Origin of the sequence: Acinetobacter lwoffii, from assembly GCF_019343495.1 — a bacterium.
Classification (GTDB): domain Bacteria; phylum Pseudomonadota; class Gammaproteobacteria; order Pseudomonadales; family Moraxellaceae; genus Acinetobacter; species Acinetobacter lwoffii_P.
Genome location: NZ_CP072549.1, coordinates 980414 through 1038084, shown reverse-complemented (window position 1 = coordinate 1038084; position 57671 = coordinate 980414). Strand labels below are relative to the sequence as shown.

50 protein-coding genes, 1 tRNA gene and 3 pseudogenes (2 of these 54 running past the window's edge) are annotated in these 57671 nt (G+C 43.3%); 35 read left to right on the top strand and 19 right to left on the bottom strand.

Annotation, left to right across the window (positions count from 1 at the left end):
• On the bottom strand, positions 1–1122 hold the 5' portion of the coding sequence (locus tag J7649_RS04870; RefSeq protein ID WP_219309627.1) for a CYTH and CHAD domain-containing protein. Its footprint begins 333 nt before the window's first position; only the first 1122 of its 1455 coding nucleotides appear in the window; it begins with the start codon at positions 1120–1122; its stop codon lies beyond the left edge, outside the window.
• A 154-nt stretch (positions 1123–1276) separates the two neighbouring features.
• Positions 1277–2734 (bottom strand): CYTH domain-containing protein, encoded by a 1458-nt coding sequence (locus J7649_RS04865; protein WP_219309624.1) that lies wholly within the window; start codon positions 2732–2734, stop codon positions 1277–1279.
• A gap of 328 nt (positions 2735–3062) precedes the next feature.
• On the opposite strand from J7649_RS04865, the gene J7649_RS04860 reads away from it, so the two are divergent.
• From J7649_RS04860 to J7649_RS04815, 10 genes are all read left to right on the top strand, one after another.
• Complete coding sequence (locus J7649_RS04860; RefSeq protein ID WP_114542139.1) at positions 3063–3446, top strand: Mpo1-like protein; 384 nt, start codon at positions 3063–3065, stop codon at positions 3444–3446.
• A gap of 780 nt (positions 3447–4226) precedes the next feature.
• The gene (gene thiE / locus J7649_RS04855) at positions 4227–4847 is read left to right on the top strand and encodes a thiamine phosphate synthase (RefSeq protein ID WP_005107266.1); all 621 of its coding nucleotides are present in this window, start codon (positions 4227–4229) and stop codon (positions 4845–4847) included.
• A gap of 38 nt (positions 4848–4885) precedes the next feature.
• Positions 4886–6187 carry a glutamate-1-semialdehyde 2,1-aminomutase gene (gene hemL, locus J7649_RS04850; protein WP_219309622.1) on the top strand — a complete coding sequence of 434 codons (1302 nt, stop codon included), beginning with the start codon at positions 4886–4888 and terminating at the stop codon, positions 6185–6187.
• Positions 6188–6314: 127 nt separating this feature from the next.
• Positions 6315–6731 carry a GlcG/HbpS family heme-binding protein gene (locus J7649_RS04845; protein WP_195724864.1) on the top strand — a complete coding sequence of 139 codons (417 nt, stop codon included), beginning with the start codon at positions 6315–6317 and terminating at the stop codon, positions 6729–6731.
• A gap of 456 nt (positions 6732–7187) precedes the next feature.
• Positions 7188–7715, top strand: a complete 528-nt coding sequence (locus J7649_RS04840) for a hypothetical protein (RefSeq protein ID WP_219309620.1) — start codon at positions 7188–7190, stop codon at positions 7713–7715.
• Between the two features lie 394 nt (positions 7716–8109).
• Complete coding sequence (locus J7649_RS04835) at positions 8110–8817, top strand: phosphopantetheine-binding protein (protein ID WP_219309617.1); 708 nt, start codon at positions 8110–8112, stop codon at positions 8815–8817.
• Between the two features lie 133 nt (positions 8818–8950).
• Positions 8951–9595: an RluA family pseudouridine synthase gene (locus tag J7649_RS04830; RefSeq protein ID WP_005171496.1), complete on the top strand. Its 645-nt coding sequence runs from the start codon at positions 8951–8953 to the stop codon at positions 9593–9595.
• A 143-nt stretch (positions 9596–9738) separates the two neighbouring features.
• Positions 9739–12576 (top strand): RNA polymerase-associated protein RapA, encoded by a 2838-nt coding sequence (gene rapA / locus J7649_RS04825; RefSeq protein ID WP_100328729.1) that lies wholly within the window; start codon positions 9739–9741, stop codon positions 12574–12576.
• A gap of 146 nt (positions 12577–12722) precedes the next feature.
• Entirely contained in the window at positions 12723–12989 is a 267-nt protein-coding gene (locus J7649_RS04820) for a PAAR domain-containing protein (RefSeq protein WP_219309615.1), read from the top strand.
• Positions 12990–13128: 139 nt separating this feature from the next.
• Positions 13129–13929, top strand: a complete 801-nt coding sequence (locus J7649_RS04815; RefSeq protein ID WP_219309613.1) for an alpha/beta fold hydrolase — start codon at positions 13129–13131, stop codon at positions 13927–13929.
• A gap of 62 nt (positions 13930–13991) precedes the next feature.
• Here the strand turns inward: J7649_RS04815 and fabR are convergent, their stop codons facing one another.
• Positions 13992–14672, bottom strand: a complete 681-nt coding sequence (gene fabR, locus J7649_RS04810) for an HTH-type transcriptional repressor FabR (protein WP_005096625.1) — start codon at positions 14670–14672, stop codon at positions 13992–13994.
• A 153-nt stretch (positions 14673–14825) separates the two neighbouring features.
• Here fabR and J7649_RS04805 point away from each other — a divergent pair, with 153 nt between their 5' ends.
• Positions 14826–15890, top strand: coding sequence for a flavin reductase family protein (locus J7649_RS04805; protein WP_034608544.1), 1065 nt, complete (start codon positions 14826–14828; stop codon positions 15888–15890).
• A gap of 14 nt (positions 15891–15904) precedes the next feature.
• Positions 15905–16999 carry a fatty acid desaturase family protein gene (locus J7649_RS04800; protein ID WP_219309611.1) on the top strand — a complete coding sequence of 365 codons (1095 nt, stop codon included), beginning with the start codon at positions 15905–15907 and terminating at the stop codon, positions 16997–16999.
• A 192-nt stretch (positions 17000–17191) separates the two neighbouring features.
• On the opposite strand, the gene J7649_RS04795 is transcribed toward J7649_RS04800, so the two are convergent.
• Both J7649_RS04795 and J7649_RS04790 read right to left on the bottom strand, forming a co-directional pair.
• Positions 17192–17845: an HAD family hydrolase gene (locus tag J7649_RS04795; protein WP_219309609.1), complete on the bottom strand. Its 654-nt coding sequence runs from the start codon at positions 17843–17845 to the stop codon at positions 17192–17194.
• Positions 17812–19020, bottom strand: coding sequence for a DUF1615 family protein (locus J7649_RS04790; RefSeq protein ID WP_004646653.1), 1209 nt, complete (start codon positions 19018–19020; stop codon positions 17812–17814). Before J7649_RS04790 ends, J7649_RS04795 begins: the two co-directional genes overlap by 34 nt.
• An 80-nt stretch (positions 19021–19100) precedes the next feature.
• On the opposite strand from J7649_RS04790, the gene dusB reads away from it, so the two are divergent.
• On the top strand, positions 19101–20126 hold the full coding sequence (dusB, locus tag J7649_RS04785) for a tRNA dihydrouridine synthase DusB (protein WP_219309607.1): 1026 nt from the start codon (positions 19101–19103) through the stop codon (positions 20124–20126).
• A gap of 249 nt (positions 20127–20375) precedes the next feature.
• Positions 20376–21053, top strand: a complete 678-nt coding sequence (locus J7649_RS04780) for a hypothetical protein (RefSeq protein WP_004729893.1) — start codon at positions 20376–20378, stop codon at positions 21051–21053.
• 55 nt (positions 21054–21108) lie between these two features.
• Here J7649_RS04780 and J7649_RS04775 read toward each other — a convergent pair whose 3' ends face one another.
• Positions 21109–22152: an NAD(P)H-dependent flavin oxidoreductase gene (locus J7649_RS04775; protein WP_004729892.1), complete on the bottom strand. Its 1044-nt coding sequence runs from the start codon at positions 22150–22152 to the stop codon at positions 21109–21111.
• 207 nt (positions 22153–22359) lie between these two features.
• On the opposite strand from J7649_RS04775, the gene J7649_RS04770 reads away from it, so the two are divergent.
• The 3 genes from J7649_RS04770 (at position 22360) to J7649_RS04760 (ending at position 24971) form a co-directional block, all read left to right on the top strand.
• On the top strand, positions 22360–23619 hold the full coding sequence (locus J7649_RS04770; RefSeq protein WP_219309605.1) for a putative DNA modification/repair radical SAM protein: 1260 nt from the start codon (positions 22360–22362) through the stop codon (positions 23617–23619).
• Positions 23619–24398, top strand: a complete 780-nt coding sequence (locus tag J7649_RS04765; RefSeq protein WP_195724851.1) for a TIGR03915 family putative DNA repair protein — start codon at positions 23619–23621, stop codon at positions 24396–24398. The genes J7649_RS04770 and J7649_RS04765 overlap by 1 nt, the downstream gene beginning before the upstream one ends.
• A gap of 63 nt (positions 24399–24461) precedes the next feature.
• A complete protein-coding gene (locus J7649_RS04760; RefSeq protein WP_219309603.1) occupies positions 24462–24971 on the top strand; it encodes a hypothetical protein in 510 nt (169 codons plus the stop codon).
• Positions 24972–25024: 53 nt separating this feature from the next.
• Here the strand turns inward: J7649_RS04760 and J7649_RS04755 are convergent, their stop codons facing one another.
• The 3 genes from J7649_RS04755 to metK form a co-directional block, all read right to left on the bottom strand.
• Positions 25025–26236, bottom strand: coding sequence for a YeeE/YedE family protein (locus J7649_RS04755; protein ID WP_219309601.1), 1212 nt, complete (start codon positions 26234–26236; stop codon positions 25025–25027).
• Between the two features lie 266 nt (positions 26237–26502).
• On the bottom strand, positions 26503–26847 hold the full coding sequence (locus J7649_RS04750; RefSeq protein WP_005104359.1) for a hypothetical protein: 345 nt from the start codon (positions 26845–26847) through the stop codon (positions 26503–26505).
• A 330-nt stretch (positions 26848–27177) separates the two neighbouring features.
• Complete coding sequence (gene metK, locus J7649_RS04745; protein WP_219309599.1) at positions 27178–28344, bottom strand: methionine adenosyltransferase; 1167 nt, start codon at positions 28342–28344, stop codon at positions 27178–27180.
• A gap of 473 nt (positions 28345–28817) precedes the next feature.
• Between metK and J7649_RS04740 the strand changes: the two genes are divergently transcribed.
• From J7649_RS04740 to J7649_RS04720, 5 genes are all read left to right on the top strand, one after another.
• Positions 28818–29201, top strand: coding sequence for a prepilin-type N-terminal cleavage/methylation domain-containing protein (locus J7649_RS04740; protein ID WP_219309597.1), 384 nt, complete (start codon positions 28818–28820; stop codon positions 29199–29201).
• Between the two features lie 445 nt (positions 29202–29646).
• On the top strand, positions 29647–31635 hold the full coding sequence (gene tkt / locus J7649_RS04735) for a transketolase (protein ID WP_219309595.1): 1989 nt from the start codon (positions 29647–29649) through the stop codon (positions 31633–31635).
• Positions 31636–31768: 133 nt separating this feature from the next.
• Complete coding sequence (locus tag J7649_RS04730) at positions 31769–31984, top strand: hypothetical protein (RefSeq protein ID WP_004729883.1); 216 nt, start codon at positions 31769–31771, stop codon at positions 31982–31984.
• 175 nt (positions 31985–32159) lie between these two features.
• A complete protein-coding gene (locus J7649_RS04725; RefSeq protein WP_004729882.1) occupies positions 32160–32615 on the top strand; it encodes a GNAT family N-acetyltransferase in 456 nt (151 codons plus the stop codon).
• A 129-nt stretch (positions 32616–32744) separates the two neighbouring features.
• Positions 32745–33332: a YceI family protein gene (locus J7649_RS04720; RefSeq protein WP_219309593.1), complete on the top strand. Its 588-nt coding sequence runs from the start codon at positions 32745–32747 to the stop codon at positions 33330–33332.
• Between the two features lie 47 nt (positions 33333–33379).
• Here the strand turns inward: J7649_RS04720 and J7649_RS04715 are convergent, their stop codons facing one another.
• Positions 33380–34096 carry a glutamine amidotransferase gene (locus J7649_RS04715; RefSeq protein ID WP_219309591.1) on the bottom strand — a complete coding sequence of 239 codons (717 nt, stop codon included), beginning with the start codon at positions 34094–34096 and terminating at the stop codon, positions 33380–33382.
• Between the two features lie 240 nt (positions 34097–34336).
• On the opposite strand from J7649_RS04715, the gene yfcF reads away from it, so the two are divergent.
• The gene (yfcF, locus tag J7649_RS04710; RefSeq protein WP_219309589.1) at positions 34337–34978 is read left to right on the top strand and encodes a glutathione transferase; all 642 of its coding nucleotides are present in this window, start codon (positions 34337–34339) and stop codon (positions 34976–34978) included.
• 130 nt (positions 34979–35108) lie between these two features.
• Positions 35109–36056 carry a cation diffusion facilitator family transporter gene (locus tag J7649_RS04705; protein WP_219309587.1) on the top strand — a complete coding sequence of 316 codons (948 nt, stop codon included), beginning with the start codon at positions 35109–35111 and terminating at the stop codon, positions 36054–36056.
• 25 nt (positions 36057–36081) lie between these two features.
• Here the strand turns inward: J7649_RS04705 and J7649_RS04700 are convergent, their stop codons facing one another.
• From J7649_RS04700 to cysS, 4 genes are all read right to left on the bottom strand, one after another.
• Positions 36082–37059 (bottom strand): fatty acid desaturase family protein, encoded by a 978-nt coding sequence (locus J7649_RS04700; protein ID WP_219309585.1) that lies wholly within the window; start codon positions 37057–37059, stop codon positions 36082–36084.
• A gap of 93 nt (positions 37060–37152) precedes the next feature.
• Entirely contained in the window at positions 37153–37941 is a 789-nt protein-coding gene (locus J7649_RS04695; RefSeq protein ID WP_219309583.1) for a PaaX family transcriptional regulator C-terminal domain-containing protein, read from the bottom strand.
• A gap of 191 nt (positions 37942–38132) precedes the next feature.
• Positions 38133–38208 (bottom strand) — tRNA-Gly (locus J7649_RS04690).
• A 62-nt stretch (positions 38209–38270) separates the two neighbouring features.
• Positions 38271–39692 carry a cysteine--tRNA ligase gene (gene cysS, locus J7649_RS04685; protein ID WP_219309581.1) on the bottom strand — a complete coding sequence of 474 codons (1422 nt, stop codon included), beginning with the start codon at positions 39690–39692 and terminating at the stop codon, positions 38271–38273.
• 433 nt (positions 39693–40125) lie between these two features.
• On the opposite strand from cysS, the gene J7649_RS04680 reads away from it, so the two are divergent.
• The 11 genes and pseudogenes from J7649_RS04680 to J7649_RS04630 all read left to right on the top strand — a co-directional run bounded on the left by J7649_RS04680 (position 40126) and on the right by J7649_RS04630 (position 50956).
• Positions 40126–41169 (top strand): KpsF/GutQ family sugar-phosphate isomerase, encoded by a 1044-nt coding sequence (locus tag J7649_RS04680; RefSeq protein ID WP_228738664.1) that lies wholly within the window; start codon positions 40126–40128, stop codon positions 41167–41169.
• Positions 41170–41172: 3 nt separating this feature from the next.
• Positions 41173–41712, top strand: coding sequence for a KdsC family phosphatase (locus J7649_RS04675; protein WP_114540782.1), 540 nt, complete (start codon positions 41173–41175; stop codon positions 41710–41712).
• Positions 41713–41745: 33 nt separating this feature from the next.
• Positions 41746–42294, top strand: a complete 549-nt coding sequence (gene lptC, locus J7649_RS04670; RefSeq protein WP_004646678.1) for an LPS export ABC transporter periplasmic protein LptC — start codon at positions 41746–41748, stop codon at positions 42292–42294.
• Positions 42278–42844, top strand: a complete 567-nt coding sequence (gene lptA / locus J7649_RS04665; RefSeq protein WP_004646679.1) for a lipopolysaccharide transport periplasmic protein LptA — start codon at positions 42278–42280, stop codon at positions 42842–42844. The genes lptC and lptA overlap by 17 nt, the downstream gene beginning before the upstream one ends.
• Positions 42844–43587, top strand: a complete 744-nt coding sequence (gene lptB / locus J7649_RS04660; protein ID WP_005107230.1) for an LPS export ABC transporter ATP-binding protein — start codon at positions 42844–42846, stop codon at positions 43585–43587. The genes lptA and lptB overlap by 1 nt, the downstream gene beginning before the upstream one ends.
• Before the next feature lie 217 nt (positions 43588–43804).
• Positions 43805–45271: pseudogene (locus J7649_RS04655) on the top strand (TolC family outer membrane protein).
• Positions 45268–47406, top strand: a pseudogene (locus J7649_RS04650) (type I secretion system permease/ATPase). The pseudogenes J7649_RS04655 and J7649_RS04650 overlap by 4 nt, the downstream one beginning before the upstream one ends.
• Positions 47403–48591 (top strand): annotated as a pseudogene (locus J7649_RS04645) (beta-barrel domain-containing protein). The pseudogenes J7649_RS04650 and J7649_RS04645 overlap by 4 nt, the downstream one beginning before the upstream one ends.
• Before the next feature lie 119 nt (positions 48592–48710).
• Positions 48711–49310 (top strand): IMPACT family protein, encoded by a 600-nt coding sequence (locus tag J7649_RS04640; RefSeq protein ID WP_219309578.1) that lies wholly within the window; start codon positions 48711–48713, stop codon positions 49308–49310.
• Positions 49303–49920, top strand: a complete 618-nt coding sequence (locus tag J7649_RS04635; RefSeq protein ID WP_219309576.1) for a DapH/DapD/GlmU-related protein — start codon at positions 49303–49305, stop codon at positions 49918–49920. The genes J7649_RS04640 and J7649_RS04635 overlap by 8 nt, the downstream gene beginning before the upstream one ends.
• Positions 49921–50113: 193 nt before the next feature.
• Positions 50114–50956: a universal stress protein gene (locus tag J7649_RS04630; protein ID WP_004279943.1), complete on the top strand. Its 843-nt coding sequence runs from the start codon at positions 50114–50116 to the stop codon at positions 50954–50956.
• 168 nt (positions 50957–51124) lie between these two features.
• Here J7649_RS04630 and J7649_RS04625 read toward each other — a convergent pair whose 3' ends face one another.
• The 5 genes from J7649_RS04625 to J7649_RS04605 form a co-directional block, all read right to left on the bottom strand.
• Entirely contained in the window at positions 51125–51790 is a 666-nt protein-coding gene (locus J7649_RS04625; protein WP_004646686.1) for an O-methyltransferase, read from the bottom strand.
• Positions 51791–51922: 132 nt separating this feature from the next.
• A complete protein-coding gene (locus J7649_RS04620; RefSeq protein ID WP_004279938.1) occupies positions 51923–52642 on the bottom strand; it encodes a D-Ala-D-Ala carboxypeptidase family metallohydrolase in 720 nt (239 codons plus the stop codon).
• Between the two features lie 137 nt (positions 52643–52779).
• Positions 52780–53103 (bottom strand): ferredoxin FdxA, encoded by a 324-nt coding sequence (gene fdxA / locus J7649_RS04615; protein WP_004279936.1) that lies wholly within the window; start codon positions 53101–53103, stop codon positions 52780–52782.
• 204 nt (positions 53104–53307) lie between these two features.
• Positions 53308–55941 carry a DNA mismatch repair protein MutS gene (mutS, locus tag J7649_RS04610; protein ID WP_219309574.1) on the bottom strand — a complete coding sequence of 878 codons (2634 nt, stop codon included), beginning with the start codon at positions 55939–55941 and terminating at the stop codon, positions 53308–53310.
• 335 nt (positions 55942–56276) lie between these two features.
• Positions 56277–57671, bottom strand: partial view of an esterase/lipase family protein gene (locus J7649_RS04605; protein ID WP_219309572.1) — the 3' portion only. 612 nt of this gene lie beyond the right edge of the window; the window shows 1395 of its 2007 coding nt (coding positions 613–2007); the start codon falls outside the window, past its right edge; its stop codon occupies positions 56277–56279.

The window sequence follows — 57671 nt, the reverse complement described above, 5'->3', positions numbered from 1 at the left end:
ACAGATTTGCTGGTGCAGTTTGCTTAAGCCTTTACACAAAATTTTATGCGAAGACTTGGCTTTATTATCCGTTTTTTCTTGGCTAAAGCTGAATAGTTGCAGCATTAGTTCTACGGTAGCAGGACTTCTGAACAGCGCACTGATATCTGGTTGTTTTTGTCGGTGTGGTGGTAATTTCAGTAAGGGTGAACCTGCTTTTTCCAGTTGTGGAATCAGGCTTTCTGCCAGGGCATCGCGATCTCGGGTGGAACCCAGTTGCTGAAAAATATCCCGCAGCTGTTCCGGCCATTCTGGCTGTACATGTTCAGTCACGGACTGGAAAATTTTAAAAGCACTGCGCAAACGTCGAATCGCAACACGTGCCTGATGCACATGATCACTATTATAATTCTCGGCAGCAATCGCCGTCGCATTTGGGAAAAGATGAGCCAGACAGTTGGCGACAATTTTTTGTAAAATCGTACTGATCTGATCTTTCTGTTCAAGCACTAAGGGAAGCTGATGCTGAACTGGCAGACTCTCTTCATCATGTAATAAGGCATAACCGCGTTCCGATTTGCTCCGTGTATCCAGCCACAAAGCATAACGCTGAACCCAGGGCTGAATGAAATCAATCAATTCACTCAGCTGGCCGGATTTAAGCTCAAATTCGACTTCATAAATATCGATGGCTTGATCATTGTGTCGAATTTCTCCGACATCAAAGGCAATTTCAATCTTACTGTCCAGATGACTTTCTGTGAGTACATACCGTACGACATCTGTTTCAAATTGCAGAATAAGCGGTGTCTCCAGATCACCGAGCGCCTGTTTCAGGATTTTTTTGGCAGGTTTATGTTTGCGATATAACTGAAAATCACAATGTTCCGGAGGACTTTTTAATTCATGCTCAAGTTCAAAACGTTCAAATTGTTGTTCAGTCGCTGCTTTCAGGGTTTGAATCCATTGCTGGTCTTCCAGACGTTGCCGCAGGGCAATCTGATGTTGTTGTAATTGTTGCGCTTCAGTATCAAAGTAGCGTGCACACAGACGATGCCGAGTCGGCTGAAGTTTCTGAATGTCCTGTTCAAATTGCACACGAGACTGTGGCGGAATCTGGAATTTGAGTTCTATTTCTGCCATCGGGTCATTCCTCCGCGATGTTGGTTTTATAGATTAATATAGCCCAAAGATCGGCAGGGGTGTGATGTGCTTCTGCAACAAAAAAGCACGCCAGAGAAGGCGTGCTTTGAGTTTTTCTTGTGATATTTATTTCAATATTTTTATTTCAATATTTTTATTTCAGGAATTTACGACTGACCAAGAACTGTTCGGTCGCTTCAAGCAGTTTCTGCGCATAGACTTCCTGCTTGGCAGTCAGCCAGCCCAGCACAAACCAGTCACTTGCTTCCAGCTCGGTCTGCTGAATATAAACTGCAGAAGAGGCCAAAGTTTGATATTCACTGGCTGCCAGTTGAGCATCGTTCAGCGCTTTGCTGTATTTCTGCAAATTTTTGACATCATAGATCGTGGTTAAAATCGGAAAGCTGAATTTGAGCTCCTGAATCCGGCCCGACAATTGATCCAGACTTTCAAAATCAGTGATATCGGTCTGGTTCATTTGTTCCTGCAAAGCTTTATATTGCTGTTGCAAGGTAGTTTGAGCAGCAGTTTTCAAGTCCAGCGAGGCATGCTCATTTTCATTTAAACTGAACATCAGTAATTCCAGATAATGATGCACATTCTGGGTAGATTTGACCAGATTACCGAGTTTCTCCTGCGCATACAGAATATCTTTGCTCAGGTTTTCTGCCGTGGTGGGATTTTGCAGGAAGCCGGCCAAGCTGTTTTGCATATGCTGTAAATGTTGCAAATGTTCAAATTGCTGCTTAAAGGCCGCCAGTTGATGTGCCCATTTGTCCGAAAGCTGTGGATGCCAGTCTTTGAAGAGCAGCAAGGTCAGATATAAGTGATCCAGTGCCAGTCGTGCCTGATCAATATGTTCCTGCTCTGCAACCTGAGCTGCAATCGCCGCGATATTCGGCAATAAATGCTGCATCTGCTGTGCAATCAGACTGTACATGGTTTTACTGGCGCTGTCTTTTTTGCTGATCTGAAATTCTTTGCTAAGGGTCGCAGGACTGACGCGCTGTGAAGTGGCCAATAGATTGCCTATTTCAGCCTTGCTACGTACATCGAGCCAGAGCTGGTATTTCTTGACCCATTCAAAACTAAACGCCAGCAGATGTTGAATTGAACCATTTTTTAGTTCGAACTCGACTTCATGTACTTCTTGCTCGGCATCCTGTGTGCGGATCTGTCCAATATCCAGGCTGACTTCGATCTGGGTGTCTTCATAGTCAATTACCCTTAACGTGCGGGAAATGTCGGTTTCAAACTGGAGTTGTAGCTGGTTGAACTGATTGCTGAGCGCATTGCTGAGAATTGCCCCGGCTTCTGGAAATTTTTTATAAATATCTAAATCCAGTTCAGGAGATGCGGTTAATTCCCCTAGATCATGATTATGTTCAAAGCGTTCGATATGGCTTTTTCCGGCCGCTTTTAGCGTTTGCACCCAACGTGTACCTTCCAGACGCTGACGCAGTGCCACCCCATGCCGGGCCAGTTGGCGGTCGGCAGTATCATAATATTTGGCTTGAAGCTGGATCTGTTGAGACTTTTTCGGATCAAGTGCCTTGAGCAGTGCAGTGCGTCGTGCCGCAGGAATCTGGAACTTGAGTTCAACTTCAACCATGATGATCATCCTATCTGTTCAGTGCAATTAAGCGCTGAATCTTCACTTGAATAAGGTTATGAAATAAGGCGGACAGCAGCCGCAATTATATTTTTAGATTTGTGCGCAGCAGATTGTAACCAAAATCAAAATGCATGTAAGACTTGACGGAACATAAAAAGCTTAAACAGAAGTTTGAAACTTAGATTTCATCGGTTCATTTTAGGCTAAAACAATCGGATTCAGGCCTTCACGAGGATGTGCAAGATGCATTGAAGTGCGCATCAAAAGGCTGTTATTTGGCTAAAATATACGCTAATGTAAAACAAAAACGTCAGGATGATGACAGATGAATGTACAAGTACAACCAGAAAGTAAGAATGAGGTGATGGTTCAGCCCCAGATGCCGATTAAGAGTTATCATGAATTTTATCGCTTCTATTTGACTGAGCATCGGCATATTATCAGCCGCCGCCTGCACGTGGCCGGCAGTAGCATCGGTTTATACTGTTTTGCCAAAGCCATTCGTCAAGGCAAGCCGCGATATTTTGCCTATGGTTTGCTATCTGGTTATGCCTGTGCCTGGGTCGGTCATTTTATCTTTGAGCGCAATAAACCGGCCAGCTTCAAACAGCCTGTATATAGCTTTATCTCGGACTGGCGCATGTTTGCCGATGTCCTGCGCGGTAATATCAGTCTGATCGACCGTAAATACGATAAAATTTCCAGTTGAGCCAGAATGACTTTTATCGGAATGTGCCCACTTAAAGCATGAAATTTCGATAAAAGCCTTGCAAGTCTAGAATTATTATTCTAATAATTATGTTATTGCAGATTAGGTTTTTTGATCAACCATTCTATTTTAATCAATACAACAGTTTTCCAAGCCTGGAGCGACCTTCTCCGGGCTTTTTTTATGCCTGTTTGCTATCAATAAATGTCTAAAATTTTGCTGATGCTATTGTGTAAATATTCATGGAAGAATTCATGTGGATTTGTGCTGAAAGTAAAAGATCCTTTCTGGCTTTGAAACGTCTCCCCACAAAAGAATGACTCAAAACCAGAAAGGATCGGGTATTACCGACACAGGTATTTATTTTTCTGTTTATTTTCTGTGTCTAAGGCTATTTAAGACGCTTCGTGCCGATTGGGCTATCCCTGAAAATGGGTATTTTTAATATTAATTAATTTGAGTACGCTTGAGCCAGGCGAAAAAAAGACAAAAAAATCGCTCTTAGAATTTTGCAACTTCTCCACCAAGTTATCTGCAAAATCCTAAAAGCGTTTGTCGGAGGGCGTAAGCATTAACACTTTATAATTATTGTTATAAGGCAATTAAAACGCAGATTTGAAAGACCGTATATCCCTGAAAATGGGGATATTTAAGATTTAATTGATAAATCGCGCTAAAAAACTGCAAATCTGTTGCTACCTGGTCTCAGAAACAGCAAGATGGCGGCAATTAAACCGAGTTATGCCTATAATAGAGCCATCCTAGCAAGTGGCGAGCAAGATGCGCGGTTTATATTTAATTACCAATGATGATCCATTAGAGCTTTTATTGGCGAAGTTGGAAGGTGCAATGGCCAATGGTGGTGTTGCGGTCTTGCAATATCGCCGTAAAAAAGTGGCGAAAGAAGATCAAATTTACGAAATCGAGTACATGAAAGCCATGTGTGCTGAATATGGCGTACCTTTCGTGATTAACGATGATCTGGAAATGGCGGTTAAATACGGCGTGGGTGTGCATTTAGGCCAGGATGATGGTTCGATTGTCGACGCTGTTGCGCGTTTGCCTAAAGGCGTGTTGATTGGCCGTAGCTGTAATAACTCACTTGAGCTGGCTAAACAGGCCATTGCCGATGGTGCGAATTATGTGGCATTTGGAGCAATTTATGCGACTGATAGTAAACCTGAAGCGGGTAATATTGGTCTTGAAACCTTAAAACTGGCCAAAGAAAAATTGAACGTGCCTCTCTGTGCCATTGGTGGTTTAACGGTTGAAAATTCAAAGGATGTCATTGAGTCAGGTGCGGATTATTGCGCGGTGATTAGTGATATATTGGGACTTCCTATGAATGCCATTCCTGAACGTTTAGATGAATGGTCTGCGCTTTTTCAAGCTACAGCATAAAATTTTTTGATTGATTTAATTTTGAGTCGAGTGCCTTCATGAGCTTATCTCCAAAGCAAGAACAATTGTTCAAACAAGCCAATAAACATATCCCGGGTGGCGTCAATTCACCTGTACGCGCATTTAATAGTGTCGGTGGGACGCCGGTCTTTATCGAAAAAGCCCAAGGTGCGTATCTGTATGATGTCGATGGCAAACGTTATGTGGACTATGTAGGTTCATGGGGGCCGATGATTTTGGGTCATGCGCATCCAGCGATTATTAAAGCGGTTCAGGATGCCGCAGTAGACGGTTTGAGCTTTGGTGCGCCCACAGTTCATGAAACCACACTGGCAGACATTATCTGCGAGATCATGCCATCGATTGAGCTGGTTCGTATGACCAACTCAGGTACAGAAGCGACCATGACCGCGATTCGTTTAGCGCGTGGTTATACTGGCCGTGACAAGATTGTAAAATTTGAAGGCTGTTATCACGGTCATTCGGATTCATTATTGGTAAAAGCCGGTTCAGGTTTATTGACCAGTGGTGAAGGGGAAGCGACGTCGGCAGGCGTGCCAGCGGATTTTGCAAAACATACGCTGACACTTCCATATAACGACATCGCGACTTTAAAAGAATGCTTTGCCAAATTTGGTTCGGAAATTGCCGGCGTGATTGTTGAGCCAGTCGCAGGCAACATGAACCTTGTGAAACCGATTGATGGTTTCCTGCAAGCGATTCGTGATGTCTGTGATGAGCATGGTTCAGTGTTTATCATTGATGAAGTGATGACTGGTTTCCGTGTCGGTCTTGGCGGTGCGCAAGCACATTATGGCGTTACTCCGGATTTAACCACTTTAGGTAAAATCATCGGTGCAGGCTTACCAGTGGGTGCTTTCGGTGGTAAACGTGAAGTGATGGAATGCATCGCGCCATTGGGTAAAGTGTATCAAGCAGGTACGCTATCAGGTAACCCATTGGCAATGCGTGCCGGTATCGAGATGTTCAAACATCTCCGTGCTGAAGGTTTCTATGAGAAATTGTCTGCGCAACTTGAGAAACTGCTGGTTGGCTTGCGAGCTGCTGCGGATGAAGCAGGCATTCCATTCAAGACACAACAGGTTGGTGGGATGTTTGGTCTGTACTTTACCGATCAGGAAGACATCACCAGCTTCGATTCAATGTTGAAATGTGATGTCGATGCTTTCCGTAAATTCTTCCATGGAATGCTCGATCGTGGCGTGAACCTTGCGCCTTCAGCATTTGAAGCAGGATTTATTTCTGCTGCGCATAGTGATGAAGATATTGCTTACACGATTCAAGCAGCAAAAGAAACTTTTGCTGAGATGAAAGGATAATTCGACCTCTCCCTGACCCTCTCCTAAAAGGAGAGGGAATATAAGCCCGAGTGATCGGGCTTATTTCATTCTTTGGATTAGACATCATAAGATTTGAAATTGATAAATTAAAGGATTAGATAGATCAATGAAAACCAAACATTATTTGACTTTAAGTGATGCGGAATTTTTATTAAATGAAGCTCATCAATATGCGATTCAGAACAGTTTTAATGTCAGTATTGCTGTAGTGGATGAAACCGGAAATTTACTGGCGATGAAGCGTATGGATGGCGCAGCACCAATGACTGCAAATCTGGCTATTGAAAAAGCCAAATGTTCCGCTATGAGTCGCCGTCCATCGAAGTTATTTGAAGATATTATCAAAGGCGGACAGATGGGTTTTTTGACCATGGAAAGTTTCTCAGGAATGCTGGAAGGTGGTGAACCGATTATGTATCAAGGGCAGTTGGTAGGTGCAATGGGCGTGTCAGGTGTAAAGTCGTTTGAAGATGCGGAGATTGCACAGGTAGCGATTGAGAAGTTTTTGGCGCAGCAAAGCTAATCTAAAATAGAAATTGATCAGCTCAATTTAATAAAATCATCCAAAGATGTTCCAAAATGAAGCGTGGAATGTGAAATGTCAGCTAAAAAGCCCAATCGCTAATGATTGGGCTTTTTACACCAATATAAGAGTTTGTTTTAAAATGAAATTTACAGAGGATTTCATATAACATGTATTATATTAATTTTAGGAAAACTTAATTTTCAAATGCGACAGAAGCAGTCATCGCTCGTAGACACTCGCTCAATTCTTATCTATAACTATAAAAAAATGATTTTGAAGGAATTTTTATGAACGTAGCTTTAGTAAATTTACAAATGGTATGTGTTCATGTTGTGAACAGCTACTCTAAATCTGAGACAGGTTTCGGCTCTTACAAAATTCCAGATATTAGGTGCTCAAAACCCTTAATTTATAATGTTAAAAAAAAACGATCAATTGGTTTTTTTACAGAGAATGTTAGATTTAAAAATTGATAATAAAGAGATCAATTTATCGCTTCCTAATGAGATCGGACTATCATTGAATATATTTACTAAAGCTAGAGATGAAGCTGAAAATCTACTAGAAAAACTTAAAAAAGATATGGAAAAGAATAAAGATTTTTATAGTGAAAATGTCTCGTTATTTTATGACTATATTGAACAAATACAAATAATTGAACAAATACAAATAGCATCTGTTTTTTCTTATAAAGCAGTTGAAGCATTTTGCAACGCCACAATCCCTAATGACTTCGTTTATAAAAAAACAAACTCAAAAGGTATTCAAGAGGTCTATGAAATTTCTCAAATTGAAAAATGGATACCAACTTCAGAAAAACTCACTGAAATTATTCCAAATATTTTGAACTGTGAATCACCTAAGCAAATCAAGTATTGGTCAATGTTTAAAGAATTAGAAACCCTTAGAAATGAAATTATTCATTCAAAAAAGAAAAATAGCATTGAAAATACAAAAAAATGTTATCAAATAACGTATTAGATATTCTTAATTCAAGCATTTATATTCTTAACCACTTTATTCAAAACGATATATCGAATGAGGTTTTTCCATTAGGTTTTTTAGATAAGAAGTGGCGAATTTATGAAATTGATGACCCGAAGAAAATTTTTGAGTGGACTCATTGGGCAGAGTGATTTTTAGTGCCTCAGATACTCCTCTTTTGCTTATGTTAGTTTTAGCATTTAGTCCTTATTTGGCTAAATCACCCTATTTTTAGGATAGTCGCGTTAATCAACTCTAGGCATATTTAATATAATGGCGATTATACGAAATTAGAACAATAATCATCTGTGAAATCAAAGTGTTTTTTCAAATAATGCTAAACTAAAATAGCATGAATCATCATGCTATTTTGTATTTATAAGAGCCTCCCATGCTGTACTCTATGCCCAAAAAAATCCAACTTGCTCCATCCCAAGCTAAATGGCAGCTGTCCTCAACACAATCTGTTTTGGTTTTAGTTGGATTGCAAAACTTGCGTATGCAACAGGGCATACAAGAGAGTGGACTCATGGGGAATTTGATTCAACTAACCAATAAAGCCAAAGCGCTGGATATTCCGATTGTTGATTTGTACGGTGATGATTTGATGCAAGGCATGCAGCAATTGGGAGAATATGCCTCAACGCATCCGCAGCTAATTTTTGCCGGGCAGGTCACACCAATGCTGAAACAGATTTTACCGCATCTGCAAAGTGTCACCGAGCAAATCTGTGTAGTTGATGATGCAATTTTATTATCAAATCAAGATCAGCATATTCAGTGGATTGAAAATATTTCGGCACAGGGGATACATCACTTAAATACCTATAGCCTGACTCGCTTATGGGATTTAAGCGCATCTTCCGAATATGTATTGTCGACCAAAGGCATTATGTTGGCCGTCGCAGAACAGCTGGATATGGATGCTTTGGAAATTGATCCCTATGTCGACTTAAAAAATTATGGTCTGGATTCGGTAGCGATGGTGAGTCTGATCGGTATATGGCGTGCACATGGTGCGAATATCCGTTATGAAGATGTGCTAAAGCATTCGTCTTTGCATGAATTGGCAGGCTTCATTTTAAAATCCTCAGGTTGATGTGCTGCGATTGAGCATTTTTATGAACTAAATCGGAAATTTCATCGCCATTTACATAAATGCGCATTGTAATTATGAGCTAAGCTTTCTATCATTGCCGCCTTGTTTTTCGCGATCAGCCTGGGATTGAACTTTGAGTAATTTTCTAACCGAACATCTGATACATCGTGATGACGATTTCATGGTCATCCACAAACCTGCAGGTTTACTCACAGTTCCCGGTAAAACAGAAGATTTACAAGATTGCCTGATTAACCGATTATTAAAAATAGAACCAAAAACCTTACTGATTCATCGACTGGATCGCGATACTTCCGGCATTCTCGTGTTTGGTCTCACAAAATGGGGACAAAAAACCATTTCCCGCCAGTTTCAGGAACGCCAGACCGACAAAACCTATCAGGCCGTGGTTGCCGGTACACTCGAAGGTGAAGGTAGCATTGAGGTGCCCGTGGTATATGACCCAAGCCGTCCGCCCTTACATATCGCAGATCCGGCACATAACAAGCCGGCCATCACACATTGGCAGGCGATCGAACACTTTAATATTCAGGGACAAGCCGTGACTCGGGTGAAACTTACGCCAATTACCGGCCGTTCGCATCAGTTGCGTGTGCATATGCAATATCTGGGACATCCGATTATCGGCGATACCTTATATGCGACACCTGAACAGCAACAGCTCAGCTCGCGTCTACATTTACATGCTGAACGTTTGAGTTTTTATCATCCTCAAACAGATCAGCTGGTCGAATTTTATTGTCCGGCGCCGTTCTAGGAAATACTTCTTGAATCGGCGTGAATTATGCTCACTTTTTAGTGGGCTTTATGTCAAAATACATTGCTTGAAGGTGTGAAATTTTGCTCCAATGACGTTTCGTGATTGAGCCTAATATTCATAATCTTGTACTTAAGATAAAGGTGGAAAAATTGCAGCAATTTGCTATTGGTCAACGTTGGTTATCAGATACTGAAACAGAACTCGGTTTAGGCGTTCTTATTGATGTTGATGAGCGGTCGGTTAGCATTTTATTCCCGAAAAGCGATGAAACTCGCGTCTATGCACGTAGCAATGCACCCTTATCTCGTATCGTATTTAATGTGAAAGATGAATTACAGGATCAGGAAGGAACCAAATGGATTGTAGAATCCGTGGAAGACCGCAATGGCGTGGTGCGTTATCACGTCATTCGTACCCTGGAAGATGGGACTGAAGAACGTAAATCGCTGAATGAAACCCGCATTGGTGCCACCATCCAGTTGTCCAAGCCTCTAGACCGTTTATTGGCCAGTCAGGTCGATTATAAAGAATGGTATGACTTGCGCATTGAAGCGCTGCTGATGCAGGCCAATATGCAAAGCAGTCCACTGCGCGGTTTGGTCGGTTCACGTGTCGGCCTGATTCCGCACCAGTTGTATATTGCGCATGAAGTCGGTCAGCGTTTTGCTCCGCGTGTATTACTGGCCGATGAAGTCGGTCTGGGTAAAACCATCGAAGCGGGTTTGATTATCCATCAACAGCTGAAAACTGGCCGTTCTGAACGCATCCTGATTTTAGTACCAGATTCGCTGCAATATCAGTGGATGATTGAGATGCGCCGTCGTTTCAATCTTGAGTTCTCGTTATTTGATTTGACCCGTACTGCATCAATCAAAGAGCATGATCCTGAACAAAACCCATTCCTGACCGAACAAAAAATTATTGCCTCTGTCGATTTGATGGTCGACCATGAAGATCTGCGTGAACAGGCGCTCGAAGCCGGTTTCGACTTGCTGGTGGTCGATGAAGCACATCATTTGATGTGGAGCGAAGAAGATGGCGGTAATGACCGTTATGATCTGGTCGAAGAACTGGCTGAACATACGCCGGGCGTATTGTTATTGACGGCAACACCGGAACAGCTCGGGGTAGAAAGTCACTTTGCACGCCTGCGTTTACTCGATCCGCAGCGCTTTAACTCGCTGGATCGTTTCCTGGATGAAGAAGCGCAATATCAGCACACCGCTAAAATTGCAGAAGTGTTGATGTCAAATCTGCCACTTGAAGCAGAACATTTGACTGCGATTGAGGCCTTGTTGGGTCATTCAATTGAAGATCATCCTGAGCAGCGTTTCCGTGCCATTCACGAACTTTTAGACCGTCATGGTACCGGTCGTATCCTGTTTCGTAATACGCGTGAAGCCATTCAGGGCTTCCCGGGTCGTGACTGTCAGCCGGCACCATTACCAGCACCGGAACACTGGTCGAAAGATGGTAAGTTGCGTGAGCAAATGTGGCCTGAAGAAGCCCAGCTCGATGGTGCATGGATGGAAGCCGATCCACGCGTGATGTGGCTGATGGAGCGTTTACGTACCGATCTTAAACACAAGAAAGTCTTACTGATTGCGCGTAGCGGGCCAGTGGTTGAAGCGCTGGAAAATGTACTTCGCTTACATGCCGGTATTCGTACCGCGATGTTCCATGAAGGCATGAGCTTGTTAGAGCGTGATCAGGCTGCCGCTTATTTTGCTGAAGATTCGTATGGCGCGCAGATTTTACTTTGTTCGGAAATTGGTTCAGAAGGGCGTAACTTCCAGTTTGCATCTGATTTAATTCTGTTCGATCTTCCTGCCAACCCGGACGTTTTAGAGCAGCGTATTGGCCGTTTAGATCGTATCGGTCAGGAAAACCGGATTCAGATTCATGTGCCTTATCTGGTGGGAACTGCGCAAGAACGTATGTTCCGCTGGTATAACGAAGCCTTGAATATTTTCGGCAATATTTCCCCAACTGCACAAACCTTGCAAGAAAACTTTATTGTTCGCTTGAAAGACTGTCTATTGGCAGACAAAGGTCAAGCGTTTGAAGACCTGCTGGAAGAAGTCAGCGTGCAACGTGAAGCGCTGGAAGCTGAATTGCAGGAAGGCCGTGACCGTTTGCTAGAGTACAACTCTTGCCGTCCGGTGGTAGCACAGGAAATTGTCAACGCACTTGAAGACTATGATGACAATACTACTTTGCCGATCTTCATGAAACGCTTTATGGCGTCCACGAATATTGACTTTGACGAGCAAAGTAACGGTACCGTGATCATCAAGCCAACAGATCAAATGCAGGTTCAAGGTTTGACGCTGGATGAAGAAGGCATCACTGCCACTTTCTATCGTGATCAGGCACAAATCCGCGAAGATGCGCAATACCTGACCCTGGAACATCCATTCACTGAAAGTGTGATGGAAATGATCAATACTCAAGGCTTTGGTAGCACCAACGTTGCGGTATTGAAATCTGCGGCACTGCCACAAGGTTCGGTATTGCTGGAAGTCTGGTTCAAGGTCGATGTGGTTGCACCGAAAGCATTGAACTTGCCATCAAGCCTGCCGCAACAATTGGTTCGTGTGTTATTAAGCGAGAAAGGTCAGGATCTTTCACAAAAAATTGCGCCAGAAATCCTGAAGCCGTATCTACACCATTTAGATGGCAACAGCTGCCGCCAGGTAGTGAAAGCACGTCGTGATGTGATTGAGGCACGTTATCAGCAAGCACTTGAACTGGCACGTAGTGCATTGCCAAACTTCAAGCAGCAAGCCAAAGAAGTGTATGGCAATAAATGGCAATATGAAATTGACCGTCTGACCTATCTGAAACAGTTTAATCCAAGTATCCGTGAAGATGAAATTTCACGTTTACAGAAGTTGCAGAAAGAAGGTCTCAGCCTACTGGATGGTTTATCTGTGACCCCGGAAGCAATCCAGGTGATGGTAGTCGTCAAGCCTTAAGTTTTAAGCAATTAAAAAATGCAGCTTTCGGGCTGCTTTTTTTTATGGCCGAAATTCGGCTTTTATATTGTTTTGGTCGGGGAATACTGGCCTGTCATTTTTCTTGTGTTTAAAATCAGCCTACTGAATAACAAGAACTAAAAAGTATGTCCAAAGCCTTTATTGGTCTCGGTGCCAAAACCACTCACGGTGGTATTGTGGTGGGAAGTGAGCCGTCTTTGATTATGAATGGCATCGCCGTACATTTAAATGGCATGAAGCATTATTGTCCCAAATGCCAGACCATGGTCACCGCAATCTCCAGCGATTTATCTGTTACTGTCAAAGGACGGGCAATCGTCATCGCGGGGGATAAGACCAGTTGCGGGGCAACTTTTCTAGCCATGCAGCATTTGACGGTATCGCAGAAATAAATCTTAAATTCGTTTAATAAAATAAGAAGAGATGACTTTAAGGTCATACTTTGAGCATTTTGGCACTGCCACATGACTTTTCAGATCAGTAAGCTCATCCGATGATTTCAGGATGAATACGCGCTGCGTTTGGAAAATAATGAAACAAGCCCTACATTTTACCCATGCCAATGGCATCCCTGCGGCAACCTATCAGAAATTTCTGGACTGTTTCCAGCCAGAATATGAGGTCAAAGCGATTCCCCTGATTGGCATGAAGTCGCAATATCCGATTACGCCAGACTGGCGCTATCTGGTCGATGAAGTCATTGCAGATATCGAGCAGCAATTTCCTCAGCAGCAGGTGGTGGGTCTTGGACATTCCTTTGGTGGTCTGGTGACTTTGATGGCAGCGTATCGACGTCCGGAACTGTTTTCCAAACTGTTAATTATGGATCCGCCATTTATTATTGGAAAAAACAGCGCCATGTTTGAACTGGTTAAAAAGCTGAATCTGAAAAGTATCGATCGCTATACACCTGCAGGAATTACGCTAAAACGCAAGGATCACTGGCCATCGAAACAGGCCGCAGTTGATGCACTCAGATCAAACCGCTTATTTAGCAATTTTGATGAGCAATGTTTTGCTGATTATATCGAGAGTGGCATTCAGCCAGAACCTGAACGCGGTGGGGTGACTTTGAGCATTCTAAAACAGGTAGAAGCGGAGATTTTCCGGACTGTACCGGCATGGTGGTGGCGTACGCCAAGACGACCACCTGAAGTGCCGATTCATCTGATGACTGCAGAGCAGAGCCAGTTTTATCAGCAGGGTTTGCCGCAAGGCATGCACAAGATTTATCGGATCAATTATTCAGTGGTCGAAGGCGGACATATGTTTCCGCTTGAGTATCCGGAAGCCACTGCAAAGGCGGTCAAAGCCCAACTCGCACTTTTGTAATCATCATAAAAAAGAGACGTTGATTACGTCTCTTTTTATACTACTTCATGCAAATCGGAAAATTAACGCAGCTGCGAATCTTCCAGATGGCGAGCGCCTTCCAGAATCATCCGAATCATGAGCATGGTCTGTTCGGCAATTTCCTGGCGGTCTTCAGCCGGCATGTCAATGACATTGGCCCCCATGTTAAACACCAGTTGAGTAATGGCTTTGGCGGCAATATCGGCATGTAATAACTTTCTATTATTCAGGCGTTCCAGACGAATCAAATCATCCTGCAATTCCTGCTGAAAATAATTTAACTGGCGTTCTACAGCCTGTTTATACGATTTTGAACCGGTATAACCTTCACGCAATAACAGGCTTAAATTGCCTTCATCTGCATCCAGCTGAGCAATAAAAATTTCGACCGAACTACGAATAATACTGCTTTGTCGGGAGGCTTTTAAGCGTGCTTCATGCAGAATCTGACGTAATACAATCCCGGCACGATCAATCAGCTCAATGGCCAGCTCATCAATATCTTTAAAATGACGATAGAAACTGTTTGGCGCAATACCGGCCTCACGTGCGACTTCGCGCAGGCTCAACGATGCAATACTTTTTTGTGGACCAATCAGGTTTAATGCTGCCTGAAACAGTTCTTCTTTGGTAATGGTGGCCTTGCGACCGACACTCCGTACGATAATCGGCTCATCAATGCTTTTCGATTGTAGTAGAGATGCGTCACTGCTTATTTTCATTGAAGGCTCGTTCATCAATAGGTTCATGCATGAATCGTTTGATTATAACCGAGCACGACAGGCTTGTGAAATGAATGGAAACAATACACATGTATATACAAATATATATACATGTGTATAATAATTCAAAACCTCAAGATGATGTCGATAACGATGCATGTACTCCAAAAACTTAAAATGCCGTTGAATGCACTGTCTGACAGTGTCGTCGATCAGCATGCGATTAATTTCTGGATTCAGAAACTCAATCCGATATGGTCGTTGAATCAGCCATTGGGCAAGATTGTGCACAAGGAAAATGCTGCACAGGATATGCTGAGTCTGAAAATTCAAGTGAATCGTTTATTTAAGTTTGGTAAAGCGGGGCAACACCATCCGGTCTATGTGGTGGTGAAGGGCATCCGTTATGAACGTAGCTATAGTTTGACCCATGTAGATGCCCAGCATGTGTTATTGACTGTGAAAAAAGTCCATGCCGGTAAAGTCAGCACCTGGTTTGCAGAGCAGGCGCAAGTGGGTGATGTCATCGAATTTGGTCAGCCTTATGGCGATATGACTGTGCCTCAGCAGGCGAGTCCACTGATCTTGCTTGCAGCAGGCAGCGGGATTACCCCAATGCTGAGCATGCTGGAAAGCCTGAGCAAAAAGGGTGAATTATCAACACCAGTGAGCTTGTGGTACTGGGTTAAAAAACATCAAGATGCAGCATTTAAAGCACGTTTCGAAGAACTTGCTCAGAAACATGCAAATTTCTCATTTCATGTTTATGCCACGCAAGAACAAGCTGCGGCAGCTCGTCTGAATGAAACTTATCTGACAGATTTGCAAAATCTGGAAAATAGCACGGTCTATTGCTGCGGCCCGTCAGGTTTTGTATCGACTGCAGAGCAGCTGTTTGCTTCAGCCAAAGAGTTTAAGGGTGAAGCCTTTAGCATGAGTCTGGCGGATCAATCCGATATCGGCTTTATTAATGTCACCCTGACTCAGTCGAAAAAAATTGTCAGTATTCCAAAAGGCCAGTCCATTTTGGTGAGTCTGGAACAACAAAATATCAAACCGACACATGGTTGCCGTATGGGCATTTGTAATAAATGCGCCTGCAATAAAGTGGAAGGTTCGACCAAGAATTTGGTAAACGGCGCACGAAATACTGAGCCAGGTAATCTGCTCAAAATTTGTGTTAACTCAGCGCAGACTGATCTAGTCATCGACCTATAAGCGAGTTTTATCCTATGAATATGCCAGTAAAATTTCAATATTTTAAAAATCCTAAAAACCGTGAATTATCACAAGTAGAACTCGATGAACTTGCACGTGAACTTGATGCAATTAAACAAGAAGTGCTAGATGATCTGGGTGAAAAAGACGCCAAATATATCCGTCGTGTCTATTCAACCATTCGCTATTCATCGATTGCCGGTCGTGCTTTGCTGTTTGCAGGCTGGTTCCCGCCAGCGTGGTTGTTGGGGACAGGCCTGTTGGGCTTTGCCAAAATCATGGAAAATATGGAACTGGGTCATAACGTCATGCACGGTCAATATGACTGGATGAATGATCCTAAATTGAATGGTCAGACCTATGAATGGGATATTGTAGGGACTTCAGACAACTGGCGTCAAACCCATAACTTTAAGCATCATACTTATACCAATATTAAGGGTATGGATGATGATATCGGTTATGGTCTATTACGCTTGTTCCCGGAACAGCGCTGGAAACCGGGTTATTTATTGCAACCGATTTATGCAGTGCCATTCTGTTTATTGTTCCAGTGGGGCGTTGCGATTCAGAATCTTGAATTGGGTAAATACTTCAAAGGTCGCAAAAGCAAAGAGCAGACCAAAGAAGAATGGCGTCCAATGCAGAGCAAAATTGGTAAACAGTTGTTTAAGGATTATGTATTCTTTCCATTGATAGCAGGTCCTGCGGCTTTACCGGTTTTGACCGGTAATATGGTGGCCAACGGTCTGCGTAATATCTGGACCTTTAGTATTATTTTCTGCGGTCACTTTACCAAAGATGTCGAAGTATTCCCGAAATCGGTACTGCAAAATGAAAGTCGTGGTCACTGGTATATGCGTCAGATCCGTGGTTCATCCAACCTGACCGGTTCTGAAGCGTTTCATATCTTGACGGGTCATTTAAGTCATCAGATTGAACATCATTTGTATCCTGATGTACCTGCACGTCGCTATCGTCAAATGGCACCGAAAGTTCAGGCTGTTTGTGAAAAATATGGTTTGAACTATAACAATGCCAGCTTGGTAAAACAGTACGGTAGTGTGATCAAACGTATTGTGAAATATGCATTTCCGTTTAAGAAATAATTTTTCTTAAAGCTAAAAAAACCACTTCAAATGAAGTGGTTTTTTTAGCTAGGAGGCGAATACTTCAGGAAGTAAAAGCCCTGATTACGAAGCTATTTAAGATGATTTCAAGGCATAAAGTAAAAAGTTAATCTGCCATTTATAGCGTTGTCTAAAGGTGTTTAGTAGGTTAACCCGATAGAATGGAAAGGACTAATATGGCATCGAATGAGCTGAAATATTAATTTTTGGAAGCTGTTGATCTTGACCCTCAAAATAGCTTTGCTGCGCCAGACTGAGCATTTCTATATCTTCCTTGCTATTCCCATAAGCATAAATTTCAGCATAATTATCCAGATTATATTTTTCTAGAATTCTAATTTTCTTTTGTGTGTTACTACAGTCAGGAGTTTGATAAAACCCTGTCAATTTCCCAGCTTTGATTTCAACTTCGCTACAGATTAAATCGATATTTAAATAACTGCACACCGGTTTAAGATACAAATCCAATGAGGCTGATACCAGCACGACTTCATGTCCTAATTGTTGATGCTGTTTAAGTTGTTCTAATAATTTCGGATTCAACTTGAATATTAGTTGTTGTGCATAATCCTGAGCTAATTGCAGAATTTCCTCTGCATCACTGTTTTTAAACATGCTGGCATACAATTTGGGTCGCATGCGGTGTGCCGGATAGAAATTTAAATAATAGGCCTGTATCCATGGCAAAATTTGCATGCCGCGTTTCACAATATACCGTTTTCTTAAGGCATGGAAAATGAACCCGGTAAAGCTATCATGTAGATACAGGGTTCCATCAAAATCAAATAAGGCTAGAGTTTTAGATTTTTGATTTTGCGCATGCATGTTTGATATCGACCATCGACGCGGGTAGCAAACCAGTTAGTATTATAATCACGACTTAATTTTGGTCCGGAAATGACCACTTCAGGCATAATGGCATAGATAGGATCTTTACCCGTTTTTTCCTGATAAAGCTTGCTGACACCACGATAAGTCATCGTATCTTCAAAGTCTTTATCTTTTTCTTTCTTTAAATCAGCTCGGATTTGACGTTCAGTGATAATAAAATTATTTTTGGCAAAAACACTGATTAACTCACGCTCAGATTGACTCTTCTGCGAACGGATCGCGCCATCTTTAGTATAGAGCAATAAGTCGCCATCCAGATCAAGTTCGGCTTCAGTTAAATCATTTAACATGCTCTGAAAAGCGGCATTTCGACTGGAATACATGCCCGAGTTATAGTCCGCAAAACGATAAATTGGCTTGTCATAATCCGCCGGATACATCATCAGGCGATGAATCCCATAATACAGACCGCCATATTGACTGTAGAGATCGGTACGTAACTCTGCGATATTGCCGCCTTGGCGTTTATGTTCTTTCGCATAGCTGATATGTACCTGCATTGAACCCAAGGTGGTAATTGGATTCATTTTCTCGCCAATATTCTGGCCGACCAGTTTGGCAGCACCAGTCAGGGCGCTAACATGATAATGCTTTGACATATAATCAAATATTTCACGATATAATTCGTCGAGTTCACGTTCGGTTTTGACCCGGCGCATCTGGCTTAAGTAGTTGTCTTCAGGACTCGGATGGTTCTTGAGAACTTCCTGGAAATATCCTGCAACTGTGCCACCAATTGCTTGACCAAGCTTATCTTTGAATTTTTCATCAAGGCGACCTTGGACTTCCTTAACCGCCTTTTCACCCAAACCCGGAACAGTAGGATCTGCAACAAAGTTAGATTCCTGATCAACCACTGCCACAATCGTACAAACATTTTCCTTGGTCTGAGGAATGCCGAGCTGTTCGGTAATGTCATAAATATCTTGTGCCCAAGACTCACGTTGGTTGACACGGTTTGGAATAGCTTTGCGAATATGTTCAACTTCAAGTGTCGGTTCATCATCTTTTGACCACCATGAACCATTGCCACAACCGGCAAGACCCAGAGAAAGTACAAGTACAGACAATGACTTAAAAGAAAAACAAGAAGCGAAAGTTTTATTCATGGTGTCGTAAATTAATTGAAAAGATGAGCGAATAAGGCAGATGCAGTATACTATGCCCATCAAAAAAGTGATGAATTTATATGTATATTGGTCCATATCAACTGTCAAACAATTTGATTGTCGCTCCCATGGCAGGTGTGACCGATCGTCCGTTTAGAACCTTGTGCAAATACTTTGGTGCAGGCCATGCGGTCAGTGAAATGATGACATCTGACAAAACTTTGCGCATGAGTAAAAAGAGCTTATATCGTGCCAATTTTGATGGAGAGCTGGCACCGATTTCAGCGCAGATTGCTGGTTCAGATCCCCATGATCTGGCTGAAGCGGCACGTTATCAGGTGGCCAATGGTGCGCAAATTGTTGATATTAATATGGGCTGCCCAGCCAAAAAGGTCTGTAACCGACTCGCCGGTTCTGCTTTATTGCAGGATGAAGATCTAGTTGCGCGTATTCTGGATGCAGTTGTGGCTGCAGTTGATGTGCCAGTGACCTTAAAAACCCGTCTTGGTTATTTGAACGGTCAGGAAAATATTATGCGTGTCGCTAAATGTGCTGAACAAGCCGGAATTGCAGCGCTAGCTTTACATGGCCGTACCCGTGAAGATATGTACCTGAATACCGCGCGTTATTCTTTAATCAAAGACGTAAAGGAAATGTTGAAGATTCCTGTGATTGCCAACGGTGATATCGACAGTCCGGAAAAAGCCAAATACGTGCTGGATTATACCGGTGCAGACGCAATTATGATTGGTCGTGCAGCACAAGGTCGCCCCTGGATTTTTCGTGAAATTGCCCATTATTTAAAAACTGGTCAACATCTTGACGCACCAAGTATTACAGAAGTTAAAGATGTACTGCTGGGACATTTGACAGAATTATACGAATTTTACGGCGAGTATTCCGGCTGCCGAATTTCCCGTAAACATATTGCCTGGTACACCAAAGGACTGCGTTCCAGTAACGAGTTTCGTCAAAGCATGTATCAGGTAGAAAATACCGCTGACCAGTATCGTGTGGTAGAAGATTATTTTAATGCACTGCTAGAACATGGTTTAACCATGACTGATGTACAGGTCGAGCAGGTGAATTTACTGGAAACCAAGTAATGACGGGCAAAATTCAGCGAATCATGTAATATTTTTTGCATGAAATCCCTACCTTTTTTATCTTGAGCAGGCTGATTTTTGCATTTTGTTTACACTTCAGCCTGTCTAATACATAGCAGCACAGTTTGTTCACTTAAACTGGACAGGACTTGGACATTGCTTACTCAAGCTTCCTCTATGATGAACCTATCCAGATATAAACCAGATGTGATCCATCTTGTTTATCGTCATCATTGAGGGAGATCTGTAATGACAAATACCAATCGTCCAGTCACAGAGTTTAGCCATAAAACGTCAACGGAATTGCCACAAGAACGCAGTGAAGGCCTGAATATCAATCCGACTGATACTAATGCACGTCCAGATTTGAATACACCCGTGAAAGATAATCCTCGTGTTCCAGACATGAATGAAGGTGAAGATAATCTGGCTGCGACCAGTGCCGGTACTTTGGGTGGAGCTGCGGTAGGCGCAGTTGCAGGTCTGGTAGGTGGCCCTCCAGGTGCAGTGGTGGGTGGTATTATCGGTGGTGTTGTTGGCGGTATTGCAGGTAATGACATTGCGACACCTGATCATGAGAAACAGGCAGATAATTACCAGCACCCAGAGAACTTTCCTGAGGCAGATAACTATCGACATCCAGATCATTTGAGAGCAGAAGATAATTACTGGAGAGATGAGTATCATAATCGCCCGTATTTCAATGAAACGCGTAGCACATATGGCGATCTAGATTATGATCGTGATTATCGTGGTGCTTACCGGGTTGGTTATGAAAATCGTCCGATGTATGAGCATGATACGGATTTTGACCGTGCCGAACCTGAACTGCGTACCAAGTGGGAACAGTTAAAAGGTGAGTCTCGCCTCAACTGGGAAGAAGCGAAATTTGCAGTTAAAGATGCCTGGCATCGTGTCACACGCTAATTCTAGATAAATTAAAAACCTCTCCATGTGGAGAGGTTTTTTTATGATTCAAGTATTAAAGATGCTTCATTTCCAGTATGAGCTGGTTAATCAGATCGGAAGCTTCCATTTCACGAATCTGTGCCACGTTCGAACCTGCCCAGAATGCACCATAACCTTGATCCCCATGTTTGGCAGCAGCAGCATGTAATTGCTTGGCCAGATCATAAGTATATGGATAAGCGGGAACATCCAGCCGATCGGGTGTATCCACCTCAATATGCCAGTGGTTAATAATGCCACGTGCAGGACGACCGGAAATACTGGCACTCACCTGAGTGAGTGGCTTGGAAAATAAGGCTTTACGATAGGCATCATTGGCATTAGAAGATTTACACTGCACAAATGCAGTCCCAAGTTGCACGGCATCTGCACCGAAATCCATCATTTGACGCGCTTGCTCACCCGTCATAATCCCGCCTGCCGCTACAATCGGCAAGGAAGAATGCTGTTTGATCAGCTTCACCAGATTGGAGGTTTTGACTGAAGCATCAAACTTGGTGCTAAAAATCCCGCGATGGCCACCAGCCTCAATACCCTGCGCAATAATGATATCAATTCCGGCCGCTTCAATAGCTTTAGCTTCGGCAAAATTGGTGGCAGACACCATGGTCAGAATCCCGGCCTGTTTTAAGGCTTGAATCTGATGCGGATGCGGAATCCCAAAATGAAAGCTGACTGCTCGCGGTTTGGTTTCTAATACCAGATTCAGGAAGTTATCATTGTCTTTAAAACTCGGATAAATGCATTCCAAATGATCCGGTGCCTGAGCGCCATATTCGGCAAATTTATCTTTAAATTGTGCAATCCATGCCTGCGCTACAGCCTCATCTACAGGTACACTCTCATGACAGAAAAAATTAACCTGAAAAGGGCAATCTGTCAGTTCCTGGGTCTTTAAAATCTGTTCTCGTGCAGCCTCGATACTGCTGGCCCCCAGACCCAGTGAACCCAAGCCGCCCTGATTGGACACTTCGGCAGCAAGCTCGGGCGTAGAGACACCTGCCATCGGTGCCAAGAAAATAGGATGTTTAATTCCGAGATTTTCTAATAAAGACATAGATTTGCTCCTTGTTATGCTTTTACTTTGCCTTTGAGCACAAAATTAAGCAAATCATATTGGTTATTTTATTTTGAAATACTGCAGCATGGGTTACGTGTTATTTACATTTCTTGCGACACGCTACGTCGCCAAGAAGATAGAACTTTTATTAGCCTAGAATTGAACACTTTATAATAGCTTTTTGGTCACATATTCTCTGAGCTCATGTCTGATCGTATCCGTGAAAAACTGCAAATTTTAGCCGATGCTGCGAAGTATGATGTGTCTTGTTCATCTAGTGGTAGCACCCGTAAAAATAAAGACAAGGGTGTGGGCAATACCGGGAGTGGTATCTGTCATAGTTATACCGAAGATGGCCGCTGTGTGTCCTTATTGAAAATTCTGTTCTCTAATGTCTGTATTTTTGACTGTTCCTATTGTGTTTCGCGCCGTTCCAATGACGTCCAGCGTGCAGCATTTACCGTGCAGGAAGTCGTCGATCTGACCATGAATTTTTATCGGCGTAATTATATTGAGGGGCTGTTTCTCAGTTCGGGAATTTTTAAATCGGCCGATCACACCATGGAACGGATGCTACAGGTGGTCAAAAAACTTAGACTCGAAGAAAACTTTAATGGCTATATCCATCTGAAAACTATTCCGGGTGCATCACAGGAGATCATTACCGAAGCCGGACTGTATGTCGACCGTATGAGTATTAATCTTGAAATGCCGACGGAAGCGGGACTGCAAAAATTTGCGCCTGAGAAAACCCATGCCGAAGTACAAAAAGACTTGGGCATTGTACGCGACCGGTTGATCCAGCTCAAAGATGAACGCAAGCTGATCAAGTCCGTTCCAAAATTTGTACCTGCCGGACAAACCACACAGATGGTGGTGGGCGCGCATAGTGAAACCGATCAGGACATTATTTTAATGGCTGATCGGCATTATAAGGAATTCAAGCTGAAACGGGTGTATTTCTCTGGTTATATTCCGATTAACCCTGAAGAGAAAGCCTTACCCGCCATTGGCTCAGCACCACCATTATTAAGAGAAAATCGTCTGTATCAATCTGACTGGCTAATGCGTTTTTATGGCTTTGCTGCTGATGAAATTGTCGATGAGCAGCATCCGAATCTGGAGCTGGATATTGATCCCAAACTCAGTTGGGCCTTGCGTCATCCTGAAGCCTTTCCAGTCGATATTAACCGTGCCGACTATAAAATGATTCTACGGGTACCCGGTATAGGTGTACGTTCTGCCCAGAAAATTGTACAGGCCCGCCGTTTTGGACAGATTCATATTGACCAGCTAAAACGCATGGGCGTGGCTTATAACCGGGCGCAGCATTTTATCCGCTGTGCAGATACACCGAAATTTAAGAAAGATCAGCAGTCCCATCAGATTCGCCAGCAAATTTTGATGTCAGGACAATCCAAATATCAGCAGCAACTTTCACCTCAATTAGGATTGGGTTTCTAGTGGCAAGTTACTGTTTTGATGGCAGCATGACTGGTCTGCTCAGTTGTGTATTTCGTGCTTTCGAGTTTAAAGAATTTAACGTGATAGTGACGGCCAATCCTCAAGCACAAACAGGTTTATTTGATGAATTTATCCATGTGGCCTCTAATGATCAGCATGGGCAGCGGGTGTGGCAGGGATTAAAGCAGAAAGTATCTTCCAGCAGTTTGCGTGCTTTTTACTATACGTTTTTGTCAGAGCAGGAAGCAGCGTTCCAGACTCTTTTTGATTTTGCAGTCTATGTCTTTCAAAACCAGCGTCCAGTCGATAAAGATTATGGTCATACTGCGGTGATCGGCATGTCGCAATGGGCCAAGCAAGTGGGGCGGGAAAAGCATCGTATGGAGGCTTTTGTACGCTTTAAAAAAGCCAAAGATGGTTTGTTTCTGAGTCTGGTCAGACCGGATTTTAATGTCTTGCCGATTATTTCCCGACATTTTCAGGAGCGTTATCAGGATCAAAGCTGGCTGATTTATGACGAGCAGCGTAATTACGGTATTTATTATGATTTAAGGCAAATGCATCAGGTCGAGATGAACGCTGAAATAATTGATCCACAAATCCGGATTGGTCATAGTCAGTCATTCAGTATTGAATTGGATGATCAAGAGCTGCTATATGATCAGCTCTGGAAAGATTATTTCAACAGTGTGAATATTCAGGCGCGCAAGAACATGAAATTGCATATTCAATATGTGCCAAAGCGCTACTGGCGTTATATGAATGAGAAAATACTTTAAACAGTACATCAAACTGCTTTCAGGCATAATAAGTGTTGGTATATTTAAATTGAGTGTATAAACATGAAGGTATGGCTAACGTCATTAGCGCTGCTCACTGGATTAACTGCATGTTCGGAACAACCACAAAAACCGGTCGTAGATCCAGTCAAATATCAGGTTCAGACTGCAGAGGAACTGCAGCAACGTTTTGATGCACTCAATGTCCAGTTAGCCCAAGACTTTCAGAAATTTAAGAAAGTCGAAAGCATTGCTTTCGCGCACCAGTTTCCTTTAGATGTCAATAATCTGCAAAGCTTGAACCAGCATCTTGTCAGCAGTACTGCATTAAAACCCAGTAAAGTCGCCTATTGCAATATGATGAATAGTTATTTTTCCGATATGTACCGTTTGGGACATTACAATCTGAAACTGGTCGATGACATTAAATTGCCCAATGCCAAGAATGAAAATTTAAAAGCTAATTTCTCTGATGCTGATCATTTTTATACCTTTATTCTGGATCGTTATACGACTTATCGTCAGGTTCAGCAGACCATGGGTTATGGCTGTAATTTAAAAGCTGCGCTGTAAATCCTAAAGCCAGAAAAAAGCCCATCACAGATGGGCTTTTTTGATTTTAAGCATTAGCAACCGGTCAGTTTTTCAGACTGCGGTTTTTCATCCGGGAAGAAAATCGGACGAAGTTTTACCCCGATCCCGTTACCAATAAAAGCGAAGACCAGCCATAACCAGCCATGCAGACTACCCGACGCAATTCCACTGAAATATGCACCGATATTACAACCATAAGCTAAGCGTGCGCCGTAACCCAGCATTATGCCACCTACAACAGCAGCAATCAGTGAACGTTTTGGAATATTGAAATTCGGCGCAAATTTACCTGCCAGACTCGCCGCCAACAAAGCACCCAGCATGATACCGAAGTTCATCATTGAGGTAATATCAAACCATAATGATTCTGCCAGTGCTTTGGCATTGCCTGCTCTTTGCCAATAATCCCAAGAGGCTACATCAACACCTACAAGACTTGCACCTTTGGCACCCCACACAGCCAGTGCAGAGGTCACGCCCCAAGGACGACCTGCCAGTGCCAAAGTAGCAAAGTTGAGTAAGGTCAGGATAATACCGCCCCAAATCAAAGGCCATGGACCACGAATAAAGCGCTTCCAGCCCTGATATTCACTGCGTGGCTCAATTTCCAGGCTGCCATGACGTTTCTTTTCGAAATAAACAGTCGCCGCAGCAATGATGGCAAAAACGATAAAGCTCAACAGCAATCCAGGGAGGACGCCTAAACTTTCTACTAGAGAAATGGGTTTAAGATGCGGAAGGGCAAACCACCAGTCAAGGTGCGAGGTCGCAATCACTGACCCGATACAGAAGAACAAGAGCGTCACCAGCATACGTGCGCTACCACCACCTACGGTATAAAGGGTACCGGATGCACAGCCGCCACCAAGTTGCATACCGATACCGAAAATAAAGGCACCAATCATGACTGACATGGAAACGGGGTTAACATTGCCTTTGACTGGGTTGCCGAACAATTCACCTGCACCTAAAGCGGGGAAGAACAGTAAAACTGCCAGCGCCAGCATAATCATCTGCGCACGTAAACCACGGCCGCGACGTTCCTTGATAAAGACACGCCAGCTCGAAGTAAAACCAAATGAAGCATGGTACAGGGTCATGCCCAGTGCACCACCAACCAAAAATAATAGGGCCTGATTTAAGCCTACGATTTGATAGGCACCGATTGTACCTATGATAAGCAAAATAAAAGCTGCCCAGACCGAAATATTCGACCGTTGGGAAGCAGCAACAATGACTGACATGGGAGATTAAATTTTAAAAATAAAGGCTGGTATTCTACTGAATTTCAGTTTAAATGCAGCCCGTTTTGCCGATTCAATCACAATTAAGTCATTCTAATACTTGATAAGTTTTATCAATTTATTTGATTTTATCGAATCATTTAGATAAAAAATTGATCCCATCAAGAAATAATGCAATTTCAATTTAGATCATTCGATATTTAAAATCATCTCTGATAAAAAAGCCTGCAATCGCAGGCTTTTAAACATCAAGCTGAATCCTAAAATCAGTTTTCAGCTTTTTCCCGAACTTCTCCGGCACCTTCCTCAACTGCCGCAGCTGTTGCTGCAGTTGCTTTACGTGCTGCTTCCGCAGTGGCATCTGCTGCTCTAGACGTTGCAGCAGCTGCTTCGTCCGCTGCCTGAGCAGTATTTTCCGCGGCATTATCCATTGCTCGTTCGGTTTCTACCGCAGCCTCACGGCTGGCATCTTCCATATCATGACCGGCTTGATTGGCTGCATTTTCTAAATGCTCACCTGTGGTTGCGCCGGTTTCAGGCGCTTCTTCTTTACTACAGCCGACTAAGGCAACAGTGGTCGCCAAACCTAAAGCAATCAGTAATTTATTCATCGAGTAATATCCTTTTGTTGTTGTAGAGCTGCAATCTAATTTAGCAGCCATTTGTTTAGATTTATGCTAGCAAATAGATCAACATTTGTTGATTAACTGTAACTTTTTTCGATACTTATACTGTAATGGCACAGTCGGAAGTTGTTTAAAGTTTCATGGAATAGTGATATTCACAGAGAGGGGAGCTTCAAAACTATCATTCGACATGCAGATTATAGTATGAAGTTTGGTATTTAGATATTTGGCATCATGAGCCAGAGATAATTCTAAAAATGAAGAAATGAAAGACATAAAAAAGCCCGCATGATGCAGGCTTTTTTTAAGAAAAACTTATAGACCAGCAGAGGCTTTAAGCGCTTCCACTTTGTCAGTTTTTTCCCAAGTAAATGCAGTATCTGAACCTTCACGACCGAAGTGACCATAAGCAGCAGTTTGCTTATACATTGGCTGGATCAGGTCAAGCATACGGGTAATGCCATATGGACGTAAGTCGAAATGTTCACGAACCAGTGCAATAATCAATTCTTCAGAGACTTTTGCAGTATTGAATGTATTGATTGAAATTGAAGTTGGCTCAGCAACACCAATCGCATAAGACACCTGAATCTCACACTTGTCAGCCAAGCCAGCAGCAACGATGTTTTTCGCCACATAACGACCTGCATACGCAGCAGAGCGGTCAACTTTAGATGGATCTTTACCAGAGAAAGCACCACCGCCGTGACGTGCCATACCGCCGTAGGTATCTACGATAATTTTACGGCCAGTCAAACCACAGTCACCTACAGGACCACCGATCACAAACATACCCGTTGGGTTGATGTGGAATTTGGTGTCTGCATGGAACATGTCAGCAGGAATGATTTTCTTCACGATTTCTTCAATCACAGCCTCTTTCAGGTTTGCTTGAGTGATTTCAGGATCATGTTGAGTTGAAAGAACGACTGCATCTAAACGAACTGGTACGCCATTTTCATAAGCAAAAGTTACCTGACTTTTTGCATCTGGGCGTAACCATGGCAAGGTGCCATTACGACGTAATTCAGCCTGCTTTTCCATCAAGCGATGCGCATATGAAATCGGCGCAGGCATTAATACATCAGTTTCGCGGCTTGCATAACCGAACATTAAACCTTGGTCACCGGCACCCTGATCTTCAGGTTTCTGGCGGTCTACACCCTGAGCAATTTGAGGTGACTGTTTACCAATCATGTTGATCACGGCACAGGTTGAACCATCAAAACCAAGATCAGAATGGTGATAACCAATTCCGTTTACGGTATGACGTACAATTGCCTCAAAATCAACATTTGCTGTCGTTGTGATTTCACCGGCAAGTACAACCGCACCTGTTTTTACAAGCGTTTCACAAGCAACCCGTGCATATGGGTCTTCTTTTAAGATTGCATCCAAAATAGCGTCACTGATTTGGTCAGCCATTTTATCTGGATGGCCTTCGCTTACAGATTCCGAAGTAAATACAGCGTACTCGCGCATAGTCCTATCACAGTTAATTTTAAAGACCCGATATGTTACATCGAGTTGCGCTCTAGGACTAGCTTAACACGACAAAATTGGTCGAAATTGTTTCAAATTATTGTGTTTTTAATTGATTAATAGAATTAAAAAAATTGATATGTCTATTTAGACAGCATTATTGATTGGGGAATATGAAGCAACAATATTTTAATCCGTCAGACTGTCAGAAAATTAAATGCTTAGATTTCCGATTAAATCTTAAAAAAATAGACGATAGAAAAAATACAAAGCTCAAAATTCAAAATTTACTTAAGCAAGTGATCATTACATCAATAAAGCAGATTCAGGCTGTGCGCCTTGCGACCAAATGTCTTGTTGATGTTCGGGTATATCTTCATATTAGCGCTAAGTCTTCCACATTAGCTGGTTAGGAATGGCGACATTTTTTGCTATGGACTTCTTGGAGCAAGACTGTAAGGAGATCAGAAATCATGTATCAAAAGGCATTTACCCTGATTGAAGTGCTGATCGTGCTCATCATTATCGCGATTTTAGTGACGATGGCTTTTATGAGTTATCAAGCTTATGTCGTGCGTAATCAATTGGCCGAAGTGTTTGAACAGGCTGGAGCATATCGAACCCAGTTTATTGCTTCGGATCAGCACTGTGATGCCGGACGCCAGATTGGTGGGCATGGTCAATATATCGAAAAAGTCGTTATTAATGCCGCTTGCCGGATAGAGTTCAAGATACGAGAGCAGGGAGTCGATATGGCCATTCGCGGGAAATCAGTCGCTTTTGATGTTCATAGTGACAAATGTTATTCCACTGATATTCAGCAGCGCTATTTGCCTAAAGATTGTCAAGGACAATAAGTCTGCCGAGGTTGGAAATTAGCCTAAGCAAATTAGATTTCACCTGTATATCAAACAATCCTGCCAATATTTTATAAAATTTAATACAAATTACATTATGAATAGATCAGAGAATTGTATGAATTTTCTTCAAAAATAATGGTGTGAGACCTATGAAATAGAAACAAAATCAGCATAAATTCAATCCTGTTTATCAGCTTGAAATCCAGATACAGAAATTAAAGTCGCTTTTGAAATGCAGGATAATTCAATCTGTAAACCAGTAGAGCGAATCAAAGCCGAAGAAGAAATGTGGAATAATTGTACGATAAGGCAAGAGACACTCAATAAACTGATAAATATTGTTGGTTAGTCTTTACCCCTCGCTGTTTTTTTAAGACAATAGACAGCAGTTTTGAAAGTCTTTTCATCATTTCCTATTTCTGAATATTTTGGACTCTGATTTATGACAACCCCGCTTAATGAACGTCGTATTGCAAACGCAATTCGTGTATTGGCAATGGATGCTGTGCAAAAAGCAAACTCAGGACATCCAGGTGCTCCAATGGGGATGGCAGATATCGCTGATGTGGTTTGGCGTGAATTCATGAACCACAACCCGACCAACCCGAATTGGGCAAACCGTGACCGTTTTGTATTGTCAAATGGCCATGGCTCTATGCTTCAATATGCGCTTCTTCATTTAACGGGCTACGATCTTTCGATTGAAGATCTAAAAGCATTCCGTCAACTTCATTCTAAAACACCTGGTCACCCGGAATTGGGCTATGCGCCAGGAATTGAAACGACGACTGGTCCTTTAGGTCAAGGCATCGCGAATGCTGTTGGTTTTGCACTGGCTGAAAAAACCCTAGCTGCACAATTTAACAAAGACGATATCCAAGTTGTAGATCACTTCACTTACTGCTTCCTTGGCGATGGCTGTTTGATGGAAGGTGTTTCTCACGAAGCATGTTCTTTGGCAGGAACATTGGGTCTGGGCAAATTGATTGCTTACTATGACGACAATGGCATCTCGATTGATGGCGAAGTGGAAGGCTGGTTCTCTGACAATACAGAACAACGCTTCCTGGCGTACGGCTGGCAAGTGATTAAAGTTGATGGCCACGATGCAGATGCAATCCGTCAGGCAACTTTAGAAGCTAAAGCTGAAACTGCTAAACCAACCATCATTATTTGTAAAACTGTGATTGGTCTAGGTTCACCAAACAAGCAAGGTAAAGAAGACAGTCATGGTGCACCACTCGGTCATGACGAAATCGTCTTGACTCGTGAAGCACTAGGCTGGACTGATGAAGCATTTGTAATTCCTGAAGATGTTTACGCAGCTTGGGATGCGAAAGCTAAAGGTGCTGAATCAGAAGCAGCTTGGAACGAAACATTTGCTGCTTATGCTGCAAAATATCCAACTGAAGCCGCTGAATTTAAACGTCGTTTATCTGGTGAATTACCGGCTGACTTCGTTGCAAAAGCGGATGCCTATATTGCAGAAGTGAATGCCAAAGCTGAAACAATTGCAACGCGTAAAGCCAGCCAAAATGCATTGCAAGCACTTGTTCCATTATTGCCAGAAGTTCTAGGTGGTTCTGCGGATCTTGCAGGTTCTAACCTGACCCTTTGGAAAGGCGCGCAAGGCTTACAGGACAATCCGGCAGGTAACTACGTACACTATGGCGTACGTGAATTCGGTATGACTGCAATCGCGAATGGTGTTGCACTGCATGGCGGGTTCATCCCTTATGTAGCAACATTCCTGATGTTTATGGAATATGCACGTAATGCGGTACGTATGTCTGCATTGATGAAACAGCGCGTGATCCATGTGTATACGCATGACTCAATTGGTCTAGGTGAAGATGGTCCAACGCATCAACCTGTTGAGCAGATCGCATCCCTTCGTGGTACGCCAAATCTAAACACATGGCGTCCATGTGACACCGTTGAAGCAGCAATTTCTTGGAAATCTGCATTAACGCGTGCTGAAGGTCCGACCGCATTGATCTTCTCTCGTCAGAACTTGCCATTCCAGACTCGTACTCAAGCTCAAATTGAGAACGCTGCGAAAGGTGGTTATGTATTGGCTGAAGAAAAAGGTGAATTGAAAGCCATCATCATCGCCACTGGTTCTGAAGTATCTCTGGCAATGGAAGCTTATGCACAGCTTGAAGGCGTGCGTGTCGTGTCTATGCCATGTGCTGAAGAATTCATGAAGCAAGATGCAGCTTATCGTGAAGCGGTTCTTCCATCAAATATTCGTGCACGTGTTGCTGTTGAAGCTGCACATGTAGATTACTGGTGGAAATTTGTAGGTCTTGATGGTCGTGTTATCGGTATGACCACTTATGGCGAATCTGCACCTGCAAAAGATTTGTTCCAATACTTCGGTATTACCACCGAAGCAGTGGTTGCAGCAGTGCAAGAAATTACCGCTTAATCAATTCGATTAATAGGTTAAAAAGACGCCCCAGTTAAAGGGGCGTTTTTTATTTTTTCGCTTTTTAGCGTTGTTTTCATGTGGCAATCGTTAGAAAGTTCTCCCATAGTCGAAATGAAAGAGTGAGATGAACATGAGCTTGTATGAACAAATTAACGATGAAATTACTTTAATGGATGCAGGCGAACTCAAGTGGATCGGACAGGAATTACCTCTTGAAGCGATGGTTGCAGTTGATTTAATGCTGCAAGAATTAGCCGAAGAAAAGGTCATTAAAGTGCGTCGTAAAAATCATGAAAAGACGACTGGCCTAAAACAGGTTGATCGTATTCTGGTTGAAAAACTTTAAACATAATGCATGAAAAGTCCCTGATTGGGACTTTTTTTATGCCGGATGATTTTCATCTGACAGGTTGCTTATGAGCACCAGATGAGATAAAGCTAAGTTTAGGCCGCTATAAAAATTCAGCGACCACTATTGAAACGACTTAAATTAAAGAAATAAGCCAAAGAAGCAGTTAAACATGAATATACAGTGCCAGATCCAGATCAAATCTCTAGAGCAAATATCACAGCCGGAATGGCTATTTTTATGGCAAGACTATCAACGCTTTTATCAGACCCAAATTTCGGATGAGGTAAGTAAAAATACCTGGGATAAATTAACTAATTATGAGTTAGATTCAATGTACGGTTTTGCGGCCTTGATTGATGGAAAGGTCGTAGGGATTGTGCATGTCATCGAACATAACAGTAGCTGGACAGTAAGACCCTATGCCTATTTACAGGATCTATTTACCCATCCTGATTATCGCGGACAGGGCGTGGCGCGCAAGCTGATTCAGCATGTCTATCAGGTCGCGCAGCAGCGTAATTGCGACCGGGTTTACTGGCTGACTCATGAATTAAACCATCAGGCACAAGCGTTGTATAACAAAGTCGCCAAGAAAACTGGATTCATCCAGTACCGTATGGATTAAAGCTCAAAAATTAAAAAAATAACTTACAATTTTATCGTTTCATCGCTGCAACAAAACGTTTTATCTTTAGGGCTGTAAACGGTTCCAGATTCTATACACTTAATAACATCCAAAACGTGAGATAAAAACATGAATTTCAAAACATTAGCATTAGGCTTGGCGGTCGCATCTGTAGCAACAGTTTCTATGGCAAAACCAGTGGCCTATACGATTGACCCGACTCATTCAGCAACGGTGTTCTCTTGGAGCCACTTTGGTTTCTCTACACCATCTGCAAACTTCAGTGACATCCAGGGTACCATTAATGTTGATAATGCAAAACCTGTGAATTCCTCGGTCAATGTGAATATCCCGGTTGCAAGCATTAATACGAATGTGAAAGCACTGGATGACCATATTAAGACAGCAGAATTTTTTGATGCTGCCAAATATCCGAATATCACTTTTAAAAGTACTAAAGTTCAGGCTCTAGGCAAAAACAAATACAAAATCACCGGTAACTTAACCGTGAAAGATGTCACTAAACCTGTGGTACTGGATGCGGTTTTAAACAAACAAGGTGTGCACCCAATGACCAAATTACAAACGATTGGTTTTAATGCAACCACTTCATTTAACCGTTCAGCCTTTGGGGTAGGCGGTTATGTTCCAAATGTGGGCGATAAAATTACAGTGAACATTACTACTGAGGCTTCTGTACCTGCTCCGAAAAAGTAAGAATGACAAATTAAAAAAGCACCCAACAGGGTGCTTTTTTATTACGGTTATTTAAGTTGCAGGTTTTCTAAATAATGCATCAATACCGAACTGGCTGCCTGTTCAAGCGCGGGCGCATAGCTTTGATGATCCGCCCGTAAGGCGGGAATATTGATCTGGGCTTTGCGTAACTCACAGGTATGTCCAATCAGCCATTTCTCTAAACTTTCACTGGCCACTTCAGCATGGAATTGTAGTGCCAGAATGTTCTGTCCTACCCGAAAGGCCTGATTTGGATAAAGATCAGAGCTGGCCAGCAATTCAGCCTGTTCAGGTAGGTCAAAGGTATCACCATGCCAATGCAGGACGTCAATATCATCCAGAGCTTTTAGTGGATTATTTTCAATAGAAGCAAGACTGAGTTTAGACCAGTCAATTTCCTTTACATCTCCTGGATAGACTTCAGCATCCAATGCAGCAGCAATTAATTGCGCACCTAAACAGATGCCTAATGTCGGTAAATTCTTTTGCAGGCGAACTTTAAGTAAGTCTATTTCCTGTTGTAAAAAAGGATAATCCTCAGTTTCATAGACTGCAATCGGGCCACCGAGAATGACTGTTAATCCGGGATGTTCAAAAGCCTTAGTGAGATCATCGATACCGGCTTCGAAATAACGCACACGTAAGCCGAGCTGATAAAAAATATCTTCCCAAGCGCCTAAGTCTTCAAAAGCGAGATGTTGAATGGCATAAACGGTATCGGGGAGGTGGGCTAAGTTCAGCATAGTTTTTTGATATCAAGAGAATGATTTAATTTAACGTGAATCAAAAGCAAAATAAAAGGCTTTATCTACCGATCCTGTGCAAAATAGAAAATAATGAGCATCGCTGCGCTATCAGAAAGTTTCTAAAAATTTCCGTGTGATCACTACATTAAGCAGTTCATTTTTTCTTTTGTGTAGGAAAGAGAGTAGAGTAAGACTGCCGTACTGAATAAAAACAACAAGACCATCAGGATCAAGGATATGCAAAATATACGTTTATATGTCGATAAAAACAGAATCAGCCCCTATGCCATGTCGGTTTATGTTGCCTTAAAAGAAAAGGGTTTAGATTTTCAGGAAATCGTGATTGATTTAGATCAGCAGCAACAGAAATCTGCGGCTTATCAGGCTATTTGTCCAAGTGCTAAAGTTCCGTGTTTAATAGTAGATAACTTTAGCCTGTTTGAATCATGGGCAATCACTGAATACTTGGAAGATACCTTTCCGGCTCCAAGTTATCCGGCCTTATATCCTAAGGAAATTCAGGCCAGAGCCAAATGCCGCGCTATACAAGCCTTGGTCAAAACCGATTTTATGCAAATCCGCCAGCAAATGCCTTCCGATTCGGTATTTCATCCACCAAAAATATCTACACCTCTTACAGCTCCGATAACTGAAGAAATTCAGCGATTGTTAAATGTGGCAGAACATATGCTGGAGGATATATGGTTAACTGAACACTGGTCAATTGCAGACTTTGATCTGGCCTTTATATTGCATCGGTTGCTGAGCCATCAGGTGAAACTTCCTGTGAAAATAATAGAATATGTCGAGGGTAATTTTAAGCGTGCTTCGGTACAGGCGTGGCTGGAAGAACATGAAAAAGCTAAAACTTTAATTTAATGCCGACTGATAAAACAGTTCATAAAAAACCTACTTAAATAGGTAAAATTCAAGCGTAATATGAATCAGAATAAAACTTGAAAGATAGTGAGGATAAAGTCCTCGTTAAAGAATAATGAAGGAGTGGGCGGTGGGGAATTCACATCATCATGAGCATAGTCATGTCACTGTGACTGCAAAAAATGCCAAAAAATTATCAATAGCGTTGGCATTAACCACCACTTTTTTAATTGTGGAAGTAATTGCCGGTTTTCTGACTCAAAGTTTGGCCCTACTTTCTGATGCGGCGCATATGTTTACCGATGCTGCTGCATTGGCTATTGCTTTAGTCGCTATCAAAATTGGACAAAAACCGGCAGACAATAAACGGACATTTGGTTATCAGCGTTTTGAAATTCTGGCTGCCCTGTTTAATGCCTTGATGCTGTTTATAGTTGCGATTTATATCTTGTTTGAAGCTTATCAGCGTTTGAGTCATCCACCAGAAATCCAGAGCCTTGGCATGATGATTGTTGCTGTTTTGGGGCTGATCATTAACCTGATTTCCATGAAAATACTGGTGTCCAGCAGTCAGGAAAGTCTCAATGTCAAAGGTGCATATCTGGAAGTGCTCAGTGATGCACTGGGATCTGTAGGCGTGATTATTGGAGCACTAGTGATTTATTTCACCGGCTGGATGTGGATAGATACACTCATTGCAGTATTAATCGGATTTTGGGTATTGCCAAGAACCTGGATTTTGCTGAAACAGAGCATCAATATTCTGCTTGAAGGTGTGCCGGAGGAAATTGATATTGAAAAATTACGTCACGATCTTTTGGCGCTTGATGGGGTCCAGGATATTCATCAGCTCAAGGTCTGGGCGATTACTTCCAAAAAAGTCATGCTGACCGTGCATCTGGTTGCGCCGAATGTGGATTATCAGAAACTGCGTCATCAGGCCTTTGAGATGCTCCACCATGAGCATCATATTACCGAAATGACCTTGCAGATCGAAGCGGAAGATTGTCCGCCGGAACATCGGGGACAATCCTCACATCAGCACTCACATGCCGAAAGCCATCAGCATTACAATTGAATAGTCTTAACAGCAGAAATATTTTTTATTTTTTTAAAAGTGAGCGAATCACATCCAGATAACTTGGTGGAGCATCGACATACTGACGCTCCCTTAACATCTGGTGCATTCTCGCCAGCTTTTGATGCGGAACAGAGGCCATCAAATGATGTTCAATATGATAGTTCACATGAATCGGGGCAACCAAAGCACGTGCCAACCAACCTGCACGAGTAGTTCGGGTATTGCTAAGGGCAGAATGACTGGTTTCTAGGCCCGCATGCTCAGCCATGGCGCGGATGCGGATGAACAAAGGAAATGGAGTGATATAGGCGAGAGGCCATAATAAATACAGTTTAGGGTGGCCGCTGGCCCACAGTGCAGAAAAAATCGCAGCATTTGAGATCAACATACCAGAACTATTTTTAAGCAAGTTTTTCGCTAACTCTAGATTGCTGCGATCACCACGCGGAATTGGCTTGGGGTCGTTGGAAACACTCCATTCCAGTAACTCAAGATCCATTAATACTCGACCAGCGAGAAATTTAAGCCCAGATTGCCCATTCAGGTCACGGAAGAATTTCCTGAATAGTGAGCTTTGAGTAATGGGAAAATTTTTTACCAACCCCAAGTCAGGATCATCTGGTTGCGAGGTTTTAGCATGATGTTTCAGATGATAAGGACGATACTTGCTGACATCATTCCAGATCGGGCGTGCACAGAGCCAGTCAGTCAAATGAGTGTTCAACCATTTGGTTTTAAAAAGACTATGGTGCGAAGCATCATGCATCAAGATGGCCAGTGCAAGCTGGCGTCCAGCAAGAATGGCCAGTGCCAGCGCACACATCAGTACTTTTCCCCACGTAGGTAAATACTCCCAACTATAGGCTACCGTGCCAAAGGTCATGACAATTACAGTCCATGTCGAACCTACTGCCCAGGCACCGTGCAAGTCTGAGGTCGTGGTGAGTTCTTTAATTTCATCACGACTAAAAAGTTCTGTGACACTGACCTTGCTGTTCATTCTTCTGCCTATATTTAGTTCTTATTGCTATATTCAATATATTTGGATGAAATATTACAGTCAATTTATTTTTGTGTATAAAAAAGAAATAATTTAGAGCCCTTGGTCTTTAAAATAGTGTTGCCATAAAAGTTGTCCCTGTTTTTCTATTTTGCGGACTGCGAGCTCAAATTGTTGTCGAGCCTCGGTATCTATCCATTCTGCAGGAAGCAAAGGGTCAGCACGCAAACTAAATAGGGCAGATTTACCTAAATAAAAAGCACTTTTTGCAGCCTCTGCTAAAGTCAGATTTTGGTAATTTTCAAACCAGTCGTTAATATCATGCTGTACTTGATGATAGGTCTGATGTAGCTCTTCGATATCCCATAAATCACGAATTTCGGTTTCACTTTCCAGTTGACTGACTTGAAAAAAACGTGCGTCAGGATCTAATCCAAACTGGATTACAGCTGTTTTTAATGGACTTAGATTTAGCGTTAAATTATCGGGACGAATAAAAACATTTTGCTCTAGTTCCTGAAAACCATAATAACGTAGCGCTTTTTCCCTTTTAGATAATGCCGTACGGTCTACACGTCCCAAAGTACCGGTATAGACCAGCACATATTTTCCGTTCCATGTAGTCGCCGTTTGCATATCAGGATGTTTGTTTAAGCTGATAAAAGAAGTATCGAATTTTTTCTCTAGCAATTGATACACGCCGCGCTCTACAGCTTGAATGACATTTTCCTGATTTAATCGGGCTACAGCGACACGGATACCATTGTCAGATATACCTAATAATTCAGCAGCAGCTAAGATCCGCTTAATAGACAGGGTGGAGTTTTTAGATGCATATAAAAGATCTAGAATTAGATGACGAGCATTTAATTTATAAGTCATGAAACGATATCGTTATGAAAGGGATTGAAAGTTTTAAAGTTTATCCACAATAGCACTTTGTCATGACTAACCCAAAAAAATTGTCAGGGTAAAAGAGGATGAATAAGTGATTTGAGATATGCATTTTATTAATAAATTTTTTTCAAACACAATAAAAAACCCTTATCTTTCGATAAGGGTTTTTCGTATTCTGGAGCGGGAAAGGAGACTCGAACTCCCGACCCCAACCTTGGCAAGGTTATGCTCTACCAACTGAGCTATTCCCGCAATGAGGTGAATTATAGAGAATTCCACAGCAGTGTCAACTCTCTATAAATCTGTTTGATTAATTAATCAGCACGGCGCCAAACTGTACCTTGACGGGTATCCTCAAGAACAACACCTTGATCAAGTAAAGATTGACGGATTTCGTCTGCGCGTGCGAATTCTTTGGATTTCTTGGCATCCTGACGCTGTTGAATCAAATCTTCAATTTGTTCAGGCGATAGTCCCAATGCTTCTTGACCAATGTCAGATTTGAGGAACTCATCTACATTTTGCTGTACCAGACCGAGAATATTGGTCAGGTGACGTAAAGTTGCGTAGTAGATCGCTGCCTGTTCCGCATTTTCTTCTTTCACGGTACGATTCAGCTCTTTATTGATTTCGAACAATACCGCAATCGCTTCAGGCGTATTGAAATCATCACGCATAGCGGCATTGAAACGCTCAACCAAAGCCTCATCCAGAGTTTCAACTAGATGATCACCATAAATCGCCTGATAGGTTTTAAATGAGTGGTAGAAACGAGATAAGGTATTTTTCGCTTCTTTTAAGGCAACATCCGAGTAATTCACCGGGCTACGATAGTGTGAAGATACAATAAAATAACGTACCACTTCCGGATGGAATTTTTCAATCACGTCGCGAATGGTGAAGAAATTGCCTAAAGACTTCGACATTTTCTCGCCATCGACATTAATAAATCCGGCATGCATCCAGTAATTGACATACTGTTCGCCAGTAGATGCTTCAGATTGTGCAATTTCATTTTCATGATGCGGGAAGGTTAAATCAGCACCACCGCCATGAATATCGAAATGATTGCCTAGGCAGCAGGTCGACATTGCGGAACATTCGATGTGCCAGCCTGGACGGCCATTACCCCACGGTGATGCCCATGATGGCTCATTTTCCTTGGCATGTTTCCACAGTACAAAGTCAAACGGGTGTTTCTTTTCTACTTCGACATCGACACGTTCAGACGCACCCGCTTGCATATCTTCTAGTTTACGGCCAGATAGACGACCGTATTTGGCGAATTTCTCGACCTCAAAGTAGACATCGCCATTATTGGAAGGATAAGCCGTACCTTTGTTGACCAGGTTGCCGATCATATCTTGCATTTGATCGATGTAATCTGTCGCTTTAGGTGCAACATCAGGTGCAAGGCAGCCCAGTTTGGCAAAGTCTTCATTCATCGCATCAATAAAGCGACCTGTTAATTCTGAGATACTTTCGCCATTTTCATTGGCACGTTTAATAATTTTGTCGTCAATATCCGTAATATTGCGCACATATTTGACCTTCCAGCCTTGGCTACGCAGGAAACGGATAATATAGTCAAATGCAACCACTGTACGTGCATGTCCAATATGACAGTAGTCATAAACCGTCATACCACAGACATACAGATCAATTTGACCTTCAACACGAGGTACGAATTCTACTTTTTTGCGTTGCTCTGAGTTATATAGAACAAATGGTTGCATAGCTGTTCAAAAGACTTCAAATAAAAGGATGAATCATCTTAACCTAAGCATAATTATTCATAAAGATAAAAGCGTAAAAAGCCTCAGTTATTTAGGGGAGTTAGGCGACGAGAGCGATTTATAAAAAAGAGGTTTAGGAAGTGAAATGGGGGGATATTAGGTTCACATTTTTAGAGATAATGTCTGCCAGTGTGCTTAAGTTGTATTTGGATGAGTAAGATTTTATTTGAACCCAACCTATTTCGAATAGTGTAATTATATTTCTATAAAAATAAAAACAAGCGCATTTAACCAATTTAAAAATGGAGCGAATGTAGAGATGGAGATACCAGATTGTGCAAGTTGAATACAATCTGAATATATTAAAAATCCGTCGAATCTTCTATATTTAGAAAGCTTACAATTGCATAGCTATGCTAAAATTGCGAAAATTATGCCCATCAAACCAGAGTTTTTCTCTGTCCTTAGCGTAGGTAAACAGGCTTTGAATCCACAAAAAACAGCGAATCAACTAGATTTCCAGAAAGTCGCACTTAAAACACTGCGCATCGAAGAAAATGCACTACAGATTTTAGCAACACAGATTGATGACCGTTTTAGCCGGGCATGTGAAATTATTTTACAGTGTACTGGCCGTCTGGTGATTACCGGAATGGGCAAGTCAGGTCATATTGGCCGTAAAATGGCGGCGACCTTTGCTTCGACCGGAACTCCCTCATTCTTTATGCATCCAGGTGAAGCCGGTCATGGTGACTTAGGGATGCTGGTGGCTGGTGATGTGCTGATTGCCATTTCCAACTCGGGCAAGAGTGATGAAATCATGATGCTGATGCCGCTGATCAAGCATCTGGAAATTCCGCTGATTACCATCAGTGGTGATGATCGTGGTCCAATGCCACAAAATGCTGATGTGGCTTTGACGCTAGGTAATATTCAGGAGGCTTGTCCACTGGGTTTAGCGCCGACATCGTCAACGACGGCAACATTGGCTTTGGGTGATGCTTTAGCGGTGGCTTTACTGGATGCTCGCGGCTTTACTTCGGATGATTTTGCACGTTCACATCCTGCAGGTGCATTGGGTAAACGTCTGTTATTGCACGTGAAGCATCTGATGCGTACTGGTACTGATTTACCTAAAGTCTCGCCAGATACCGCCATGAATAAAGTATTGTACGAAATTTCTAACAAGCGCTTGGGCTTAACCACAGTCGTCGATGAAAATGATGTGTTGCTGGGGATTTTTACCGATGGTGACTTGCGTCGCTTGATTGATAAGCAGCAAGGTTTTGATGTCAATCTGGCTATTCAGGACGTGATGACCAAAAATCCGTTGACCATTTCTCAGGAAGCACGTGCAGTGGTGGCACTGGAACGTATGAATGAGCATAAAATTAATCAATTTGTAGTTGTTGATGATGCCAATAAAGTCATTGGCGTGATTAGTATGCATGACCTGATTCAGGCTGGGGTAAATTAATAAATGGCATCTTATGTATTATTAGAACAGGCACGTCATATTGCAGCACTGGTGCTTGATGTAGATGGTATTTTAAGTGATGGCTTTGTAACGCTGACCAATACTGGCGATGAGATCAAATCCTTTGACATTCGTGATGGTCTGGGCATGAAACTGGTTCAGCAGGCGGGAATCAAGGTGATTATTATCACCGGACGTAAAAGCAATATCGTAGAAAAGCGTATGTCGGATCTGGGTGTTGATTTGGTCTATCAGGGGCGTGAAGATAAAGGTACAGCACTTCGTGAAGCCTGTGCGCAGCTTAATATTGATCCTGAAGATTGCCTGTACATGGGCGATGACTGGCCTGATCTGTCTGCTTTTGCCATTGCCGGCATGAAAGTGACCGTGCCTAATGGTCATGTCGAAGTTCGTCGCCGTGCCGATCTGGTGACTCAGGCGCAGGGTGGACGTGGTGCGGTGCGTGAAATCTGCGATATGTTGTTAATGTCCAAAGGCATGTACCAAGAGTTACTTGAAAAATATACTCGTACGCCTTATTAATAAGTCATATCTTTTGGATTAAGTACACCGCTTATGGATACTAAAGTTTTATATATTACGGCTGTGATTATTGCCGCAATAAGTGGTGGTTATTACTATTACAGCGGCAAGGGCAACAAGCTGCAGGCAGACTCTGCGCGCAGCATGACCTATTCCGCTCAAAATATTAACTTAACCCAGACGGATGAAGCAGGCCAGGTGTCGGTTCGTGCCCAAGTGGACCGACTCGAGCAGAACCTGCAGCTAGAAACCTCAAAGCTGGAAAATCTGCGAGCATCGACCTATGACAATGGTAAAGTCGATGCGACTTTCTTTGCCAAAATGGCGCATGGTTATGATGACAATACAAAAGTTGTACTCTCTCAAGAAGTGCTCGCCACCAAAATCATGCAAAATGGAAAAATGCAGTTTCGTACTGAAGAACTGACTGCTTTTCCGAAAACACGTGAAATTGAAACAGACAAGACAGTGATTGTGGAATCTCCACAGGCTGAATTCGTCAGCCAGGGTCTTAAAGCCAATCTTAATGATGGTCAATACGAATTCTTTAATATTCGAGGAAAGTATGAACCAAACTCCTAAAGCCAAAATGATGCACACTTTCCTGAAGCGTATGACGCTGGCGACTGTGGTTGGACTCGGTTCAATCGCTGCTTTTGCACTGCCATCTGACCGTAACCAGCCAATCACTTTGCTGGCTGACCGGGCGACTTTCAATGAGCGGACGGGTGTGACGACGTATTCGGGCAACGTTATCATTGAACAGGGCACCATGAAGCTGCAAGCCAATTCGATTGTGGCCAATCTGAACAATAAGCGTCAGATCAGCCTGATTACAGCGACAGGCAGCCCGGCACAGTTCCAGCAAAAAGTGGATCCGGCCAAAGGTCTTGCCAAAGGTCAGGCGCAGAAAATTGTCTACAATGCTGAAACCGGGATTATTACCTTGTCAGGTAATGCCTTCCTGCAACAGGACGGTGCCAGTATTCGTGGTGCGACTTTAAAATACAGCATGAACAAAGGCGATATCGAAGCTACCGGAACACCAAACAAAACCGGTTCATCGTCTGGCCGTGTACAAATCGTGATTCCACCCTCTAGTTCAACATCCTTCCCGGGAGCGCGTGATTAATGGAGCAATCACAGCAGGTTCAAACCTTAACCATTAAGCATCTGGCGAAAAACTATAATAAACGCTGGGTAGTGAAAGATGTGTCGTTCAGCATGGAAAGTGGCCAGATTGTTGGGTTGCTGGGACCAAATGGCGCCGGTAAAACCACCAGTTTCTATATGGTGGTCGGTCTGGTGCGGATGGATAAGGGGGAAATCTATCTCGATGATCTAGATCTTTCCGACCTCGCAATGCATGAACGGGCACGTAAGGGAATTGGTTATTTGCCGCAGGAAGCTTCGATTTTCCGAAAACTGACAATTTCCGAAAATATTATGGCGATTCTGGAAACCCGTAAAGATATGACCAAGGCACAACGTCAGCAACGTCTGGCGGAGCTATTGGCAGACTTTAAAATCACCCATATCAAAGATTCTTTGGGCATGAGCGTATCTGGTGGGGAACGACGTCGTGCTGAGATTGCGCGTGCACTTGCGGCTGACCCAAAATTTATGCTACTCGATGAGCCTTTTGCCGGTGTCGATCCGATTTCGGTTGGAGATATTAAGGATATTATTACGAACTTGAAAGATCGCGGAATTGGGGTGCTGATTACCGATCATAACGTGCGTGAAACGCTGGCGATTTGTGAGCATGCTTATATTGTCAGTGAAGGCGCATTGCTTGCTGAAGGCACACCAGAAGAAATTCTGGCGAATGAGACCGTGAGAAAAGTTTATCTGGGTGATGATTTCACTGTTTAAATAATCCTGCTTTATATAAAAACCCTGCATCAGACGCCAGTTGTCGGATGCAGGGTTTTTTTGATCAAATCAAAGTGAAAAAGATTTCTTTTAAAGTGATTTGACCTATTGTTATGCTAAAACAAGAAAACATTACATAATTATGCGATTTAGAGCAGAACACTTTTAAAGAAATCAGGGGAAAACAGAATGAAAAAAAAGGAGATTAATTCTTCTTTTGCCTTTATCTGTGTCTTTAGGGCATGCAGAAAGCTCACCCCATTATTTTACCAATCTCAAGAATAGCTTAGGTCAGCTGATTGCACCCAAACCGACACGGTCAGCGCATACCATTGATATTACCTCGCTCGGTCATTATTCATTAGATACATCAAAAGTAGCTGAGCTGCCGCAAATTACCCGGCCACAGTCAGGACAGCCAGCTTTCAGTCCTACGGTCACAGCTGGTATTCCACAAAAAATGAATTTGGTGGAAGCTGTACACCGGGCAGTGCAGCGACGTCCTGAAATCACACAGAGTATTTCGACATTATCTGCGCAGGCCGCGAATATCGATGTGGCGAGAGCGGGTTATTATCCGCAGTTATCCGGGGGTATCGGGACAGGTGACCTCACTTCCGGTGAACGTGGACAACAAATGGTTTCTTTGAATGCCACCCAGATGCTGTATGACTTTGGCAAAATTAAAACCAATGTAAGTGTGGAAGAAGCGCGATTGGCAGAAGAACAGGCCAAGGTGCTGGTCAGTCTGGATCAGATCGCATTTGAAGTGGCTGATGCAATAGTGAGTATCAAACGCTATCAGCAAATTCCCCAGATTGCCCAACAGCAAATTCAGGGCATTGGAAGGATTGCAGAAATTGCCAATTTGCGTGCCCGCGCCGGAATCAGCAGTCAGGCCGACCCGATTCAGGCGCAGTCCAATCTGGAAGCAGCGCAATCGAATCTGATTGTACAGCAGACCCAGCTCAGACAATATCAACAACGCTTACGTACCTTGCTAGGATTTGATGTATCCACTATTGAATGAGAGATTCCTGAGCGTATTGTGGCACAGGCTGATCTTTATCAGGATCCGGAATTTACCCAGATTCCGAACATGATTCTGGCCCATGCCGGGGTCAATGTTGCCCGTTTGCAAAAAGATCAGGCGCGATTAAGTTCTTATCCGACTATTAGTGTTAAAGGCAGTCTAAGTCAGGCGATGAATGGACGGAATCCAAATAATAATGAAGATGATGGCTTCTATAATTCAGTCATGATTGAAGCCAGCAGTAATTTGTATCAGGGTGGTGCAACGCGTTCACAGACCCGTGCCGCAAGCTATGCCGAAGAAGCTGCACGCGCACAGGTCAATACGGTCTATCTGGATGTGCTGGATCAGGTGCGCTTGATCCGCGAGCAGATTGAAAATAAACAAAAACAAATGGGGGTTTTATCCCAGCGCCGCGCAACCACGGTGCGCACCAAAGAGCTGTATCAAGAACAATATAAATTGGGTACCCGAACCGTAGTGGATTTGCTGAATGCAGAGCAAGCCATTCATAGTGCCGCGCAGGAAATTGAATCGGCACGCTATGATATTTATTCGGCGATCGTACAGTACATTCAGGTCACCGGCCGTACACGGGATATTTACGCGCTTAACCGTATTTCTATTCAGGGGTTTGAAGTTCAGCCATGAGTACTACAATAAATTATCAACCGTGGCTTAAAGCGGTTTTAAATATTGCCCGGCATTACCGGATCGAGCCTTCTGAGGAGCGGATTCGCCTGCAACTGGACTGAGACCAGCATCATGACATCGATGACATGCTCAAGATAATCAGTCGTCAGATGGGTTTAAATGTCCGTAAAAATAAATTTGAGCGCAGCCTGCTGAATCCATGGCGTTTACCTTTACTGGTTGAATTCGATAGTGGTGATGTGGGGGTGATTGAACGCATCGACACACAGGGCAATGTCAGCATCCAGCTCAGTGGTGATGAAGGTTTATCTCAAAGTTTCATGATTGAACAGTTAGAGGTTGGCATAAAGCATCTTTATGTGCTGCGTCCTGAATCTTCAGTTCCAGATGCGCGGGTGGATGAATATATCAAACCCTTTGAGAAAAACTGGTTCTGGTCAATTGTCCTGAATGACTGGAAGCGCTATATCGATGTGATGTTTGCGTCTTTAATTGCCAATATTCTGGCACTGGCCACGATAGTTTTCTCGATGAATGTCTATGACCGTGTCATTCCATCGCAATCTATTCCGACGTTATGGGTGTTGGCCGGTGGCGTGCTGATCGCTGCGATTTTTGAATTTGTATTACGTGTCTCGCGGATCTATCTATCAGACATTATTGGTAAACGCGCGGATTTAAAAATTTCCGACCGGGTGTTTGGTCATTCATTACGGATTAAAAACAGCGAACGTTCCAAATCAACAGGAACCTTTATTTCACAAATTCGTGAGCTGGAAGGCGTCCGCGAACTGGTGACTTCAACCACAGTCACAGCAATTGCCGATCTGCCATTCTTCTTCCTGTTCTTAGGGATCTTCTGGGTGATCGGTGGCAATCTGTTCTGGGTCATGTTACTCGTTGTGCCCTTAATGATTCTTCCAGGGATTCTGGCGCAGAAAAAACTGGCACAGCTGGCCCAGTTGGGGATGCGTGAATCTGCCATCCGCAATGCCTTGCTGGTAGAAGCTGTACAAGGAATTGAAGACATCAAGCTGTTAAGAGCTGAAACGCGTTTCCAGAATCAGTGGAATCATATGAATGAAGTGTCAGCCGATGTCAGCATGCAGCAACGTAAAATTGTCGGCTTGATGACTGCCTGGACCCAAAAAATTCATGGACTGACCTTTGCGATTGTGGTTTTAGTCGGGGCTTTTGCGGTGATGGAGGGTGATATGACCACGGGGGCACTGGTGGCCTGTTCGATTCTTTCTTCACGCATGCTGGCACCAATTTCACAAATTACTGGCGTGCTGGGGCGCTTGCAACAGGCCAAAGTCGCGAAATCCGGTCTGGATGAACTCATGAAAAAACCGGTGGACCAGCCGGATTATTCGCACCTGATTCATCGTCCGGCACTGGATGGGCATTATGAGCTTAACGGTGTGGTGTTTAAATATGGTGATGATGATCCGAAACCGAGTTTGATGATTCCCAAGCTAGAGATCAAGCCCGGGGAGAAAATTGCAATTCTGGGCCGTAATGGTGCAGGAAAATCGACCTTGTTGCAGCTCTTGTCTGGGATGCAGACACCGTTACAGGGCAAGGTCAAGCTGGATGGGATTGATCTGACCCTGATTGATCCGTCAGATGTGCGGCGTGATATGAGTTTGCTAAATCAGAACTCGCAGTTATTTTATGGTTCAATTCGTGAAAACCTGACTTTGGGTGCACCTTTGGCCACCGATCAGCAAATTCTGGAAGCCTTACAAATTATCGGTGCACTGGGATTTGTACAGGAGAAAAAAGAAGGGCTGGATCATATCATTTTAGAGGGTGGTGTCGGCTTTTCTGGTGGACAGCGCCAAGCCTTGTTATTGGCGCGGTTGTTGATTCGTCAACCAAAGATTTTGCTACTGGATGAACCGACCGCTGCCATTGATGATGTGTCAGAAAAACAGTTGATTGATCATCTTAAAGGTTATTTAACCCATCGTACGATGATCGTTGCGACTCATCGCCGTGCGGTATTGGAACTGGTGGACCGTATTCTGGTGGTCAATGATGGCAAGATTGTGATGGATGGACCACGGGATCAGATCCTGAATCAATCGCAAGGTGGTAAGAAGCGGGTTGTGGGAGCAAGTGCATGAGTGAACTACAGCAACTAAAACGTTCCAGCAAGGTCAGCTTTCAGGAACCGCCATTACCCAAATCAAGTGTCATCATCTGGATTATCGGCATTGGCCTACTGGTATTACTGACCTGGGCCTGGTTATTCAAATTGGAAGAAGTATCTACCGGTACTGGAAAAATAATTCCATCATCCAAAGAGCAGGTGATTCAGTCTCTGGATGGTGGTATTTTGACTAAACTTAATGTCAAAGAAGGTGAGATTGTCGAGCGTGGGCAAGTATTGGCCCAGCTTGATCCGACCCGCTTTGAATCCAACGTCGGTGAATCAGAATCCTTGCTGGTGTCATCACGTGCCACTTCAGCCCGTTTACGTGCGGAAGTCACCGGCGCACCGTTGGTCTTTCCTGAAGAAGTGTTGAAATACCCCAAATTGGTTAAAGAAGAAACGGCCCTGTATCAGTCGCGTCGAGCCAATTTGCAAGAATCTGTTGCAGGCCTGGAACAGGCTTTGTTACTGGTGCAGCAAGAACTGGAAATGACCGCTCCCTTGGTCGCCAAAGGGGCAGCCAGTGAAGTTGAAGTGTTGCGTCTAAAACGTGAAGCCAATGACCTGCGTAATCAGATGAATGATATCCGTAATCAAATATTATGTGAATGCGCGGCAAGAGCTGTCCAAAGCCAATACCGATGTGGAAACTCAGCAACAGGTGGTGCGTGGCAAGTCGGATACTTTGAGCCGAACTGTTTTTAAATCACCGGTTCGCGGTGTAGTCAAAGAGATTGATGTGATGACGCTGGGCGGCGTGATTCCACAAAATGGCAAGTTGATGACCATCGTGCCACTAGATGAAAAATTACTGGTTGAAGCACGAATTTCGCCGCGTGATATTGCCTTTATTCGCCCTAATCAAGAAGCGATGGTCAAAATTAGTGCCTATGATTATTCAATTTATGGCGGGCTAAACGGTAAAGTGACCATGATTTCACCGGATACCTTGCGTGATGAAGTCAAGCAGGATCAATTTTATTATCGGGTGTATATCCGTACCGACAGCGACAAGCTAAGCAATAATGCCGGGCAGGAATTCAATATTACGCCGGGGATGGTGGCCACCGTGGATATTCGTACTGGTTCAAAAACCGTGATGGATTATCTGATCAAGCCATTTAATAAAGCCAAAGAAGCCTTGCGTGAACGGTAATATTTGCCAAGCAATTGAGTAAAACAATCGATCAAAATCAGGCCTCTCCGTGGAGAGGCTTTTTATTTGTCTGTGCAAAGCGGGTATACTGCAGCAGTGAGAGTTTAAAGCCTGAAGTTATGCCATTTACCATTGCCAGTCTGGTCAGTTTTGAGGAAGACATCAAAAAAAGCCGCTTTCAGGCCTTTGCCACCCCTGTTGAAAATGAGCAGGACGTCAAAGATTTTCTGGAGGCTCATCGTGATCCAAGCACCACACATCAATGTTGGGCCTGGAAAATTGGCCATCAGGTACGCTTTAATGATGATGGGGAACCTTCAGGTACAGCGGGACGCCCGATTTTGGCGACCATTGAAGGTAATGAGCTGACCAATGTGCTGGTATTGGTCAATCGCTGGTATGGCGGGATCAAGCTGGGAACAGGGGGCTTGGTACGGGCCTATGGCGGTTGCGCTGGACAATGTTTGTTGTTGGCAGAAAAAATTGAACTGATTGAAAAGAAGAAGGTGCAATTTTCCTGTCAATTCAATGAATGGGCCATCTTTCAATATGAATTGAATCAGCAGCAAATCGATTATCAGGAAGAATATACAGCCGAAGGGGTGCAGGTCAGTGCCTTATTTCAGTTACATCAAATTCAATCTTTTGCCTTAAAAATTCAAGATGTGACCCGCGGCCGCGAACAGCTCAAAATCATAGAAGAAGCGACAGATGACTGACGTAGATCCATTACTGAAATATCGTGAACAGCACAAACATCGCCTGAATTATATGCCTTGGCTGTACTGGTCTTTAAAGCCTAAAAATCGTAGCTGGGCAGAAGCGTGGCAAAAGGACTATCAGGCTTACTTGATGGAAATGGAAACCGTCGAGATTGGTGAAAACTGTTTTATTTCACCTCTTGCACATATTTTCGCGGAGCCGGGACGCAAAATCATTATTGGTGATAATAGCTTTATTGCTGCAGATTGCACCTTACATGGCCCCCTAGAGATCGGTAATGAAGTGGCGATCAATCATCACTGTATTCTGGATGGTGGCCGGGTGGGGATTAAACTGCATGATCAGGTGCGCATCGCCGCTTATTGTCATCTTTATGCCTTTGATCATGGCATGGATTTGGAGCAGCCGATTTATCAGCAGCCAGTACGTTCGCAAGGCATCGAGATTGGTCGGGATGTGTGGCTCGGTGCGCATGTCGGTATCAAGGACGGAATTAAAATCGCAGATCAGGCCGTGGTGGGAATGAACAGTATGGTGACCAAGGATGTCGAGAAGCGTGCGATTGTCGCCGGTAATCCGGCCCAATTCATTCGCTATCGTGAATAAGCTTTTGGAAGTCAAGTGCTTGATGCAACAGCCTGACTCAGCAGATGGTTCGATATATTGATCTATATTTGTTCACATAAAAGTTAACATATTTCAAGTCAAGCCTTACAGATTTCGCTGCACATTTTTGAATGCTTATGCTAAGTTAAAAATAACTAAGAAATTTTTATCATAAATAGAAGAGAGGCTAAACATGAAACGTGTCATCGCCTGCATCGACTCATCACCATGTATAAACGCGCTGGCAGACGCGGCGGCATGGATTGCCAAACAGACTGGGCGTGAACTGGTCCTGTTACAGGTTTTGGATTATTACCCGGCCAGTTATCATCTGGGGGAAATCAGCGGAGTGATCGGCTTTGAAAGCAATGCCATGTTACTCAAAGAACTGGCTGAGCTTGAACAAAAACAAAGTGAAATTGCGCTGGATTATAGCAATAACCTGCTGCAACACATTTCCGAGCGGATTCTGGCAGAACACGGTATTCAAACCACACATATTCAGGAAAAGGGTGATTTTCTGGAGCAAAGCTTCCAGATCCTGCAGCCTGATGATATTGCAGTGATTGGATTACTCGGTGAACGCTCGGCTGAAAAAAACAAACCGATTGGTACCAATGTCGAAAATTTTATTCGTGGGGCAAACTGTACCGTGATGACAGTCGGGGAACAGTTTAAGCCACCGACACGATTTATTTTTGCCTATGAATATTCACCAACCTGTATCAAGATGATGAAACGGATTGCGGAAAGTGATTTGCTGCGCTTATTGCAATGCCATCTGTTATATATCGGTGATCATGCTGAAATTCTAAATGAGCCTTTGCAATATTTAAATCAGGCCGGTTTAGATGTGGTGCCACAATACCGCTATGGCGATGTCGCAGAAAATATTTTGACCTATCAGCAGGAACTCGGGATTCAGCTGATCGTGTTGGGTGCATTTAGTCACAGTAAAATCCACCAGTTCTTTTTGGGCAGTATTGCGACCACGATTTTCCGGAATTCTAAAGTGCCTTTACTGGTTGCGAAGTGAGAATTGCATATAATAGCCAAGCGCGAAGTCTAATCGTAAATTGTTACAGCTTGATTTAAAAATGACCAGAGTTATCCTCATATATTGTGGATAACTCTGTGGTTAATATTTATAAGTTAATGTTATTTATGGTAAATATGTAATTGGGTGATTTTTGTTCTTCTTGTTTTATTTCACAATCGCGAGTGCAAAACCATCATGTCCTTTGCTGCCAACCGTTTGTAAAGCAGTGCATGACAAGATACGTGGATGATTTTGAAGCGCTTTAAACATGTCACGAATGCCTTCAATACTTGGTTTATTATTGTCTGGGTTAATGATTTCGCCAGCACGAATCACATTGTCCAGAAAAATAAGTGTACCTGAGTGCGACAGGTTTAAACTGAGTTCCAGATATTCCGGATAACTCTGTTTGTCTGCATCAATAAAGATGAAATCGAAAGCTTCCGTATCTTCAGGCAGGGCTTTAAGCACATCTGCTGCACGGCCGCATTTCAGTTCGACGGTCTGTTTAAGCTGCGCGCGATCAATATTTTCCTGACCCATCGCTGCATGGGTATCACGTCCTTCAATGGTCAGGATATAGCCATCATCCGGCAAAGCACGTGCCAGCCACATGGTGCTATATGCTGCAAATGTGCCGAGTTCCAGTATACGTTTACATTGGTTCATCTGGATTAGCATCTGCAACAACATGCCTTGGTTCGGTGCTACAGCCAGATGATCAGGAAAACCGTGCGCTGCGGTATTCTCAAGAGTTTGATTCAGAATAGGGTCTTCAGGAATTAAATGTGAATCAATGTAGTGATCAATGTCTGTCCACATTTGTTGCATAGTCTTAGCACCTCGATTGCGATGCGTGCATTTTAAACTTTTCGCGGCAGAGCGCAATTTATTGTTCTATAGGTGATGATTTTTTAGGCTCTACAATGTCCTGAATGAACTTTGTAGAGTGGTTGTCATGACTTAGTAATTACACATTGAGGAATTACGGCCTAAACTCGGTCCCCAAGTACGATAACCTTGGGTATCGATGTGGATCTGGCCAGAAGCATACATGCCGAGTCCCATATTCAGGCTTTGACCATGCTGCACCCAGAACTGGCACAATTTAAACTTGGTATTTTCAATATAACTATAATCTTGTGCTTGGGGATATTCAGGCCCAATCCGGAAATCGATGGCAGAGTTGTACAGATGGCGTGAAGAGTTGGCACCACCGGCACACTGGTTTAAAGGCAGGTCACGATAGACTGACGTGACTTCAAAATCAGTCAGTACATTGGCTGCAACCAGATATTTAAAGACTTTTAAAGTTGGGATCTGATTGGCCCATAATTCACGGCTTGGAATCATGTATTGGGAACGGCCACACTTGGCCCAATCACGTGCAGTACGCATCAATTCGAAACTCGGAATGATATTGCCAACCCCATGACGTTCCAGAAAAACCTCATATTCACGCACGCGTGACAAATTATCCAGTGCCGATACCCAGTGGGTATACACATAAGGCACAGTTTTTGGGTGGGCTTTACGATCGTATTGAACACGTTCTTGTGGAATGTAAATCCGTTTTCCAGCAGGTGTGGTGGCCTGTCCAGGTTGTTTTGTGGTCGTGGTACAGCCCACAAAAACAAGAGGAATTATACAAAGACTCAATAATCCCTTTAACAAGTTCTTCATTTATAGAAATCAGATATTTACAAAATAGCGCTATTTTAGACTAAATATAGGGAGAAATTTGGAGAATATTGCAATGAAATGTGTGCGTTGAGTATAAAAAAGATCAGCATTTGCTGATCTTTTAAAGTTTAAACTAATTACTTTTCAAGGTATTGTAATTTGTCTGCTTTGCCATTCCATTCTTCACGGTCTGCTGGCTGGTCACCAATTTGTGTGATATTTGGCCATTTTTGTGACAGGTCAGCATTCAGTTCAATAAAGACTTCCTGACCTTCTGGTAATTCGTCTTCAGAGAAAATTGCATTTGCCGGGCATTCAGGTTCGCATAACGCACAGTCGATACATTCGTCCGGGTTAATCACAAGGAAGTTAGGACCTTCATAGAAACAGTCTACAGGGCAAACTTCAACACAGTCTTGATATTTACATTTAATACAATTTTCAGTGACAACGAAGGTCATGGCGACAGCTACCTAAAAAATATGGTTCTAATTACGAATGCTGTATTTTAGGCAAAAACAGGGGGAACTAACAATTCCTTTTATTGATATTTGTTATATATAGGGCTGTTAAATTTGAAAAAAGGTCGCATACCGATGAATTACAGCATTCATCGGTATGTTCAGGACATCGACCCTATGCCAGATGAGGTCTAGGACCGAGAATTAACTTGGCTGTTTGATCAGGTCTTTGAGCGCATATAACTGCTGCAAGGCTTCACGCGGAGTTAAACTATCTACATCAATATCTTCGAGTAAGTCCAGTGCAGGCGATTCTTTCTCAATTTCGATGATACGTTCTATAGGCTCCATAACTTCAGGCATTGCAAACAGATCATGCTGCGGGCTCAGTGGCTTGGCCTGATGCTGTTTTTCCAGAATCTTTAAGCGGTTTTGCGCTTCTTTAATCACTGCAGCCGGAATGCCTGCCAGTTTGGCGACCTGCAAGCCATGACTCTGACTGGCTGGGCCATGTTGTACCTTATGCAATAAAATCAGATTGCCATTCAGCTCTTTGGCCGTGACATGGTAGTTATTAATGCCACTTTCCTTATCCAGCTCGGTCAGTTCGAAATAATGGGTGGCAAATAGACATAAACATTGAATGCGTTTGATCAGATCCAGCACACAGGCCCAAGCCAGAGACAAGCCATCATAGGTACTGGTTCCACGGCCGACTTCATCCATCAGTACCAAAGACTGGCTGGTGGCATGATGCAGGATTTGTGAGGTTTCAGTCATTTCCACCATAAAGGTCGATTTGCCTGTAGACAAATCATCAGCAGAGCCAATACGGGTGAAGACACGATCCACAGGGCCTAGGGTTGCAGCTTGCGCTGGAACATAGGCGCCACAATAAGCTAGCAACACGATCAATGCAGTCTGGCGCATAAATGTGGATTTACCGCCCATGTTGGGGCCGGTAATAATCGCCATTCGATGGGAAAAATCCAGTCGTGTATCGTTCGGGGTAAAGGCCGTTTTACTCAGGGCTTCTACCACCGGATGTCGTCCGGCAGTGATACTCACGCCGACCTCAGGGCTGAATTTTGGACGCGACCAGTTGCGTAAACGTGCCTGATGGGCAAAGTTAGCGATCAGATCAATCTGGGCAATGGCGCTGCTCATCATCTGTAAATTACCGATATCCTGACGCAGTTCATCCAGCAGCATTTCAAACAGCATTTTTTCACGAGCCAAGGCACGTGATTCGCTAGATAAGACTTTGTCTTCAAATGCTTTCAGTTCAGGCGTGATGTAGCGTTCGGCATTTTTCAGGGTTTGCCTGCGGATATAATGCTCGGGTGCCTGTTCGGCTTGTGCTCGGGTTAACTCAATATAATAGCCACTAACACGGTTATAGCCGATTTTCAGTCCCGGAATGCCGCTTTGTTCACGCTCTTTGATTTCCAGATCAATCAGGAACTGGCTGGCATGATCACGAATCTGACGCAGTTCATCCAGTTCACTGTCAAAACCTTCTGCAATGACATTACCATCACGCAGCAGGACGGGTGGATTTTCTACAATGGCTGACATCAGGCGTTGATGCAAACCATGGAAGTCGCCGAGTTCTTCATTGAGCTGCACCAAGAGCGTGGACTGTTGCTGACTCACAATCGGTTGCAGGGCATGACGTAAAAATGGAATTTGCGCACAGGCCTGACGCAGTTGTACCAGATCACGTGGGCGGGCACTGCCAAGCGCAATACGGCTCAGCACGCGTTCAATATCGCTAATCTCTTTAAGCACCAGACGTACAGGTGCTTCGTGGAAACCTTGCAGCAAGGCTTGAATGGCATCCAGGCGCTCATCCAGCAGCGCGGTATCGCGTAAAGGTTGCATCAGGGTGCGACTGAGCAAGCGTCCACCCATAGCAGTCTGACAGTCATTGATCAGTTGAAATAAGGATGTCCCATGTTCAAATAAAGGCTCAATCAGTTCAAGATTACGGCGTGTCACCGGATCCAAAGCAATAAAATCTGAACTTTGTTCTAGCTGAATCGTACGGATATGCGGTAACGCAGTTTTCTGGGTTTCTTTTGCATAGTGAATCAGTGCCGCAGCCGCTGCTTTAGCCAAAGGTAAATGATCAATGCCGAAACCTGAAAGCGTGCTGACAGCAAACTGGTCGCATAAGGTTTTTTGCGCATTGTTCAGGTTGAAGTCGACATCGGGACGTTTGGTGACCGAGATATCCAGTTGCTGTTTGAGTTGTTCGGTCAATGTTGGATCAGTGATACTTTCATCCAGCAGAATTTCGCTTGGCATCAAACGTGCCAGTTCAATCATGAGCTGGTTAAGATCATAATCCTGCTGCTGTACTTTAAATAAGCCAGCGCTGAGATCGAGAAGTGCAATGCCAATCTGACTCTGCTGAATACATAAAGCCACCAGATTCGAGCTTTGATGTGCACCGAGCATGGCATCATCGGTCAGGGTGCCCGGCGTAATAATCCGAACTACACCACGCTCAACCGGTCCTTTCCCAGTAACCTCGCCGATCTGCTCGCAGATCACCACGGTTTCGCCTTTTTTGACCAGACGTGCCAGATAGCCCTCGGCTGCATGATAAGGCACGCCCGCCATAGGAATCGGCTGACCATTGGCTTTACCACGATGGGTCAGGGTAATGCCTAAAATCTTGGCTGCCTTGTGTGCATCTTCAAAGAACAGTTCATAAAAATCACCCATACGATAAAACATCAAAGAATGCGGATGCTGCATTTTCACCGACATGTATTGCTGCATCATGGGCGTTAAGGTAGAAAGATCAGCCATAATTTCTGAACTGGTCATTAAAAATAAATCCTTTCAACAAGAGATAAATGCAAATACTGCTCAATAGGCTATGCAGGAAAATTTAAAGCACGTTTTCAGTCTGGCCAATCCCACATGATTGAGCATAGGAGATCGAAAATGTGAAATGAATCTGCTGATTCAATTCAGCTTTAAAGCTGTATTGCAGCAAGTCTATCAAATTTAATTTTTAGAAAGAAATGAAATTCCAGATGAATGTTTAAGTCAGCGCTCAGATCTGCCGCTATGGCTTCTTATTCAGCACTATTTGCAATTTTAAAAAATAAACCACCGGATGTGAACATGCGGTGGTGAGTCTCAATCAAGACGATAGATTATTCCGGACCATAAAGACCAAGGTCGGTCAGATGTAATCTGAGAATCCGGCGTAATTCCAGTACGGCTTCAGGCGTTTCCTGAATCGAGTGACCACCCTTAATGACTTTGCTAGATACAGCACCATTTAGGTAAGCACTCTCATATGAAACGATATCATCGCTCATGAGCTTGGTATCTTGCGTATCTACGGTATTGCCGATAATAGAATGAAATTTGATATTTTTAGAAGGCTGAATATCCTCAGTTAATGCAGTAAATTTCGAATTTTCACTGAGATCACTCGGACCATTCTGAATCAGGTCATGCCCCAGTTCTTTAACAAACTCCTTTAACCCGATCTCACCTTGCAGGGTATCGGCAAAGGCACCCAAAAATGCGCCCGGTATACGGATAATTTTACGGGCCAGTTTGGTGTGCCAGCGGTCGGCATATTCCGTTCCACGATGCGGTGTCGCTAAGAAAATGGCTCGGCTAAAGTTCGGAATAGGCTGCATTTGCAGGCGTGCTTTAAATAACGGATTATCTTTAAACTGGGCAATGCGGGTATTTTGTACCAGCTTAAATGCATCTTGGGTAATATCGGCCTGACTGACCATTAAACGGGCAATCACTCCTCCCATACTGTGTCCGACCAGTACCGCATCTTTTTTGGCTGGCGCATTGTTCGCGACCTGGGCAAAGCCTTGCTGAACCACTGCATTAATTTGAAAACGGCTTTCCAGAATCGGCATATTAGTAGAATAAAATACCTGCCAGACCTGGAAATTTTCTCTTAATACCGGATCACCCATAATGTCGTTGGTCAGACGAATCCAGGCTTCAGGACTACTGGCCAAGCCATGAATCAATACCAGCACTTTCTTGTCCGGATTATAAGGTTCCAGCATATACAGATGCGGCATGCTCAGACTGTCTTCGCGATTAATCAGGGTCAGATAGGCTAAACGCCCCAGATTGTTCTCGGCCAGCCATAAGCCGTAAGGTGCAGAAAAGTTGGCGGCCAGCGCATATTCTTTCGAAGCCACTTTGATCTTTTCATGCTTATAAGGATCATAGAGTTTCAGGTGAAACTCCGAAGTAGATAAAATCTGTTCGGTCGAATTCGCGGATTTGGGTACAGCGGTAATGGTGGTCGCCAGATAGCGGGCTGAATGAATGTTTGGATTTTTACCATTTGGATAGTTGTGCTTGAGCGGATCGACAATATATTTTTTATCCTGCTCGGTTTGCTGTGCTTCAGGTAAGACCACTAAAAATTCTGAACCAAAACCATCACGGCGGGTGATGGAACGTAGGCCGGAAAAGTTCATATTATAGGTAGACATCAGCTGTTCAATGGTCTGGTTTTTCAGCTGCGGAAAATTTTCCAGATCAATGGTGTATACACTATC

What these genes read in the sequence shown, in the direction of transcription:
- tkt (WP_219309595.1), top strand. Translation starts at nt 29,647, where the DNA reads ATGACAACCCCGCTTAATGAACGTCGTATTGCAAACGCAATTCGTGTA.
- J7649_RS04725 (WP_004729882.1), top strand. Translation starts at nt 32,160, where the DNA reads ATGAATATACAGTGCCAGATCCAGATCAAATCTCTAGAGCAAATATCA.
- fdxA (WP_004279936.1), bottom strand. Translation starts at nt 53,103, where the DNA reads ATGACCTTCGTTGTCACTGAAAATTGTATTAAATGTAAATATCAAGAC.
- J7649_RS04675 (WP_114540782.1), top strand. Translation starts at nt 41,173, where the DNA reads ATGGCATCTTATGTATTATTAGAACAGGCACGTCATATTGCAGCACTG.
- J7649_RS04720 (WP_219309593.1), top strand. Translation starts at nt 32,745, where the DNA reads ATGAATTTCAAAACATTAGCATTAGGCTTGGCGGTCGCATCTGTAGCA.
- cysS (WP_219309581.1), bottom strand. Translation starts at nt 39,692, where the DNA reads ATGCAACCATTTGTTCTATATAACTCAGAGCAACGCAAAAAAGTAGAA.
- J7649_RS04790 (WP_004646653.1), bottom strand. Translation starts at nt 19,020, where the DNA reads ATGAATAAAACTTTCGCTTCTTGTTTTTCTTTTAAGTCATTGTCTGTA.
- J7649_RS04700 (WP_219309585.1), bottom strand. Translation starts at nt 37,059, where the DNA reads ATGAACAGCAAGGTCAGTGTCACAGAACTTTTTAGTCGTGATGAAATT.
- J7649_RS04800 (WP_219309611.1), top strand. Translation starts at nt 15,905, where the DNA reads ATGAATATGCCAGTAAAATTTCAATATTTTAAAAATCCTAAAAACCGT.
- J7649_RS04715 (WP_219309591.1), bottom strand. Translation starts at nt 34,096, where the DNA reads ATGCTGAACTTAGCCCACCTCCCCGATACCGTTTATGCCATTCAACAT.
- J7649_RS04730 (WP_004729883.1), top strand. Translation starts at nt 31,769, where the DNA reads ATGAGCTTGTATGAACAAATTAACGATGAAATTACTTTAATGGATGCA.
- J7649_RS04805 (WP_034608544.1), top strand. Translation starts at nt 14,826, where the DNA reads ATGCATGTACTCCAAAAACTTAAAATGCCGTTGAATGCACTGTCTGAC.
- J7649_RS04815 (WP_219309613.1), top strand. Translation starts at nt 13,129, where the DNA reads ATGAAACAAGCCCTACATTTTACCCATGCCAATGGCATCCCTGCGGCA.
- J7649_RS04795 (WP_219309609.1), bottom strand. Translation starts at nt 17,845, where the DNA reads ATGCATGCGCAAAATCAAAAATCTAAAACTCTAGCCTTATTTGATTTT.
- J7649_RS04835 (WP_219309617.1), top strand. Translation starts at nt 8,110, where the DNA reads ATGCTGTACTCTATGCCCAAAAAAATCCAACTTGCTCCATCCCAAGCT.
- J7649_RS04680 (WP_228738664.1), top strand. Translation starts at nt 40,126, where the DNA reads ATGCCCATCAAACCAGAGTTTTTCTCTGTCCTTAGCGTAGGTAAACAG.
- J7649_RS04755 (WP_219309601.1), bottom strand. Translation starts at nt 26,236, where the DNA reads ATGTCAGTCATTGTTGCTGCTTCCCAACGGTCGAATATTTCGGTCTGG.
- mutS (WP_219309574.1), bottom strand. Translation starts at nt 55,941, where the DNA reads ATGACCAGTTCAGAAATTATGGCTGATCTTTCTACCTTAACGCCCATG.
- J7649_RS04630 (WP_004279943.1), top strand. Translation starts at nt 50,114, where the DNA reads ATGAAACGTGTCATCGCCTGCATCGACTCATCACCATGTATAAACGCG.
- J7649_RS04865 (WP_219309624.1), bottom strand. Translation starts at nt 2,734, where the DNA reads ATGGTTGAAGTTGAACTCAAGTTCCAGATTCCTGCGGCACGACGCACT.
- hemL (WP_219309622.1), top strand. Translation starts at nt 4,886, where the DNA reads ATGAGCTTATCTCCAAAGCAAGAACAATTGTTCAAACAAGCCAATAAA.
- J7649_RS04750 (WP_005104359.1), bottom strand. Translation starts at nt 26,847, where the DNA reads ATGAATAAATTACTGATTGCTTTAGGTTTGGCGACCACTGTTGCCTTA.
- J7649_RS04620 (WP_004279938.1), bottom strand. Translation starts at nt 52,642, where the DNA reads ATGAAGAACTTGTTAAAGGGATTATTGAGTCTTTGTATAATTCCTCTT.
- dusB (WP_219309607.1), top strand. Translation starts at nt 19,101, where the DNA reads ATGTATATTGGTCCATATCAACTGTCAAACAATTTGATTGTCGCTCCC.
- J7649_RS04640 (WP_219309578.1), top strand. Translation starts at nt 48,711, where the DNA reads ATGCCATTTACCATTGCCAGTCTGGTCAGTTTTGAGGAAGACATCAAA.
- yfcF (WP_219309589.1), top strand. Translation starts at nt 34,337, where the DNA reads ATGCAAAATATACGTTTATATGTCGATAAAAACAGAATCAGCCCCTAT.
- J7649_RS04635 (WP_219309576.1), top strand. Translation starts at nt 49,303, where the DNA reads ATGACTGACGTAGATCCATTACTGAAATATCGTGAACAGCACAAACAT.
- fabR (WP_005096625.1), bottom strand. Translation starts at nt 14,672, where the DNA reads ATGAAAATAAGCAGTGACGCATCTCTACTACAATCGAAAAGCATTGAT.
- J7649_RS04760 (WP_219309603.1), top strand. Translation starts at nt 24,462, where the DNA reads ATGAAGGTATGGCTAACGTCATTAGCGCTGCTCACTGGATTAACTGCA.
- lptC (WP_004646678.1), top strand. Translation starts at nt 41,746, where the DNA reads ATGGATACTAAAGTTTTATATATTACGGCTGTGATTATTGCCGCAATA.
- J7649_RS04780 (WP_004729893.1), top strand. Translation starts at nt 20,376, where the DNA reads ATGACAAATACCAATCGTCCAGTCACAGAGTTTAGCCATAAAACGTCA.
- J7649_RS04845 (WP_195724864.1), top strand. Translation starts at nt 6,315, where the DNA reads ATGAAAACCAAACATTATTTGACTTTAAGTGATGCGGAATTTTTATTA.
- lptB (WP_005107230.1), top strand. Translation starts at nt 42,844, where the DNA reads ATGGAGCAATCACAGCAGGTTCAAACCTTAACCATTAAGCATCTGGCG.
- J7649_RS04820 (WP_219309615.1), top strand. Translation starts at nt 12,723, where the DNA reads ATGTCCAAAGCCTTTATTGGTCTCGGTGCCAAAACCACTCACGGTGGT.
- lptA (WP_004646679.1), top strand. Translation starts at nt 42,278, where the DNA reads ATGAACCAAACTCCTAAAGCCAAAATGATGCACACTTTCCTGAAGCGT.
- J7649_RS04770 (WP_219309605.1), top strand. Translation starts at nt 22,360, where the DNA reads ATGTCTGATCGTATCCGTGAAAAACTGCAAATTTTAGCCGATGCTGCG.
- J7649_RS04740 (WP_219309597.1), top strand. Translation starts at nt 28,818, where the DNA reads ATGTATCAAAAGGCATTTACCCTGATTGAAGTGCTGATCGTGCTCATC.
- J7649_RS04840 (WP_219309620.1), top strand. Translation starts at nt 7,188, where the DNA reads ATGTTAGATTTAAAAATTGATAATAAAGAGATCAATTTATCGCTTCCT.
- thiE (WP_005107266.1), top strand. Translation starts at nt 4,227, where the DNA reads ATGCGCGGTTTATATTTAATTACCAATGATGATCCATTAGAGCTTTTA.
- J7649_RS04860 (WP_114542139.1), top strand. Translation starts at nt 3,063, where the DNA reads ATGAATGTACAAGTACAACCAGAAAGTAAGAATGAGGTGATGGTTCAG.
- J7649_RS04695 (WP_219309583.1), bottom strand. Translation starts at nt 37,941, where the DNA reads ATGACTTATAAATTAAATGCTCGTCATCTAATTCTAGATCTTTTATAT.
- J7649_RS04775 (WP_004729892.1), bottom strand. Translation starts at nt 22,152, where the DNA reads ATGTCTTTATTAGAAAATCTCGGAATTAAACATCCTATTTTCTTGGCA.
- J7649_RS04625 (WP_004646686.1), bottom strand. Translation starts at nt 51,790, where the DNA reads ATGCAACAAATGTGGACAGACATTGATCACTACATTGATTCACATTTA.
- metK (WP_219309599.1), bottom strand. Translation starts at nt 28,344, where the DNA reads ATGCGCGAGTACGCTGTATTTACTTCGGAATCTGTAAGCGAAGGCCAT.